Origin of the sequence: Acinetobacter sp. YH01020 (assembly GCF_013420275.1) — a bacterium.
GTDB classification, from domain to species: Bacteria; Pseudomonadota; Gammaproteobacteria; order Pseudomonadales; family Moraxellaceae; genus Acinetobacter; species Acinetobacter amyesii.
In genome coordinates this window covers 1-57,671 of the sequence record NZ_VOYN01000010.1, presented here as the reverse complement: position 1 = coordinate 57,671, position 57,671 = coordinate 1, and the positions used below count along the sequence as shown (strand labels likewise).

General features: G+C 40.7%; 59 protein-coding genes, 6 tRNA genes, 1 other RNA gene, 1 pseudogene and 1 riboswitch (1 of these 68 running past the window's edge). Of the genes and pseudogenes, 24 read left to right on the top strand and 43 right to left on the bottom strand.

The features are described from left to right. The 6 genes from FTT85_RS06140 to rpoD form a co-directional block, all read right to left on the bottom strand. Window positions 1–1,326: the 5' portion of an APC family permease gene (locus FTT85_RS06140; RefSeq protein WP_111885298.1), read on the bottom strand. 72 nt of this gene lie to the left of the window's left edge; 1,326 of the gene's 1,398 nt are visible here — the first part of the coding sequence; it begins with the start codon at window positions 1,324–1,326; its stop codon lies off the left edge, out of view. A gap of 265 nt (window positions 1,327–1,591) precedes the next feature. Then, window positions 1,592–2,776, bottom strand: a complete 1,185-nt coding sequence (locus FTT85_RS06135; protein WP_111885299.1) for an iron-containing alcohol dehydrogenase — start codon at window positions 2,774–2,776, stop codon at window positions 1,592–1,594. A gap of 3 nt (window positions 2,777–2,779) precedes the next feature. Further along, entirely contained in the window at window positions 2,780–3,313 is a 534-nt protein-coding gene (locus tag FTT85_RS06130) for a hypothetical protein (RefSeq protein ID WP_180011534.1), read from the bottom strand. A 75-nt stretch (window positions 3,314–3,388) separates the two neighbouring features. Continuing rightward, complete coding sequence (lipB, locus tag FTT85_RS06125) at window positions 3,389–4,048, bottom strand: lipoyl(octanoyl) transferase LipB (RefSeq protein WP_180183115.1); 660 nt, start codon at window positions 4,046–4,048, stop codon at window positions 3,389–3,391. Between the two features lie 142 nt (window positions 4,049–4,190). Beyond that, a complete protein-coding gene (locus FTT85_RS06120) occupies window positions 4,191–4,478 on the bottom strand; it encodes a YbeD family protein (protein ID WP_078192402.1) in 288 nt (95 codons plus the stop codon). 127 nt (window positions 4,479–4,605) lie between these two features. Beyond that, window positions 4,606–6,495, bottom strand: a complete 1,890-nt coding sequence (rpoD, locus tag FTT85_RS06115; protein WP_180156182.1) for an RNA polymerase sigma factor RpoD — start codon at window positions 6,493–6,495, stop codon at window positions 4,606–4,608. A 399-nt stretch (window positions 6,496–6,894) separates the two neighbouring features. On the opposite strand from rpoD, the gene FTT85_RS06110 reads away from it, so the two are divergent. Both FTT85_RS06110 and FTT85_RS06105 read left to right on the top strand, forming a co-directional pair. Beyond that, complete coding sequence (locus FTT85_RS06110) at window positions 6,895–7,104, top strand: PA3496 family putative envelope integrity protein (RefSeq protein WP_078191373.1); 210 nt, start codon at window positions 6,895–6,897, stop codon at window positions 7,102–7,104. Between the two features lie 67 nt (window positions 7,105–7,171). Continuing rightward, window positions 7,172–7,696 (top strand): YecA family protein, encoded by a 525-nt coding sequence (locus FTT85_RS06105; protein WP_078191372.1) that lies wholly within the window; start codon window positions 7,172–7,174, stop codon window positions 7,694–7,696. A gap of 80 nt (window positions 7,697–7,776) precedes the next feature. On the opposite strand, the gene FTT85_RS06100 is transcribed toward FTT85_RS06105, so the two are convergent. The 6 genes from FTT85_RS06100 to FTT85_RS06075 all read right to left on the bottom strand — a co-directional run bounded on the left by FTT85_RS06100 (window position 7,777) and on the right by FTT85_RS06075 (window position 11,146). Continuing rightward, window positions 7,777–8,031, bottom strand: coding sequence for an ABZJ_00895 family protein (locus FTT85_RS06100; RefSeq protein WP_180183114.1), 255 nt, complete (start codon window positions 8,029–8,031; stop codon window positions 7,777–7,779). After that, on the bottom strand, window positions 8,016–8,192 hold the full coding sequence (locus FTT85_RS06095; RefSeq protein WP_180183113.1) for a hypothetical protein: 177 nt from the start codon (window positions 8,190–8,192) through the stop codon (window positions 8,016–8,018). Before FTT85_RS06095 ends, FTT85_RS06100 begins: the two co-directional genes overlap by 16 nt. 124 nt (window positions 8,193–8,316) lie before the next feature. Continuing rightward, complete coding sequence (locus FTT85_RS06090; RefSeq protein WP_180183112.1) at window positions 8,317–8,727, bottom strand: ABZJ_00895 family protein; 411 nt, start codon at window positions 8,725–8,727, stop codon at window positions 8,317–8,319. 21 nt (window positions 8,728–8,748) lie between these two features. After that, on the bottom strand, window positions 8,749–9,360 hold the full coding sequence (locus FTT85_RS06085; RefSeq protein ID WP_180183111.1) for a DedA family protein: 612 nt from the start codon (window positions 9,358–9,360) through the stop codon (window positions 8,749–8,751). A 362-nt stretch (window positions 9,361–9,722) separates the two neighbouring features. Then, window positions 9,723–10,019: a hypothetical protein gene (locus tag FTT85_RS06080; protein WP_180023226.1), complete on the bottom strand. Its 297-nt coding sequence runs from the start codon at window positions 10,017–10,019 to the stop codon at window positions 9,723–9,725. Window positions 10,020–10,213: 194 nt separating this feature from the next. Continuing rightward, on the bottom strand, window positions 10,214–11,146 hold the full coding sequence (locus FTT85_RS06075; protein ID WP_180183110.1) for a rhodanese-related sulfurtransferase: 933 nt from the start codon (window positions 11,144–11,146) through the stop codon (window positions 10,214–10,216). A gap of 188 nt (window positions 11,147–11,334) precedes the next feature. Between FTT85_RS06075 and FTT85_RS06070 the strand changes: the two genes are divergently transcribed. Further along, on the top strand, window positions 11,335–11,823 hold the full coding sequence (locus tag FTT85_RS06070; RefSeq protein WP_078191447.1) for a DUF1289 domain-containing protein: 489 nt from the start codon (window positions 11,335–11,337) through the stop codon (window positions 11,821–11,823). A 61-nt stretch (window positions 11,824–11,884) separates the two neighbouring features. Further along, window positions 11,885–12,496 carry a LysE family translocator gene (locus tag FTT85_RS06065; RefSeq protein WP_180183109.1) on the top strand — a complete coding sequence of 204 codons (612 nt, stop codon included), beginning with the start codon at window positions 11,885–11,887 and terminating at the stop codon, window positions 12,494–12,496. 87 nt (window positions 12,497–12,583) lie between these two features. On the opposite strand, the gene ribB is transcribed toward FTT85_RS06065, so the two are convergent. Then, a complete protein-coding gene (ribB, locus tag FTT85_RS06060; RefSeq protein WP_078191365.1) occupies window positions 12,584–13,243 on the bottom strand; it encodes a 3,4-dihydroxy-2-butanone-4-phosphate synthase in 660 nt (219 codons plus the stop codon). A 103-nt stretch (window positions 13,244–13,346) separates the two neighbouring features. Beyond that, window positions 13,347–13,500: riboswitch (FMN riboswitch) on the bottom strand. A gap of 170 nt (window positions 13,501–13,670) precedes the next feature. On the opposite strand from ribB, the gene FTT85_RS06055 reads away from it, so the two are divergent. Both FTT85_RS06055 and FTT85_RS06050 read left to right on the top strand, forming a co-directional pair. Next, window positions 13,671–15,512: a DUF2157 domain-containing protein gene (locus FTT85_RS06055; protein WP_180183108.1), complete on the top strand. Its 1,842-nt coding sequence runs from the start codon at window positions 13,671–13,673 to the stop codon at window positions 15,510–15,512. Continuing rightward, window positions 15,512–16,129, top strand: coding sequence for a GDYXXLXY domain-containing protein (locus tag FTT85_RS06050; protein WP_180183107.1), 618 nt, complete (start codon window positions 15,512–15,514; stop codon window positions 16,127–16,129). The genes FTT85_RS06055 and FTT85_RS06050 overlap by 1 nt, the downstream gene beginning before the upstream one ends. A gap of 122 nt (window positions 16,130–16,251) precedes the next feature. On the opposite strand, the gene panD is transcribed toward FTT85_RS06050, so the two are convergent. The 11 genes from panD to FTT85_RS05995 form a co-directional block, all read right to left on the bottom strand. Then, the gene (panD, locus tag FTT85_RS06045) at window positions 16,252–16,632 is read right to left on the bottom strand and encodes an aspartate 1-decarboxylase (protein WP_078192181.1); all 381 of its coding nucleotides are present in this window, start codon (window positions 16,630–16,632) and stop codon (window positions 16,252–16,254) included. A gap of 150 nt (window positions 16,633–16,782) precedes the next feature. Next, window positions 16,783–17,358, bottom strand: a complete 576-nt coding sequence (gene pth / locus FTT85_RS06040; RefSeq protein WP_168378106.1) for an aminoacyl-tRNA hydrolase — start codon at window positions 17,356–17,358, stop codon at window positions 16,783–16,785. A gap of 20 nt (window positions 17,359–17,378) precedes the next feature. Next, window positions 17,379–17,675 carry a 50S ribosomal protein L25 gene (gene rplY, locus FTT85_RS06035; protein ID WP_078192179.1) on the bottom strand — a complete coding sequence of 99 codons (297 nt, stop codon included), beginning with the start codon at window positions 17,673–17,675 and terminating at the stop codon, window positions 17,379–17,381. Window positions 17,676–17,773: 98 nt separating this feature from the next. Beyond that, window positions 17,774–18,727 (bottom strand): ribose-phosphate pyrophosphokinase, encoded by a 954-nt coding sequence (locus tag FTT85_RS06030; protein ID WP_078191360.1) that lies wholly within the window; start codon window positions 18,725–18,727, stop codon window positions 17,774–17,776. A 37-nt stretch (window positions 18,728–18,764) separates the two neighbouring features. Next, a tRNA-Gln gene (locus FTT85_RS06025) sits at window positions 18,765–18,839 on the bottom strand. A 91-nt stretch (window positions 18,840–18,930) separates the two neighbouring features. Beyond that, a tRNA-Gln gene (locus FTT85_RS06020) sits at window positions 18,931–19,005 on the bottom strand. 28 nt (window positions 19,006–19,033) lie between these two features. Next, a tRNA-Gln gene (locus FTT85_RS06015) sits at window positions 19,034–19,108 on the bottom strand. Window positions 19,109–19,146: 38 nt separating this feature from the next. Continuing rightward, window positions 19,147–19,221, bottom strand: a tRNA-Gln gene (locus FTT85_RS06010). Between the two features lie 3 nt (window positions 19,222–19,224). Beyond that, window positions 19,225–20,064: a 4-(cytidine 5'-diphospho)-2-C-methyl-D-erythritol kinase gene (ispE, locus tag FTT85_RS06005; RefSeq protein ID WP_180183127.1), complete on the bottom strand. Its 840-nt coding sequence runs from the start codon at window positions 20,062–20,064 to the stop codon at window positions 19,225–19,227. Between the two features lie 28 nt (window positions 20,065–20,092). Further along, window positions 20,093–20,671, bottom strand: a complete 579-nt coding sequence (gene lolB / locus FTT85_RS06000) for a lipoprotein insertase outer membrane protein LolB (protein ID WP_078191359.1) — start codon at window positions 20,669–20,671, stop codon at window positions 20,093–20,095. Window positions 20,672–20,680: 9 nt separating this feature from the next. After that, on the bottom strand, window positions 20,681–22,393 hold the full coding sequence (locus FTT85_RS05995; RefSeq protein WP_180183106.1) for a hypothetical protein: 1,713 nt from the start codon (window positions 22,391–22,393) through the stop codon (window positions 20,681–20,683). 78 nt (window positions 22,394–22,471) lie between these two features. Here FTT85_RS05995 and hemA point away from each other — a divergent pair, with 78 nt between their 5' ends. Beyond that, a complete protein-coding gene (hemA, locus tag FTT85_RS05990) occupies window positions 22,472–23,755 on the top strand; it encodes a glutamyl-tRNA reductase (RefSeq protein ID WP_180183105.1) in 1,284 nt (427 codons plus the stop codon). A 54-nt stretch (window positions 23,756–23,809) separates the two neighbouring features. Here the strand turns inward: hemA and FTT85_RS05985 are convergent, their stop codons facing one another. Continuing rightward, window positions 23,810–25,738: a DNA primase gene (locus FTT85_RS05985; RefSeq protein WP_180183104.1), complete on the bottom strand. Its 1,929-nt coding sequence runs from the start codon at window positions 25,736–25,738 to the stop codon at window positions 23,810–23,812. Window positions 25,739–25,949: 211 nt separating this feature from the next. Further along, window positions 25,950–26,942, bottom strand: a complete 993-nt coding sequence (locus FTT85_RS05980; protein ID WP_180113748.1) for an outer membrane protein assembly factor BamD — start codon at window positions 26,940–26,942, stop codon at window positions 25,950–25,952. Window positions 26,943–27,013: 71 nt separating this feature from the next. Here FTT85_RS05980 and rluD point away from each other — a divergent pair, with 71 nt between their 5' ends. From rluD to FTT85_RS05960, 4 genes are all read left to right on the top strand, one after another. Next, entirely contained in the window at window positions 27,014–28,066 is a 1,053-nt protein-coding gene (rluD, locus tag FTT85_RS05975; RefSeq protein ID WP_078192173.1) for a 23S rRNA pseudouridine(1911/1915/1917) synthase RluD, read from the top strand. A 42-nt stretch (window positions 28,067–28,108) separates the two neighbouring features. Beyond that, the gene (gene pgeF, locus FTT85_RS05970; protein ID WP_180183103.1) at window positions 28,109–28,849 is read left to right on the top strand and encodes a peptidoglycan editing factor PgeF; all 741 of its coding nucleotides are present in this window, start codon (window positions 28,109–28,111) and stop codon (window positions 28,847–28,849) included. A 40-nt stretch (window positions 28,850–28,889) separates the two neighbouring features. Then, window positions 28,890–29,441, top strand: coding sequence for a flavodoxin family protein (locus tag FTT85_RS05965; protein ID WP_078192171.1), 552 nt, complete (start codon window positions 28,890–28,892; stop codon window positions 29,439–29,441). A 229-nt stretch (window positions 29,442–29,670) separates the two neighbouring features. Beyond that, the gene (locus FTT85_RS05960) at window positions 29,671–31,020 is read left to right on the top strand and encodes a hypothetical protein (protein WP_249708367.1); all 1,350 of its coding nucleotides are present in this window, start codon (window positions 29,671–29,673) and stop codon (window positions 31,018–31,020) included. 53 nt (window positions 31,021–31,073) lie between these two features. On the opposite strand, the gene smpB is transcribed toward FTT85_RS05960, so the two are convergent. Next, window positions 31,074–31,547 carry an SsrA-binding protein SmpB gene (gene smpB / locus FTT85_RS05955; protein WP_078191351.1) on the bottom strand — a complete coding sequence of 158 codons (474 nt, stop codon included), beginning with the start codon at window positions 31,545–31,547 and terminating at the stop codon, window positions 31,074–31,076. 137 nt (window positions 31,548–31,684) lie between these two features. On the opposite strand from smpB, the gene coaD reads away from it, so the two are divergent. The 4 genes from coaD (at window position 31,685) to FTT85_RS05935 (ending at window position 32,997) form a co-directional block, all read left to right on the top strand. Next, the gene (gene coaD / locus FTT85_RS05950; RefSeq protein ID WP_078191350.1) at window positions 31,685–32,176 is read left to right on the top strand and encodes a pantetheine-phosphate adenylyltransferase; all 492 of its coding nucleotides are present in this window, start codon (window positions 31,685–31,687) and stop codon (window positions 32,174–32,176) included. A 1-nt stretch (window position 32,177) separates the two neighbouring features. Then, window positions 32,178–32,441, top strand: coding sequence for a YfhL family 4Fe-4S dicluster ferredoxin (locus FTT85_RS05945; protein WP_180076745.1), 264 nt, complete (start codon window positions 32,178–32,180; stop codon window positions 32,439–32,441). Window positions 32,442–32,467: 26 nt separating this feature from the next. After that, an RNA gene (gene rnpB / locus FTT85_RS05940) (RNase P RNA component class A) lies at window positions 32,468–32,847 on the top strand. A 73-nt stretch (window positions 32,848–32,920) separates the two neighbouring features. After that, window positions 32,921–32,997 (top strand) — tRNA-Met (locus tag FTT85_RS05935). 69 nt (window positions 32,998–33,066) lie between these two features. On the opposite strand, the gene FTT85_RS05930 is transcribed toward FTT85_RS05935, so the two are convergent. Further along, window positions 33,067–33,645, bottom strand: a complete 579-nt coding sequence (locus FTT85_RS05930; protein WP_180183102.1) for a hypothetical protein — start codon at window positions 33,643–33,645, stop codon at window positions 33,067–33,069. A gap of 163 nt (window positions 33,646–33,808) precedes the next feature. Between FTT85_RS05930 and FTT85_RS05925 the strand changes: the two genes are divergently transcribed. Together FTT85_RS05925 and FTT85_RS18670 are read left to right on the top strand one after the other, a co-directional pair. Further along, window positions 33,809–34,837: a KAP family NTPase gene (locus FTT85_RS05925; protein WP_257232093.1), complete on the top strand. Its 1,029-nt coding sequence runs from the start codon at window positions 33,809–33,811 to the stop codon at window positions 34,835–34,837. Window positions 34,838–34,871: 34 nt separating this feature from the next. Beyond that, window positions 34,872–35,240 (top strand): hypothetical protein, encoded by a 369-nt coding sequence (locus FTT85_RS18670; RefSeq protein WP_257232092.1) that lies wholly within the window; start codon window positions 34,872–34,874, stop codon window positions 35,238–35,240. On the opposite strand, the gene FTT85_RS05920 is transcribed toward FTT85_RS18670, so the two are convergent. From FTT85_RS05920 to carA, 5 genes are all read right to left on the bottom strand, one after another. Then, entirely contained in the window at window positions 35,237–35,863 is a 627-nt protein-coding gene (locus FTT85_RS05920; RefSeq protein WP_180183101.1) for a CatB-related O-acetyltransferase, read from the bottom strand. The genes FTT85_RS18670 and FTT85_RS05920 overlap by 4 nt on opposite strands. A gap of 74 nt (window positions 35,864–35,937) precedes the next feature. Then, entirely contained in the window at window positions 35,938–36,810 is an 873-nt protein-coding gene (locus tag FTT85_RS05915) for a class I SAM-dependent methyltransferase (RefSeq protein ID WP_180183100.1), read from the bottom strand. A gap of 193 nt (window positions 36,811–37,003) precedes the next feature. After that, on the bottom strand, window positions 37,004–37,480 hold the full coding sequence (gene greA / locus FTT85_RS05910; RefSeq protein WP_078191345.1) for a transcription elongation factor GreA: 477 nt from the start codon (window positions 37,478–37,480) through the stop codon (window positions 37,004–37,006). A 106-nt stretch (window positions 37,481–37,586) separates the two neighbouring features. Next, window positions 37,587–40,817, bottom strand: a complete 3,231-nt coding sequence (gene carB / locus FTT85_RS05905) for a carbamoyl-phosphate synthase large subunit (RefSeq protein WP_168378094.1) — start codon at window positions 40,815–40,817, stop codon at window positions 37,587–37,589. Window positions 40,818–40,830: 13 nt separating this feature from the next. Beyond that, complete coding sequence (gene carA / locus FTT85_RS05900; protein WP_168378093.1) at window positions 40,831–41,973, bottom strand: glutamine-hydrolyzing carbamoyl-phosphate synthase small subunit; 1,143 nt, start codon at window positions 41,971–41,973, stop codon at window positions 40,831–40,833. 309 nt (window positions 41,974–42,282) lie between these two features. On the opposite strand from carA, the gene FTT85_RS05895 reads away from it, so the two are divergent. Further along, entirely contained in the window at window positions 42,283–42,768 is a 486-nt protein-coding gene (locus FTT85_RS05895) for a hypothetical protein (RefSeq protein WP_168378092.1), read from the top strand. A gap of 238 nt (window positions 42,769–43,006) precedes the next feature. Here FTT85_RS05895 and FTT85_RS05890 read toward each other — a convergent pair whose 3' ends face one another. Next, on the bottom strand, window positions 43,007–43,546 hold the full coding sequence (locus FTT85_RS05890; protein ID WP_180008918.1) for a DOMON-like domain-containing protein: 540 nt from the start codon (window positions 43,544–43,546) through the stop codon (window positions 43,007–43,009). Window positions 43,547–43,552: 6 nt separating this feature from the next. Next, window positions 43,553–43,876 (bottom strand): YhbY family RNA-binding protein, encoded by a 324-nt coding sequence (locus FTT85_RS05885; protein ID WP_078191340.1) that lies wholly within the window; start codon window positions 43,874–43,876, stop codon window positions 43,553–43,555. Between the two features lie 195 nt (window positions 43,877–44,071). Here FTT85_RS05885 and rlmE point away from each other — a divergent pair, with 195 nt between their 5' ends. The 4 genes from rlmE (at window position 44,072) to FTT85_RS05865 (ending at window position 48,126) form a co-directional block, all read left to right on the top strand. Continuing rightward, window positions 44,072–44,722, top strand: a complete 651-nt coding sequence (gene rlmE / locus FTT85_RS05880; RefSeq protein WP_078192159.1) for a 23S rRNA (uridine(2552)-2'-O)-methyltransferase RlmE — start codon at window positions 44,072–44,074, stop codon at window positions 44,720–44,722. Between the two features lie 136 nt (window positions 44,723–44,858). After that, a complete protein-coding gene (gene ftsH / locus FTT85_RS05875; RefSeq protein WP_078191443.1) occupies window positions 44,859–46,757 on the top strand; it encodes an ATP-dependent zinc metalloprotease FtsH in 1,899 nt (632 codons plus the stop codon). Between the two features lie 112 nt (window positions 46,758–46,869). Then, entirely contained in the window at window positions 46,870–47,724 is an 855-nt protein-coding gene (gene folP / locus FTT85_RS05870; protein WP_218948504.1) for a dihydropteroate synthase, read from the top strand. Between the two features lie 87 nt (window positions 47,725–47,811). Then, complete coding sequence (locus FTT85_RS05865) at window positions 47,812–48,126, top strand: DUF5713 family protein (protein WP_078191338.1); 315 nt, start codon at window positions 47,812–47,814, stop codon at window positions 48,124–48,126. A gap of 61 nt (window positions 48,127–48,187) precedes the next feature. On the opposite strand, the gene FTT85_RS05860 is transcribed toward FTT85_RS05865, so the two are convergent. The 3 genes from FTT85_RS05860 to FTT85_RS05850 form a co-directional block, all read right to left on the bottom strand. Further along, the gene (locus FTT85_RS05860; protein ID WP_180059273.1) at window positions 48,188–48,856 is read right to left on the bottom strand and encodes a hypothetical protein; all 669 of its coding nucleotides are present in this window, start codon (window positions 48,854–48,856) and stop codon (window positions 48,188–48,190) included. Window positions 48,857–48,944: 88 nt separating this feature from the next. Next, a tRNA-Leu gene (locus tag FTT85_RS05855) sits at window positions 48,945–49,030 on the bottom strand. Window positions 49,031–49,199: 169 nt separating this feature from the next. Next, entirely contained in the window at window positions 49,200–49,934 is a 735-nt protein-coding gene (locus tag FTT85_RS05850; RefSeq protein WP_180183099.1) for a hypothetical protein, read from the bottom strand. Between the two features lie 195 nt (window positions 49,935–50,129). On the opposite strand from FTT85_RS05850, the gene FTT85_RS05845 reads away from it, so the two are divergent. Continuing rightward, the gene (locus tag FTT85_RS05845; RefSeq protein ID WP_078191335.1) at window positions 50,130–50,636 is read left to right on the top strand and encodes a hypothetical protein; all 507 of its coding nucleotides are present in this window, start codon (window positions 50,130–50,132) and stop codon (window positions 50,634–50,636) included. A gap of 93 nt (window positions 50,637–50,729) precedes the next feature. Here the strand turns inward: FTT85_RS05845 and FTT85_RS05840 are convergent. The 4 genes and pseudogenes from FTT85_RS05840 to FTT85_RS05825 all read right to left on the bottom strand — a co-directional run bounded on the left by FTT85_RS05840 (window position 50,730) and on the right by FTT85_RS05825 (window position 55,123). Further along, window positions 50,730–52,071: pseudogene (locus FTT85_RS05840) on the bottom strand (CitMHS family transporter). A 267-nt stretch (window positions 52,072–52,338) separates the two neighbouring features. Then, window positions 52,339–52,617, bottom strand: a complete 279-nt coding sequence (locus FTT85_RS05835) for a hypothetical protein (RefSeq protein WP_078191333.1) — start codon at window positions 52,615–52,617, stop codon at window positions 52,339–52,341. Window positions 52,618–52,672: 55 nt separating this feature from the next. Further along, entirely contained in the window at window positions 52,673–54,001 is a 1,329-nt protein-coding gene (locus tag FTT85_RS05830) for a hemolysin family protein (RefSeq protein ID WP_180076756.1), read from the bottom strand. Between the two features lie 129 nt (window positions 54,002–54,130). Continuing rightward, entirely contained in the window at window positions 54,131–55,123 is a 993-nt protein-coding gene (locus FTT85_RS05825; protein ID WP_078191331.1) for a LysR family transcriptional regulator, read from the bottom strand. 683 nt (window positions 55,124–55,806) lie between these two features. Between FTT85_RS05825 and FTT85_RS05820 the strand changes: the two genes are divergently transcribed. After that, a complete protein-coding gene (locus tag FTT85_RS05820; protein ID WP_168378085.1) occupies window positions 55,807–57,411 on the top strand; it encodes an isocitrate lyase in 1,605 nt (534 codons plus the stop codon). Window positions 57,412–57,488: 77 nt separating this feature from the next. Here FTT85_RS05820 and FTT85_RS18545 read toward each other — a convergent pair. After that, window positions 57,489–57,671 (bottom strand): hypothetical protein (locus FTT85_RS18545; RefSeq protein WP_218955437.1); only part of this gene is annotated, 183 nt, incomplete at its 5' end.

The window sequence follows — 57,671 nt, the reverse complement described above, 5'->3', positions numbered from 1 at the left end:
TAAAATACCAAACATTGCCCACCATAAACCGTATTTCAATGCAGTTTCTTCAATTTCCAACCACATTGCAAAGATACTGATAAAGCCAAGCATTGGAATAACGACAAAGCTAAAAATATCTTTGGCTGTTTTTGTGCGGCCATCACGTAGCGCATAACGTGAAATCACAGATAAGTTCACGAAAGTAAAGGCTGTCAATGCACCAAAACTAATCATCGAAATGACAATATCAAGATTCATAAAGCCCGCAGTTAATGCAACCGCACCTACGATCATGATGTTGTACGATGGTGTGAAGTTTTTCGGACTAATATGACCAAAAATCTTTTTGTTAATGACGCCATCACGACCCATTACATACATCAGACGTGATACGCCAGCGTGTGCAGAAATACCTGATGCCATTACTGTCACAATCGCAAAAGTTAACACATAGGATTGGAACAGTGAGCCGCCGACGAGCAAGAGTATCTCTGGCTGTGTTTCAGCAATATTCTTGAAATAGTTACCTGGCTCAGCAGGGAAGAACAGCTGCATGAAGTAGGTACTAATAATGAAGATAATCCCTGCGATTAAAGCAGTTAAGAAAATCGCTTTCGGCAGTGTTTTCTCAGTATCTTTGGTTTCTTCTGCCAATGAACTTAATGAGTCAAAACCAGTGAACGAGAAGCACAGTAATGTTGCACCTGTAATCAGCGCACCCACAGACGTCAGCTCATTCCAAAATGGCTCAAGGCTCCATAATTGGTAGCGTTCTGCCGCAGAAATCGGGCCATCAGCATTGAAGCCCATTTGAAGCTTGCTGTAGACCATCCACGTGAAAATACCAATTACTAATAACTGCACAAGTACAATCAGGCTGTTGAAGTTAGCAACAAAACGCGCGCCGCGTAAGTTAATTCCAGTCATGAATGCTGTCAGTACAATGACCCATACCCAGTGGTTTACTGTTGGAAATAGTGCTTCAAGGTAAATCACTGCAAGAATAATATTCACCATTGGAGACAGCAGGTAATCTAGCCATGACGACCAACCGACCATGAAACCTACGTTCGGGTGAATGGATTTTTGAGCATAGGTATACGCCGAACCCGATGATGGATAGCGACGGATCATATGTCCATAACTGATAGAGGTAAACAAAATTGCAATCAGGGCAATAATGTAAGATGTCGGCACGTGTCTATGACTTTCTTCAGAAACTAGACCGAAGGTATCGAACAAGGTCATCGGCTGAATGTAAGCCAAACCAATAATAATAATGTGCCAGAGTCCAAGCGTTTTTTGCAGTTTAGCTGCCGATTGAGTCCCAGAGATATTTGTCAACGGCGTTATCCTCTTATCGTTGATCAAGGATCAGTCATATTCTAAGGATCGTTTGAGACGAACGATCCCCCCTACGTTTTAAAACAAAAGTGCGCCAATCTACTCCAAATTGGTACATTTTGTCAGTAACTTTGAAATTATTTTTAGCAGAAATTATGCCAGTTTGATTAAAAAATAACTGATATTGCGTTCTGCAAGTGAAAAGCCCGATGTTTAAAAAAACATCAGGCTTAATTTTTCGCTATATTCGCTTATTTTTCAGCAATTACCAAGCTTTTTTTAGAATAGTTTTAAGGTCTTCTAAGCTGGCTTCTTTAGGATTATAAATAATAGATCCATCATTCAGTGCTTTCTCTGCCACTTCATCTAATTGAGCTTCAGTCACTTTACCTGTTTCACTCAAAGTACGTGGTAATTTGGTCAAACTAAACAAGCGGTCACGCATGGCTAAAAGCGTTGAAATGGCTTTTTCAGCGCGGAGGTTGGCCGGTGTTTGTGCATAAATATCAGGACCAGCCAGTGGTAATAGCAATTCAGCAATCTTATCGCCATTCACTTCTTTGTTGTATTCCAACACATACGGCAAGAATAAATTCATGCATAATCCATGGGGCAGGTGAGCAACAGCACCTAAAGCATGACCCAATGAGTGGACTAATCCAACCATCGAATTCGAAAATGCAATTCCTGCCATTGTAGAAGCTTGTGCAAGTTCTAAGCGCCCATGTGCATCGCTGGTATTATCTAATACACCAAATAAGCTATTGCTAATTTTCTTGATTGCGGCAGTTGCATAGGCATCTGAAATCGGGTTCGCCGCCATGCACGTATAGGCTTCAATGGCATGCGTCATCGCATCCATCGCTGTCATTGCTGTAAGATGAGGTGGCAAAGTTTGCGTCATACGTGGGTCAAGAATTGCCGCATGTGGCATCAAATAATTCGATGCAAAGGCCATTTTTACATTCTTTTCAGGGTCAGAAACCACAGCGACCATAGTCACTTCTGAACCTGTCCCTGAGGTTGTTGGAATCACAAAAAATGGTTTTAAAGGTTTTGGTAAGTTGTGCGCACCTGAGTATTTCAGTAAGTCATCACCACCTTCAGATACCAAGATGTTGGTTGCTTTAGAGGTATCAATCACTGAACCGCCACCGACGGCAATAATGGCATCACATTGGTTGTCGCGGTAAAGTTGAGCTGCTTTACGTACGGTTTCTAAACTTGAGTCTGGCGGAACATCATCAAAAATATAGCCAATCACCGTCTCGGTACTTTCAAATGCCGCTTCAATCGGTGCAAGTAATTGATTACTGCGAACACCTTTGTCAGTAATGATCATGGGGCGTTTAGCACCCAAAGTAGACAGTTCAAATGGGATGTGTTCTAAAGCAGCATGGCCAGCAATCACTTTTACAGGACAGAAAAATTCGTAATATGGTTTAGCCATGTGTTATGCGCTCCGTTTTAAATAAGACTGGGCTACTTTTAAATAAATATTTGCAGCACCGCTCAGTTTTTCTTTTAGGCTTAAATGTGTTGGATATTCTTTGACAGCCAATTCAGCCACCAATTTAGGTAAAATTAACGCTTCCATTTTGTTGAGACAACGCACCAGTCGGATGGCATAAGACAAATCACCATCGGCGATCATGCGGTCATTGGCAAAGGCTTGTGCGGTACTTTCTTGAAATGAGAAGACCAAAAAGGCATGATTCAAATGCTTAAACGTAATGGTTAAGTCAGGCTTTTGAGTGCCGGGTGTGAGGAGTTTGAGTTGATGGTCTTCCGTAACTTGCGCGACAAATGCAGCACCATTAGGAAAAACATTCATAGATAAAATAAAATTAACTGGAAATTTAGCAACTTCTTGTTTAATTTCTTCATCGACCTGGCTCGCCATGACCAGACCTCTGCCAATCACATCCATCATGAGTTTGACATAGGCCTGTTGGAGCGCGGGTTTAACGGATTTAGTTGCAATCACGTGTACATCCCTTATCTATAATTATTAATTTAGAGCTTTTACTCTAAATTATTTTATTTGAGAAAGCAAAGTCTTTTATAGTTGTTTGACTGTTACGTCTTTAAAGTAACCACTGTTTTTCAAAGTATCAATGATATCGACGCATAAGTTTTCAAATTTAGGGTAATCTTGCACCAAATCTTGTATACGCACCATTTCTAATCCAGCATAGCCACATGGATTAATGGTATGAAAACCAAATAGATCACAATCGATATTCAGTGCCAAACCGTGATAACTGCGGCCTTTACGAATTTTAAAACCGAGAGAACCAATTTTGCGTTCTGCAACATAAACACCGGGTGCATCAGGCTTGGCATAAGCGTCGATGCCGTACTTTTTCAGCAGTTCGATCATCAAGTTTTCTGCATAGGAAACCAGCGTACGCACGTTCCAACCTAAGCGATTTAAGTCAAACATGAAATAAGCCACCAACTGACCCGGTCCATGCCAAGTGACTTGTCCACCACGGTCTGTTTGTACCACAGGGATGTTACTTTGCACCAAAATATGTTCAGGCTTGCCAGCTTGCCCCTGAGTTAATACATCGGGATGTTGCAATATCCACAGCTCATCAGGTGAGTTTTCATCTCGCTGTTCAGTTAGAGTTTTCATCTCTAAAAAGCGGTCTGCATAAGGGGTAAGGTGGTTATATTGACGAATGATTAATTCGGGTTTTTGAACAGTTTCAGTCACGCGCGTTGCGTCCTTTATGGTCAAACATAGAGTTTTATTATAATGAATTGGCAGAATAATGGGGGCGTTGAACGGTTTGAGTTGTAATTTAATGCTCTATTTTCACATAAAAAAACACGCTCGAAAGCGTGTTTTTCAGTACTTACAGTGCTGTCTTAATTAATGGACAAGCTGCAAGGTCTGCATAAACTGCGTGAACTTGTTCAAGCTCTTCAAAACGAAGATTTGCTGTTACTGAATGGTATTTACCTGTACGTGAAGGCGTTACAGTCATTTCACTGCCGTCAAATTCAGGAAAATGTTTAACGAAAATATCATTTACTGCCTGACGGAGTTCCGCGCCTGCAAGACCAATCAGTTTAATTGGATAATCCATCGGGAACACCCAAAGATGCTCTTGCAATTCACGTGAAGGAGCGCGATTAGTCATATCAGTCATGGGACACCTCATTAGAAAAAATACCTGCAATGAGCAGGTATTTTGTATTGTTTTGCTACATGCTCATATTATGGGGGAGAACCCCCCATATTCAAGCCTGCATTATCCTATAGATAGATTAGTCATTCTCAAGGAAAGAACGTAAGTGTTCAGAACGAGAAGGATGACGTAATTTACGTAAAGCTTTTGCTTCAATCTGACGAATACGTTCACGTGTTACGTCAAACTGTTTACCCACTTCTTCCAAGGTATGGTCGGTTGGCATATCGATACCGAATCGCATTTTCAAGACTTTCGCTTCACGTTCAGTCAAGTTTTCAAGAACTTCACGTGTTGCTTCTTTTAAGCCTTCTGACGTTGCAGCGTCAATAGGAGAGGTGATATTACCGTCTTCAATGAAGTCACCAAGATGCGAATCTTCATCATCACCAATTGGTGTTTCCATTGAAATTGGTTCTTTCGCGATTTTAAGCACTTTACGAACTTTCACTTCGTCCATTTCTAGACGTTCACCTAATTCTTCTGGTGTAGGTTCACGACCCATTTCTTGAAGAAGTTGACGAGATACACGGTTGATCTTGTTAATGGTTTCGATCATGTGTACTGGAATACGAATGGTACGTGCTTGGTCGGCAATCGAACGCGTAATCGCCTGACGAATCCACCATGTTGCATAAGTCGAGAACTTATAACCACGACGATATTCGAATTTATCCACCGCTTTCATCAAGCCAATGTTACCTTCTTGGATCAAGTCGAGGAATTGCAAACCACGGTTGGTGTATTTTTTCGCAATCGAAATTACCAAACGTAAGTTAGCTTCAACCATTTCCTTTTTCGCACGGCGAGCTTTCGCTTCACCAATCGACATACGTTTAGAAATGTCTTTGATGCCTTTAACATCTAAACCAAGTTCTTTCTCGATGTCAGCGATTTTTTGTTGGAATGCCAGAACGTCAGGGCGGACTTTTTCAAGATAGCCTTTCATTTCTGCAGGTGCTTTAGCAATTTGTTCATCTAACCAAGCAAAGTTAGATTCTTGACCTGGGAAAGACGTACGGAATTGAGTACGGTCCATACGACCACGACGTACTGCATAGCGCATAACTTCACGTTCAGAAGTACGGATTTGGTCATGGGTATTACGAATCAAATCAGAGATGATGTCGAATAAACGTGGTGTGAATTTGAACATCATGAACACAGTTGCAAGTGCTTCAAGTGCAGCAGCAGCTTCTTTACTGTTACGCCCATGTTTTTCAATTGCAGCTTTAGTGACTAACCATGCTTGTTCAAGCTCAGTGAAACGTGCTTTAGCAATTTCAGGATCTGGACCAGATTCGCCTTCAGAATCATCATCACCTTCAGACTCTTCTTCTTCATCGTCATCATCAAGTTTGACATCTTTAGTTGGCTTGCTGGTTGACGCTTCATCTTCATCGATCTCAGAATCATCTTCGTCGATCACTTCAGGGATGGCTTCGTCAGATTCTGGATCTAAATAACCAGAAAGAATATCCGCTAGACGGCGTTCACCCGCTTCATAATCTTTATATTCTTGTAAAACAACTTCGACTGCATTTGGCCAATAAGCAATAGAATGTAAAACGTCACGAATACCTTCTTCGATGCGTTTTGCAATGCTAATTTCGCCTTCACGTGTCAAAAGCTCAACTGTACCCATTTCGCGCATATACATACGCACAGGGTCAGTGGTACGACCGGGTTCATTTTCAACAGATGCAAGTACAGCAGCGGCTTCTTCTTCAGCAACTTCGTCAGTCGCTTCGCTGCCACCTTCAAACATTGTATCGTCAGTTTCTGGTGCACGATCATGTACCGGAATACCCACGTCATTCAACATCTGAATGATGTCTTCAATCTGTTCACTTTCAGTGATTGAGTCCGGGAGATGATCGTTAACCTCGGCGAAAGTTAGGTAACCTTGCTCTTTGCCTCGGCTAATCAGAGCCGCTACTTGAGAAGTAGGGGAAGTCATATCGCTCATCTTTGCTTACTCTTCGTTGAATCTGTGGCAGTAAAAAACCGTGCATTTTAGCACGATCGTCTCATTAAATCTTGTTAATAGCTGGCTTATCCCATTAGGACGGTACAGCATCAAGCTGTCCAATGAGATATTAAAAATTTAAATTCAGTAATTTAGGTGGGGCTGAAATTGTTGTTTTCAAGTTCATCCCATGCATCGATTATTTTACGAGTCATCTCTGACTGTCATAAAAAAGAAGGACGCAGGGTGGATTATATCATGCCACAGGTTTTGGTAAGAAAAAAAGACCTATTTTTAAAGTTTAGTTGTTAAAAAAACAAATAAAACTTGACAATATTTTATATCCCATATAAATAGCGGCTAGACCCCTTCAATTTTTTTCATTATGAGGTAGTTTTGGTGTCTTCTACAGATTTTGAACTAGATGATAACTACGGTGATGATGATGTGAATTTCGATGAGGCCAGTGCAAAAACTAGCGCGAAAGAATCGTTAGAAAAGCGCCGACTTATTGATGACCTTCTGGCTCAGCGCCGTCTTGAACGTGAGCTTAAAGATTTTGATTACGACATCGACGATGACGATGATTTTGATGACGAAGAAGACTAAATAGCGATTTAGCATAGCGCTTGAAAATGCTATGCTTACGCATTAAGTTTCTAACTCTGGATTTGAAATGAGTGCTTTAGATTTAGACCTTTTGAGTGACTATCTAGACGGCGATGACAACGAGCATGGTCTAGATTTTGCAGCGACTCATGGTTTTTTATGTGCAATTGCAGTAGGCCCAGCTTTTGATAAATGGCTAGACGAACTTTTTGATAACAATCAGAAAAAAGTACCTGCTGAAATTATTGCACAAGTAAAAGCATGGCTCGAATCGATTCGTCAGAATCTTGCCAATGAAGATGGTATTGAATTTCCATTTGAAATTGAAGAGGCCGATGTTGAATCAAGTCTTGGTGACTGGAGTGTTGGCTTCGTGGATGCCATGTTCCTAAACGAAGATGCATGGTTCACCGACGAGTTTGAAGAACAATTGGTAGATTTAACTTTGCCAATCATGGTGTTCAGCGGCATTGATGAAGAAGATCCACAAATGGAATCTTTCCGTCGTAATGGTCAGTTGATGGATGAACTTGCAGAAGAAATCCCAACCAATTTGAACGAATTATATTTGATGTATCACACACCAAATTAATTTCGACGAAATTTAAAAAAAGCACCTTGGGGTGCTTTTTTTAGCGCTATACCTTTTCAATTCAAAGTTAGTCTAAAGGCTTAACTACGTTTGGCTTTTAAGAAGCTCTTTGCCATCCATCCAAAAGATAAAGCCAACATGAGATAATGGATGAATAAGGTAAAGCTGATAGCAAGCAGCCAGACCCAAGCGGGTAATTGCGTTAGCGCCATTTGAATAAAGGCTTGGGTTTCAGGGAAGATCAAGAGACAAATGACAGTCGCGACGACACTAATCAGTACGGAAGCTAAAATACAGCTCCAAATCAAAGTTCGCTTTTCTAACTTATTTGGCACTCGCTGATGGTCTTTAACAAAGCTAGATGCTGCACAAGACCGCCCACGATGAGACAGGTAATAGATGAACCACCAGGTAAATCAAAGAAAGATTCGATGGCTGCGACAGCAACCATGGCGAGTGCATAAGCAATGCTAAATGTGATGATGTATTTTTTCATTATTTAATGTTCATGTTTTCATTATATAAAGTGCGAGTATAACTTACCTGAAGTGTCTTCACTGAATTTTAACTTTCATTGAAGTGGTGATGATTTAAATTTTAACGCAATACATTGAAAAAATTTATAATTTTTTAGCGCAATAGTCTGCATACCAACCATAGGCAATATGAAATATCGTGCCATGAATGGCGACCATGCAGAGCATAATTACAGCAGTTAGCCCAATGCCTGCATGATCTACAGACTTCATAATGCTTTCGGCATTGGGATTCATCAGCACCAAGAACAGCACAAAAAAGCTACCAATGATGATTGCAACGGCACTGGAGCCCCAAACCAGTTGGATCTTTTCATGGTTGCTAGGCACACGTTGTTCTTTCTTTACAAAATGCCCAACGCTGATTAATGCACATGCCACCAATGTAGGAATTAATGTAATACCACCAAGATTTAATCCAAAAATTAATACGGTAATCAAAAGCACCAAGGTGATGCTATAAACAGCAGCAAAGTGTAGGAGATAGTGTTTCATTTAAGCCCCAAAAACAAAAAATTAACGAGATCGACGTTGATGTCGGCGATACAAAATCCAAGCAATAATGATGACTGTGATCAGAATAATCACATGGCCAACTTTACTAAATATTTGCTGCATTAACTGCTGATTTTCACCTAAATAAAAGCCCACACAGGCTAAAAAGGTGGTCCAAATAATCGTACCTAAGCCACTATAAAACATGAACTTCCAAAATGGCATGCGGCTCATTCCAGCAGGAATACTAATAAGAGAACGCACAGCCGGAATCATCCGGCCAAAAAATACTATGCGGTGACCGTATTGCTCAAACCATGCTAGAGATTTTTTTACATCTGCCGATTTGATAAATAAATACTTTCCATAGCGATCGACGAAGTGAAAGATAGATTCATGCTTAAATTTATAGCCAATCCAATACAGCAATGCAGCCGCCAGTAAAGAACCGACACAACCTGAAATAATGACACCAATGAGCAGTAGTTGACCTTGGGAGGCAGAATAGCCAGCCGAGGGCATAATGATTTCAGAGGGGATTGGGGGGAAGACATTGTCAAGAAACATGAGTAGGGCAATACCGAGATAACCCAATTGTTCCATGATTGAAATGATCCATTCAGTTAAAGTCATGGTAGCTAAGGCAGAGAAAAGGTGTATTTATCCTATGTTGAAAAGCGCAGTGGGTAAAGTTCCGTTTTAAATATTCCTGAAACCACCTAAGTAAAACAACAAATATTGAGTTCATCTTGTATTAAGTAGTACGTAGGCTGAATTAGAAGGAAAAGTATGAATACGTGATGGCATTAAGCAATGCTGAATGATATAAGGTTGAATAATTGAAAGGCTTGGATCATAGTTTTTATAGTATTGAGTGTACGCTGTTCAGTTTGGATTTTATTTAGATTTCGGAGCTTTAGCAGCTTTAAAAATCGTTTTATGTACTGAACAGCGTAGGACAAAGTTGCAATAAGTAGCGTTGCAAGGTGCATAAATTAATCATCATGTTCCATATTTAACAGTGTGTGAATATAGACTTGGCGTAAGCTCAGAGATAAAGCAAATGGAATCACACAAAGTCCAAGAATGTTGAGCATAGTGGGTTGTAAGTGCAATGTATAAGCAATAAATAAGGCAAAAATTGCACCAATGCATGTAGCAACACTGACTATCAAAATATGCGACTGTTGGTTAAGGAGGTGTTTTAATTCTCCTACACTTTCTTTTACACGGGGAGCGGGTAAAGCAAGGCGCCTTGAGGTTGCAATTGGAGAGTTGATTAATTTTGGCATAATGCTTTCCTTTTCAATTATCTATAATGATTTTCTCGGATCAATTGATCAGAATAAGCATAAATGCGCGAACTGATTCTCGTAAATAACCAGATATAGTTATTTTGTCAAAAAAATTAAGTCACTGTTGAGAATGCGTAAAAAAAGCCCTAAAAATAGGGCTTTTATTTATATATCGTTACAACAAATTTTCCTTAGAGACGCTTACGTTTTGCTGCCACAATTTGTGATTGACGCATACGGAAGCCTGCTTTTTGCTGTTCAGTAGTTTTGTCGATACAGTATTTGCATGATACGCCGTGTTCGTAGCTTGGAAGTTCAACTTCAGCAGGAGCCAGTGGCCAACCGCATGCGTGACATTTGATATTTTCGCCTTCTTCCATACCGTGAGTGACAGCAGTACGACCGTCAAATACGAAACATTCACCTTCCCACATGCTTTCTTCAACAGGGGTTTCTTCTAAATATTTTAAGATACCGCCTTTAAGGTGATAAACCTCATTAAAGCCTTCTTGAAGTAAAAGTGAGGTTGATTTTTCACAACGAATACCACCTGTACAGAACATAGCAATTTTCTTGTCTTTGTGCTGTTCAAGTTGGTTCTTCACGTAATCTGGAAATTCACGGAAGGTTTCAGTTTGTGGGTCAATCGCACCTTTGAAAGTACCTGCTTTAAACTCGTAGTCATTACGGGTATCAATCAAGATCACATCATCACGAGCAATCAGTTCGTTCCATTCTTTAGGATCAAGATAGTGGCCCACTAAATCACGTGGTTTCACTTCCACACCTAACGTCACGATTTCTTTTTTCAGTTTGATCTTCATTTTACGGAATGGTTTATCCGTACTATGCGATTCTTTGTATTCCATCGCATTAAAGCCTTCATTGAGAAGGAATTGATGGATGATATCTACAGATTTACGGTCACCGGCAACAGTACCGTTAATACCTTCACCTGCCACAATTAGAGTACCGCAAAGGTTGATGGTTTTTACCAAGTCTAAAAGACGTTGTTGAAGATCGGCAGGATCTTGAACTTCTTTGAATTGATAAAGTGCGGCAACAACCCAACCAGAGGTCGCTTGCTGTTCTACAGGTGCAAGCTGTTCTACAGTAGCGTTCATGGAGTACTCCAAGTGAATAAACAGGATAAAAATTAAGGCGCACATTCTACCGTGATTTGGATGAATAAGCGAGTAAAGCGATGGCTTTTAACCACACATTTGATCATAGCTTCATTTCAGTAGTTTTAGCGTGTATAGTCATGCCGAGTTGTTTTTATCCCATAAATATTGATTGAATGGAGCCGGTTTTGAGTACTGATCGTCGAATTGCCTCGTTAACCCCATGTGCAGGGCGTTGTTCTACGGTATTTGGTGATTCAGTCTGTCGTGGTTGCCGCCGCTTTAACCATGAAGTCATAAAATGGAATACCTATACAGCAGAGCAACACACTGCCATTTGGTGTCGTTTAGATGCGCAGTTAGATCAAATTTTAATACCGATGTTGCCGCAAGCAGATATCGTCCATGTCGAAGGCTTTGTTTTGTCTAAGCGAGTTCGCTTACGTCCAGATGCAAGCAAAGGCCGAAAACTGTATCACGCACTCAAGCTCTGCGAAAAAAACCGTCATTTCACAGATGACAGTGGACTCGGGATACATTACAAACAGGTACGACCGTTGTGGGATGAATTTGAGCGTCGCGTTTTGGCACTCGCCACAGCCAGCTATGATTTGGCATTTTTAAGAGCGGATGCCATTCGCTTACATTTATTGCAAAACATGGATGAAGAGGACTAAGTCCTCTTTTTTTATGTATGAAATTTATCGTGATGTAAAAAATAAGTGAAGGAATCTCAGCGTGAATTATTCGGAGTACTTTTTATATTGTGTGGCAGTCATTGTGATGATTGCAACACCTGGACCTGTGATGCTGTTGGTCGCAAGTGCAGGTTTACAAGGCGGCTATAAAAAGGCATTTCAAACCATTGTCGGGACGAATTTTGCTTCACTGATTTTGATTGTGCTGTCAGTGTGTATTTTAAAAGGCATTTTAAATGTGAATGCGTATTGGCTCGATGGCATCAAAATACTGGGTTGTTTATATATTGCTTATATTGGATTTGATATTTTAAAAGAAGTAACTATACAGCCCACTGCACAATCTCTGCAGTTAAAAGCAGCACAAGGGGGCTTTAAGAAAGGATTGATCGTGGGAATTTCAAATCCTAAGGATATTATTTTTTTCGCATCATTTTTTCCGCAGTTTGTAGGAATTACTCTTCATCTTAATCTGAGTTTAATTGTGTTGACCCTGAGTTGGATCGTTTTAGATTTCGCAACCTTGTCTTTGGTGTATTTGTCTTTTCATCGATTGTCGAAATCACGCTGGTATAAAAAATTGTTGGCACTGTGTGGGCTGATTTTAGTGGTAGTTGCCATCTACGGGATCTATAGCATATTCACGGTTTAATTCTTAACTTGAAATGTGCAGTAAAAAATAAAAAAGGCTGATTCAATCAGCCTTTTTATGAATGTGTAGAGCTTTAATTAATTCGCACTAGAGATTGTGCTGTAAACGATATTGCACAATTTCTTCAATGGTGAGTACAGTCAAATGATGGGTTTGTGCATACGCTAAAACTTGTACGCCATTCGCCATTGTGCCGTCTGGGTTGGTTAATTCACACAAAACACCTGCAGGTTTTAAACCGGCCAGACGTGCCAAATCAATAGTCCCTTCAGTATGTCCACGACGGGTCAATACGCCGCCTTCACGCGCACGTAAAGGAAAAACATGACCCGGACGGTTTAAGTCACTAGCCACAGCACCATCTTTAATTGCGGCTTTGACTGTAGTTGTTCGGTCTTTTGCTGAAACGCCAGTAGTAACACCTTCCGCAGCTTCAATGGTGACAGTAAAGGCAGTTTTAAAATGGCTAGAGTTATCAGACACCATGGGTGGAAGTTCTAAATGATTGGCTTGAGCATCGGTTAAACACAGGCAGACAATTCCTGAACCGTCACGAATCATACGTGCCATGGTTTCTACAGTGAGTGTTTCTGCAGCAACAATCAGGTCGGCTTCATTTTCACGGTCAAAATCGTCCATGACTAAAACAGGCTTGCCTTGACGAATGTCTTCTAAGGCTTGCAGCATGCGCTGTTCTGCAGGTGGAAGGGCAGAAAAGAAAATTTCGGGTTGAATTAAACTAGACATTGAAACGCTCGCGTAAATTTTAGATACGGTTGAACATTTCAGGACATGTGAAATAGTGGCGTTACGATATATATTGAAAATGATCAATGATATAGAGATGTGACGTCGTCTTCTTTCATCCGGACTATACCGTCGGCTCAGGTATTGCACCTGATCTGCGAATCACGTTTAAACGATTGGCTCGTGGGCTTTTTGCAGGGCTTTCAACCCAGCAAATTTACCACCGGTGGGGAATTTCACCCCGCCCTGAAGCGATGTGTCTTGAGTATAGACCTGTTTGAGTGCTGATGGGGGATTATTGCTTAGAATCCTTTGCAAAATTTTAGATAAGTAATGTTATAAGATTGGATTTGTAAGCATTTATATAAAGTGTGTCAAAGCATGCTATCGTGCCGATAAATCAACCATGATTGCATAATGATAAAAAATGACGCTTCCTCAGCATTCTCAGCAGCAGAATATAAAGCTGCATCATTCACAGTTAGATCAAGAGTTTTCAACAGATTTGTTCCAAGCTGTACAGGTTATTCGGTATCTGCAAGTAATCGGTGTTGCACTGATAGCTGCCAGTTTCGTGTATTTGATCGCGGCAAACTGGTTGATGTTACCCAAATTTATTCAATTGGCAATTCCAATGTTGCTGTTGGTACTTAGTGCTGTGACGAGTGTATATTTTGCAAGGCATGCTTGGATTCAGCAAAGTTTAGATACTTTAAGCGGTTTGTTGCTTGGATTGTGTTTGGCTGTGATTGGGCAGGTCTATCAAACAGGTGCAGACAGTTATCTGTTGTTTTTGGTGTGGGCTTTGCTGCTTTTACCTTGGTTATATCGACCGAATATCGGAGTCTTTACGCTACTGTGTTTGATCAGTCAATTGGCATTATTTTTATATTTTAAACAAAGCTATTTAATCGTTGATCATTCATGGTGGTATTTACTCTGCATGAATATATTGACGGTAATATGTGTGACGTTTTGTTTGAAATATTATGCTGCGCTGCGCTTTGTATTTATAGCATTCATTACACTAATCTCGATGTATTGCATGTTTTTATACTGCGGAAATGGGGCAGATCAGTATCAATGGCAATATTTAATTTTTGCCTTGTTGCTTCCAATTTATCTGATTATCTATTTTTATCGACAACAGCGTGCATTAGAAACCAGTTTACAAGCCGCGGGTCTTGCCGCGAGTTTCAGTATTTTGATTTTCCAATGGGCAGAACATATTTTATCTGACTCGAGTGCAGGATTGTTGGTTTTTGCCTTGCTGATATTTGCTTGGTTTGCGGTGATCAGTTGGGCACTGATGAAATTTCTGCCACAGACTAAATTTGCGGTTATTCCTTTAGCGATTGGGGCATGGTTCGCAGGCATTATTTTATCGAGCTTATTGCTGACCTATTGGAAGGCGTTTTCAATCGTCATGGGCTTAGTTTTTGTGGCTGTGGCTTGGTGGTTGATTCGACGAGCTAAAAGTATCTTTAGTCGCCAATTTGCTTACTGCTTATGGGTATGTGGCCAATCTGCGGTCTTCATTCATACAGAGAGCTTAACCAATAGCATTTCGTTTATTTTAGTGTTGCAAATTGGCGTTATATTGCTCTGTTTGTTTAGTCGAATGCATTGGTTTATTTTTTTTATTCAACTCATTGCAGGATACGGCCTTGCAGTGGCCACACTATTTGATGCCGATCTTTTTATGAGCAATGAACATGTCATCTTAGCTGTGATTGGATTGCATTATATTCTACTGATTTTCTTGCTCGGGAGTGCAACAGCTTGGTTGCACTCGATGTATCGAAAAAGCATTGTGTTATGGATGTTATGCATCGTATTGGCGGGTGTGGTGTTGCAGACCTTGTCAAATAACGTTCTACAGTTTGAACAGACCCAAAATGGTGTTCTTGACCTGTTTGTCGGTTACCTGCTGCCTGTGGTTTGGCTTGGCCTTTACATCGCAAATCAGCAAAAACAGACGGGGCGCGAAAAATGGCTGTTACTGCTATTGGGCCTTGTGCTGATTGCGATGGGCTATTTTGAAATTTTCTTGTTATTGGTTTTATTGGCATGGGCGCAGGTCTATCAGCAATCTTTGGTTAAAGCCCTTTGCATCGTGTTGATCATTTTTAGCTTATGGATGCTGTATTACAATTTGGGTCTGAGTTTTTTATTGAAAAGTTTAACGATTTTGATTTCTGGTCTATTGTTGCTTGGTATCACCAAGATGTTATCTGCGATACAGCATAAACAAGGGGGAGATGTGTGATGAACATACTCAATAAAAAAATGCTTCCTATTGGTTTGGCTGTACTCAGTATTCTTTTATTTGTGCTGATGATTGCACGTCATGAATGGCATCTGGCAAACAGTCAGAGTATTTATGTAAAGCTGCAGCCTGTCGATCCACGCTCTTTGATTCAAGGTGATTATATGGCCTTGAATTATCAGCTCTATTTTGGTGGTCAGCCATCAAAAGAGCAATCTGCCAATGGGCAGGCTGCCAAAGTGAACGATGCTGAAAATTTACACCGTGACTATTTTGTCGATCAAAAAAGTATTGTGAGTTATGTGCAGTTTGATGCACAGCGTAGAGTGATTCGAACCAGTTTCAACCCAGAGTTGTTAGCGCAGTATCCAAGCTCTTCCACAAAACTGGTGCTCAAAAATCCTGACAATAGATTTGAGGGTTTATATCCCGCTGCGAGCAGCTTTTTATTTGCTGAAGGCTTGGAACCGTGCTATCGCGATGCGCAATATGCAGAGCTAAAGGTAGAAAATGGTCAGCCTTTGTTGGTGGGTTTGGTCGGAGAGCATTTACAGCCCTTTGATTGTAAACAAAACCAAGCATGGTGGAAGGGCCCGAGAGCAGGGGAGATAAGTTGAGCTGTTGAGTTGTATGTAGTGATATGCGTCTAATACTGAATTTTCGTAATCAATAATGCATAGTTCAGCCATAAAAAAGCCCGCAAAATTGCGGGCTTTTTAGAATCTTTAAATGCTTTAACTTATGCAACTTGAACTGGAATACAGTTCGCTGTGTGGTTCACAGTGTTGTTTGGGTTCGCGTAGACTAAACGTGGCTTATGTGCATTTGCTTCAGCTTCTGTGAAATCGCCAAAAGTTGCGATAATCATCAAGTCGCCAATATCTGCTTGGTGAGCAGCACCGCCATTTACAGAGATAATGCCAGAACCTTCTTCACCACGAATGGCGTAAGTGGTAAAACGCTTACCATTAGTCACGTTCCACATATGAATTTCTTCATATTCACGGATACCGGCTAAATCTAGAAGAATACCGTCAATTGCACAAGAACCTTCATAATGTAATTCTGCTTGTGTAACGACGCAACGGTGGATTTTAGCTTTTAATAAACGAGATAGCATGGCTAGCGTCTCCTTGGTAGACCTAAGATCGTATCTTATGGTGGAACAATCTCTTGAATGCTGGGTGAGCAGTCAAATGCAAGCGCATTTTGCTCTGAAATTATTCAGATGGCAATAAGTATTGTTCAACAATTTGTGGAATTGTCAGTTCTATTTGTAAGCATTGATCTGGTTCATGGCTTGCTGAATCTCACCACTTACCAACAATTTAGTACGTGATAAGGCATGTGCAATAGCATCATCCATTAAGCCTTGTTCACTACTTGGTGCTTTACCTAAGACATGGCCTGAGACACGTTCTTTAGAACCTGGATGACCAATACCAATACGTAAACGATGGAAATTTGGACCAATATGCGGGACGATATCGCGTAAACCATTATGACCACCATGACCACCGCCAGTTTTCAGGCGAATGACACCAGGGTTCATATCAAGTTCATCGTGTGCGATAAGCATTGCTTCAGGAGCAATTTGATAGAATTTGGCGAAGGGAACAACACTTTGACCAGAGAGGTTCATAAAGGTTGTAGGTAACAGCAGACGAACGTCTTGACCTTCGATATTACCACGACCACTGATGCCTTTATATTTAGGATCAGCTTTGAGTTGGATGCCATATTGTTCTGCAAGGCGTTCTACAAACCAGAAGCCTGCATTATGGCGGGTTTGGGCATACTCAGAACCTGGGTTACCCAAACCAACAATCAGTGAAAGTTTACTCACTCATTTACACCATTTAACACTTATGCGCGTTTGAAGTCAGCGTGCATAGGAGTGTTTTTAGCTGGGTGACGTTGTAAAGCTTGGATTTTAACGCTTTCAGCTTTACCGTCGATGTTGATTTCAACAACTTCTTCAAAGAATGCGTTGTTTTCTAAAGCTTTAACAAGTTCGCGAAGTTCCAAAGTAACTGCTACAGGTTCAGCTGCACCACCGTAGATGATTGCTGGTACTTTATTTTGAAGACGAAGGCGGCGGCTCGAACCTTTCCCTTGTACTGCTTCTTCACGTGCTACTGCATTTAATACGAAGTTTGCCATGATAGACATTCCTATTTAAGTTTAATTGACTAGACCTTCGACCAGTCTAGTGATAGAAAGCCCCACCAAAAGGCAGGGCTTTTAAATTTAGCGCTATATTATAGATAAGAATCGAACATTGCGCTAATAGATTCTTCGTTATTAATACGACGAATTGTTTCAGCAACCATACTTGCAACTGAAACTTGGCGAATCTTACCAAGAGCTTGAGCTTCTTCTGAAAGCGGAATAGTGTCTGTTACAACCAATTCGTCAATCACAGAGTTTTTCAAGTTTTCTAAAGCTTTACCAGAAAGTACAGGGTGAGTTGCGTAAGCAACAACTTTGCGAGCACCAAAAGTTTTTAGTGCGTCAGCAGCTTTACACAATGTACCTGCTGTATCCACCATATCATCAACAATGACACAGTCACGGCCTTTAACGTCACCGATCAAGTGCATTACTTGAGATTCATTCGCTTTTTGACGGCGTTTGTCGATGATCGCAAGATCGATATCACCCATTTGCTTAGCAACAGCACGCGCACGTACTACACCACCAACGTCAGGAGAAACAACCATTAAGTTGTCGTGTGACTGTTGACGAAGATCTGCTAAAAGCGCAGGAGTACCGTAGATGTTGTCTACAGGAATATCGAAGAAACCTTGGATTTGGTCAGCATGAAGGTCGATCATGACAACGCGGTCAATACCAACAGTTGTGAGCATATCTGCAACAACTTTTGCTGTAATTGGCACACGGCTTGAACGTGGACGACGATCTTGACGAGCATAACCAAAGTAAGGAATGACAGCAGTGATACGACCAGCACTTGCACGACGCAAAGCATCAGCCATAACTAAGATTTCCATAAGGTTATCGTTAGTTGGGGCACAAGTTGGTTGTACGATGAATACGTCTTTACCACGAACATTTTCAGTAATTTCGACAGCGATTTCACCGTCAGAAAATTGACCTACAGATGCAGCACCTAGAGGGATGTGAAGGTGGCTAACGACTTTTTGGGCGAATTGTGGATGTGCAGATCCACTAAAAACGACAAGATTGGGCATGAAGCACCCTTGGCGGTTGGCAAATTAGGGAATTAGATGGCAGGGGCGGCTGGATTCGAACCAACGGATGCCGAGATCAAAACCCGGTGCCTTACCACTTGGCGACGCCCCTAATGCGGCAGAACTTTAATATTTTTGCGGTATTTTGTCAAGTTGAAACAACAAAGATACTGCAAATTATGCTCTGTCTTTTTTGAAGTAAATGGCAGGGGCGGCTGGATTCGAACCAACGGATGCCGAGATCAAAACCCGGTGCCTTACCACTTGGCGACGCCCCTAAATTGATGAAATAGCGAATAAAGTAAATGGCAGGGGCGGCTGGATTCGAACCAACGGATGCCGAGATCAAAACCCGGTGCCTTACCACTTGGCGACGCCCCTAATACTTTACAGCAATTACATCTACAGGTGAAAAATGATGGCAGGGGCGGCTGGATTCGAACCAACGGATGCCGAGATCAAAACCCGGTGCCTTACCACTTGGCGACGCCCCTATATCAAACTTCAAAATGACGTAATGGTGATTCTTGTAAACTGCGAACCAAGTAAGATTTACATGGTGCATTTTTCAATATGTCATCAATATTCATATTTTCAGTTACTTCAGTAAATACACAAGCACCTGTACCTGTAAGCTTTGCGGCACCGAACTGATCTAAGTACTGCATTGCTTCATCGACTTCGGGATATAAGCTTCGTGCCACAGGCTCAAAGTTATTTCCAAAATCAGATGGCGTTTCCTGATAGCCGCAAAATTTAGTGGGCTTTGAGTCTCTTGTCAACGTTTTTTGTGAAAAAAGCAGTTGAGTGCTGATAAAACAGTCAGGTTTCAGCACAATGTACTGTTTTTGAGCTAAATCTATGAATGTTAAGTGTTCACCGATGCCTTCAGCCCATGCATTTAGACCATGTACAAACACGGGAACATCTGCCCCAAGTTGTAAGCCGAGTTCTGCTAGTTGTTCAGTATTTAGACCACATTTCCACAGTTGATTGAGCACAATAAGGGTTGTTGCTGCATTGGATGAACCACCACCGAGCCCTGCACCCATCGGAATATTTTTTTCAATGTAGATTTTTTGTGCAGTTAGTGCTTTAGCAAACGGTTTGAGTATTTGAGCAGCACGATAAATTAAATTTTGCTCTAGATTGACGCTGTTTAAGCCCTCAATTTGAATAAAATTTTCATCAGCAGAATTTGCAAGTGGGTGAAATTCCATCCAATCAGATAAATCGATGAGTTGAAAAATCGTCTGCAATTCGTGATATCCATTCGGACGTCGGCCAGTAATGTGCAAAAACAAATTGAGTTTTGCAGGAGAAGGTACACGAATCACAGAAGTCATAGCTCAGCTTTTAGGCAAATTAACGATTTTGAATCACCATTGTAATACGGTTTTCCTGACCGGATTCAAGTGCTTGTTTTAAAATTAACTTGTTCGGTACCGTCGCAGTCTCGTTATAGCTTAGGTCAACCGTCCAACCATCTTCAATAATCTGTTGTGGGCGCTGTGCAGTATCGCGTTGAATTTTTGCTTGTGTGGTTGCAGGGCGCGCCTGTACCCAGTCGACGAGGTGGGTAATGGGAGCTTGCCAACCAGTAGCACGTTCCAGTAATTCTTCAGGTGTTTCTGCTTCAATTAAACCGGTTTTTGCACTGTTTAACTGAACTTGACCGGGTTTACCGCTGATTTGAGTTTTTCCAACACCTAATATGCCACTCAGTTCGATATCATATTCATTGCGGTCTTGAACCCAAGTAAAAAAAGCACTTCCTGACTGTTGTGGCGTGCGCACACCAATCTTACCTTGTAAGTTGAATTGATTTGCAGCGACTTCTTCAGGGCTAGGTTGAGCGGGTGTTTTAACATATTGCTGACAACCGGTAAAAAATAAAGCGCAGCAGGTCAGGGCAGATACCCCAAATTTTGAAGATACTTGCATAAACTCTTTCTAACTCTTTTTCAGGGGTTGGGGTAACAATAACGAATGTAGTTGCTCTAATTGCGGATCATTCGGATGTTTTTGTTGGAGTTGTTGTAACAACGCGTCAAATTTATTCATATCACCTTGCATGAAGACTGATCGTGCGTAGCGAATGCCAATTTTTAAACTATTACTCAGTTCATACGCTTTGGCCAAAACAGATGCAGAGGTACTAAAATCATTTTGCAAATAACAAATATAACCGAATGTATCTAAAATTGAGGCTTGCTCAGGAGCATATTCCAAGGCATGTTCGACATATTTTCGGGCTTCATCTAAGCGTCTATTTTGTACCGCCAAAGTATAGGCATATGCATTTAAATAGGTCGGGCTATTGGGTTCAATTTCAAGTAATTGTTTTAGTAATTGGTCGAGTCTATCTTTATCTTGATGGGCGTCGAGCAGTAGAACTTCGGCATAAATGAGCTCTGGATCTTCAGGTAAGTTTTTTACCGCTTCATCAAGTAAACGAACTGCTGCTTTTTTATTGTTCATGCGTTTTAAAATATCTGCCTGAGCAAGATATAAAAAACTGGCATGTTGAGGATAATTAACCCGCTCTTGGGTTAAAAAGCGCAGTGCATCATGCAGCTTATTTTGCTGGCTAAAAATGCTGATCATATTGCGCCGTGAAACTGTATAAAGACTGCCATCAACAAGGCGATAATAGGCTTTTGCCGTTTCATAATGCTGTTTGCGTTCAGCATTTACTGCGAGATAGTAATACGCTTCATTTTGGTATTTGCTCGAATAACGTAACTCCACCAAATACTTTTCGGCTTTTTCATAAAGCTCTAAGTCAATACTGGTCAGACCTGCCATAAATAGCGGTTCTTCAGCAGATGGCCACTTCTTTAGTATATCTTCGAGTTTTTCTAGACCTAATTCTGACTGATTGATTTTAATTAAATATTTTGCTTCTGCTAAGCGAACTTCCATATTGTTGCGGTGTTTACGGCTGGATTTTTCGAACCATTTTAAGGTTTCTTCTTCATCACCTAACGACATAAGTAAATTGGCTTTCATTAAGATATAGCCAGTCACTTTCGGGCGTTTTTTCAGTGCTAAATTAATGGTGTCTAAGGCATCAGCAAAGGCACCATTTTGAGCTTGTAAACCTGCGACTAAGACCAAAATAGAAGGGTTGGTTTTTTCCTTGCTAGCGGTCAGTGCTTGAATCAGATAAGCGCGATCTTCCTCTGATTCAGGGGAAATACCCGCCAAAATTTGTTCTAAATCTGCATTTGGGTCAATGGTTAAAATTTTATCAAGTGTTTCGGCGGCAAGCTCATATTCATGGGCTTTCAAAGCAATATGTGATAAATAAAATAATGCTGGTACATCTTCAGGTTCTTGCACAACCCAATGTGTAGCAATATCTAAGGCTGCTTGTAAATCATTTTGCTCGATAGCAACGTTTAAAGCACGCTGTTTGACCATGGTGGATTTACTTTTGATTGCAAGCACGGTGTAATTATGAAGCGCGGTTGGAATGTCGTTATAAGCTAAGGCAAATTCTGCAATCATACTTTGTTTAATTGCATCATATCCTGAATTTGCATGGTAAACTTCTCCCACGGCCCGAATTGGGACAGTAGAAGCCATGCTACCAACAAGTAAGAATGTGGTAGAATACTGCTTTATTGTCTGGCCGTTCAGTCGGCTATTTGTTAGACGCAATTTTTCTTGATCCAAGTAATGCTTTTTATGACGCCGATAATGCACAATAGCATAAATTTAGCGAAATGATGATCTGATATGTCTTTCTTTGCATTGGGTGTCAACCATCAAACCGCTTCTGTAGAGCTGCGTGAACAGGTTGCATTTAACCCTGAAAAGTTAACTGCACTGCTTGAACAGCAAAGCCATACGCCTGAACTCAATGACATGGTGGTGGTGTCTACATGTAATCGTACCGAAGTCTATGCGATGTCTGAAAATGCAGACGTGGTATTGAATTGGCTCGCCCAATCAAATGGTATCGATGTAAAGCAATTGTCAAATCATGTGTATCGTTATGAAAATGCACAAGCGGTGACACACCTCATGCGTGTGGCTAGCGGCTTGGATTCGCTCATGCTTGGTGAGCCTCAAATTTTAGGTCAAGTCAAAACGGCTTTGTCCTTAGCCAAAGATGCCGAAACCGTTTCCCCAAATTTAAACCGTATTTTTGAATATGCCTTTTATGCGGCAAAACGTGTGCGTTCTGAAACAGCCGTTGGAAGTCATGCGGTGTCGATGGGCTATGCTGTTGCTCAGCTCGCTTTACAGGTCTTTAGTCAGCCTGAAAAATTGACGGTGATGATTGTTGCTGCTGGTGAAATGAATAGCTTGGTTGCAAAGCATTTGGCCGAAATGGGTGTGGGCAGAATTATTATCTGTAACCGTACACGTGCCCGTGCCGAAGCTTTATCGCAAGAGATTGCTCATCGTGTAGAAGTTGAAATTATTGATTTTGCAGATTTGGCAGACAATTTACATCGTGCAGATGTAATTTCAAGTTGTACCGGAAGCTTGCATCAAGTGATTTATTTTGCGGATGTCAAAGCAGCACTGAAAAAACGTCGTTATAAACAAATGCTATTGGTTGATTTGGCTGTACCACGAGATATTGAAGCCAAAGTTGAAAGTCTAGATGGCGTTTATTTATATGGTGTCGATGACCTGCAAACTGTCATTGAAGAAAATTTGGCTCAGCGTCGTCAGGCGGCAGTTGAAGCCGAAGTCATGGTCAATCAGCTTGCGACAGATTTAATCACACAGCAAAAAGTGAATTTGGCTGGCTCGACAATTCATGCATACCGTGAACATGGTGAGTCATTGCGTCAAGAAGAACTGGCTTTAGCCCTGAATCGTCTACAAAAGGGCGAAGATGCTGCGAAGATTATGCAAGAAATGTCGCATCGTTTAACCCAAAAGCTGTTGCATTCAACCTCTATCGTGCTGCGCAATGCTGCGATGGCGGAAGATCCTGCTTATTTTGAAATGTTAGAACAAAATTTAGTTAATGTGGCTGAAAATCGCCGTAAACCAAAGAAATAAATAAAGCTATTCATTGAATAACGGTCATTCACAGTTTGAACTTGAAGTTAAAAATTAATCTTCAAGGAGGGTGAGCGATCTTTTTTTATCAATATCATAAATACGTTGTTTTAAATTACGCATTTCAGCAAGGCTAGAAAACTTATTCGACTTGATCTTGAGTTGTAAGAATTGATATTGCAATTTTGTCGATAAATCTGCCGCAAGTTTATCTGCTTGTTCAGGTGATGACGTATAATCGCTGATATTGGCATGCTCTAAAATATGTTGTAATTCATGATGATGTGCTGCACAAGCACCGAGTACATAATAGGTTGATAACTCTGGATCATCAGGCAATTCATCAAAAATCACATTGAAAATATTTAAAACATGATAAAGCAATAAATCTTGTGAAACTAAAGCGCGTAAAGGCTCAAAATGAATGTAAAGATAAGGATGATTGATCAAAATCGCAATCACATATTCTTCAGCATCAATTTTTGTACTAAAGCTCAATGATGCATCATTATTGACTTGAGGCTGCCACTTTCGGCTAAACCCTAATTTTTCACGGAAATATTGTTGTAGCAAATAACGATATGAACCACCTTTCGGCAACAGTTCAGTGAGCTGTCTGAGTTCACCCATCACCTGACTTTTACCTTCAGGTGAACTGACATCATGATTTTGCGTTAAATGTGCAAAAACAAATTCAGAAAGAAGCGGTGAGGTGTGCAGTAACCGTCGAAAATTTTCAATACCTTCACGGCGGATCAATGAATCTGGGTCGTGGTCATTCGGCAAAACAAAAAATTTAAGTTCACGTCCATCATTCAGTAATGGAAGGGCAATTTCGAGCGTACGACGAGCTGCTTTTTGACCTGCGGCATCACCATCAAATGCAATGGTAATGCGGCTATTTTGCTTAAATAAAATGTTTAAATGTTCAGTATTACTGGCAGTCCCTAAAGTCGCTACAGCGCCATGAATGCCATATTGCTGTAGGGCAATAACATCCATGTAGCCTTCGACCATTAACCAATCTTGGGCTTTTTGTTTACGGCCTTCGTATAAACCATAAAGTAACTGGTTTTTATGGAAAACTTCAGAGTCTGGAGAGTTGATGTATTTCGGTTTGATTTCATCATTTAAGGCACGACCACCAAAACCGACCACACGACCTTTCGCATCTCGAATCGGGAAAATCACCCGCTCGCGCAGTAGGTCAAAGTCACGACCACTGTCACTGGTTCGAATCAAACCGAGAAGTTTGAGTCCTTGGATATCTTGTGGAAAGGCTTTTTCCAGATGTTGCCAATCTTCGGGGGCATAGCCTAAGCGCCAATAGGCGATGGTGTCTGCACTAAGACCCCGTTGTTTAAAATAAGCTTGCCCAATTGGACTGAGCGGAAGTTGTTGCTCATAAAACTGTGCGACATTTTCCAGCAAGTCATATAAGTTTCCGTCTTGCGGCACATCTTCAAAACCATTGGCAACTTGGTCAAAGTGAGCAAACGGATCGTTCCCATAAAAGGCGTCTTCGTTATTTTGAAACTCAGCAAATGGGTCGTGTTCGAAATTTACTGCAGCAGAATTTGTATCGGTTTCGCCTGTTTTGGGCGGCAGAGCTTTTGCTTCGATTGCAGGTTTTTGTACAGGTTTTGGTTTAGATTCGCGTTTATATTTGAGTTTATTGGAATCGTTATTGTCTTTCGGTAGTTCAATACCTGTTTGGCTTGATAAATCCTTCATCACTTCTATGAAGTTACGGCTACCAATATCCATTAAAAAACGGATGGCATTACCATTGGCCTGACAACCAAAGCAGTGAAAATATTGTTTATCACGATAGACATGGAAAGATGGCGATTTTTCCTGATGGAATGGGCAGCATCCGGAGTAGGTGCGTCCAGTCTTTTTCAATTTCACAAATTGACCAATCACATCGACAATATCGGTGCGATCTAAAATTTGATCAATTGTATGTTGAGGAATGGCCATGCTGTTTTATCTGTCTATCTATTGAATTTGGGCAGTTCGTGAAATATATTGAAATCAGCAATGCTGTAAGTTCAGTCGGGATGCAGTACAGCATCGTCCATCGAACTATTGTATACCTATTAATCTAACCGAATCTGTAGATCCTGAAAAGATAAAAGGGCAAGTATTCTAACTTGCCCTTTGTGAAAAATCGACCTTCGTTGCGACTATATTATTCAGCTGATTCTGACGACTCAGTTTTTTCGCTATGAGGACGATCCAATAAGCCAAAGCTTAAACGATTGGTTAAACTGCGTTTTTCTTCATCAGTTTCAACCGCGTCTGCAGAGGTTTGCTCAGACATCGTTTGTGCTTCTTTACCGAAAATACCTAAGGTTGCACGGTTAAGGAAGCTGCCTTCACTACGTGCAGCACGCATATTGACCGTACCGTCTGACTTCACAAGTTTTGGATAGTTCAGTTTAAGCACGTCAATGTATTGTTGAGACGTGGTTTTATCACCAAGTTTGTCATAACCATAGGCTACAGTCGCTAGAGCTTCTGGAACTTGTGGTGCTTGAGGATAATGTTCGATCACCCAAAGTGAACGTTCAACAGCAGCTAGCCATGCTTTACGTTTTACATTAAAACGCGCCGCATTCATTTCGCTTTCAGCCAATTCTTGACTGATGAACTTCATACGTTGTGCGGCATCGACTGCATATTCACTCGATGGGTAGCGACGGATAAAGTCGACAAAGTTTTGATAAGCCACTTTGAGATAGCTCACATCACGATGCGATTGCTTTAAAGAAGTATAGCGAAGCAAACCATTGTAGTTTTGCTCCATGTTTGAAACACCACGCACGTAGTACGCATAATCAACTTGCGGATGCTGCGGGTTCATACGAATAAAACGGTCTGCAAGTGCAATCGCACCTTCATAGTCTTTTTGCTGAAACTTTACATACAATAGTTCAAGTTGTGCTTGCTGCGCATAGTTACCTGTAGGGTAGTAGGTCTCTAGAGCTTCAAGGTGTTTTGCAGCATCTGTATATTGGTTACGTTCAAGCGCTTTTTGTGCTTTTTCGATATAAATCTGTTCGCTTGATTGTGGACCTGTGTCGACCACTTCTTTCTTTGGATTACTGCTACAGCCTACCATTGCCGATGCAATGCCTATTGTTAGAGCAAGCATTGTCATTTTATATTTTGGTAGCGACATAAAAATTCCTCTGTTAATACGGGCAATGAGCTACAATTGAACTATTAAACCACTTTTGTCTGAATGAGCAAATGAGTCAAGCACAATCTTCCAATTCTAATTTCCCTGAAACTGATTTCAATTTACTTGAAGATTCTGAGGATGCAGATAACCATACTTCAGACTCAACTGCAACACGTTTATCGTTGCAATTTCAATTGGATGAAAGCTATTTAGGACAACGTATTGATCAGGTTTCAGCACTGGTTTGGACTGATTTTTCTCGTGAAAAGCTAAAACAGTGGCTCAAAGAGGGCCATTTGTTGGTCAATGGTAACACTGTGAAACCAAAGTACAAATGCGAAGGCACAGAGTTACTGACTTTAGACGTCGAGTTAGAAGCACAAACACGTAGCTTACCTGAAGATATTCCACTCAATATTGTCTATGAAGATGACGATATTATGGTGATTAATAAACCTGTCGGTATGGTTGTTCATCCGGGCGCTGGAAACAGTACAGGCACATTGGTAAATGCAATTTTGCATCATTACCCAAAATCTTCAGAGTTGACCCGTGCAGGTTTGGTGCATCGTATCGATAAAGACACTTCAGGTCTGTTGGTTGTTGCGAAAAACCTCGAATCCCAATTTTCTTTAAGTAAGCAATTGGCGAAGAAATCGGTTTACCGTATTTACGATTTGATCGTATATGGCAACATTATTGCTGGCGGTACAGTCGATGAACCAATTAAACGTCATCCTGTTGATCGCATTAAAATGGCTGTATTGCCGGGCGGTAAAGATGCGGTGACTCACTATAATGTGAAAGAACGTTTCCAAAACTTTACCCGCGTTCAAGCACGTCTAGAAACGGGTCGTACCCATCAAATTCGTGTGCATTTTACTTATATCGGTCATGGTCTTGTGGGCGATCAAGTGTATGTACCACGTGTACGTATGCCTGCAGGCGCGTCGGTGTTATTAGATGACACTTTACGTGGCTTTAAACGTCAGGCTTTACATGCGGTTAAATTGGGTCTCGTTCATCCACGTACAGGTGAAGACATGATGTTTGAAGCACCATGGCCTGAAGACTTTAACCAATTGGTTGAAGTTTTACGTAGCGAAAACAAAGCGTATTAAGTTTTAACCTTTTACACGCCATAGATAGAAAAGGACGGCAACATGCAATTTGTTCAGGGACTTCCACAGGGTGTTTTTGTGGGACAAACTCGAGTTCATCATGATCAGACGCAACCCGCTGAACAACCTGAACTGGCAGGATTTAATCTGGCATTGCATGTGGGAGATGATGCAGCGCGTGTGCAAAAGCACCGGATGCAATTGCTCAAAGACTTTGCTGAATATGGCGTGAATAAAATCAGCTGGATGAACCAAACCCACAGTACGCTATGCCATCGCATTGATGAACAGATCAACTTTGTTGCACCCGAAGGCGATGGTATGGTCACGCAGTCTAAACATCATGCCCTGATGATGATGACCGCAGACTGCTTACCCGTGGTTTTGGGTAATGCTGATGGGACTGAAGTTGCCAATCTGCATGCAGGTTGGAAGGGCTTGGCCAACGGTATTGTGGAAAACACCATTGCAGCCATGCACACTCAGCCAACATGGGCTTGGTTGGGGGCAGCTATTTGCCAAGAGAGTTTTGAAATTGGTGCAGAAGTCAAAGCTGCCTTTTGTTCCAAATACCCAGAACTTGAAAGTGCATTTAAAGCTGGTGTAAGGGAAGGCAAATATTATGCTGATCTTTATGCGATAGCGCGTTATATTCTTGCATTACATGGGGTTAAAGCCGTAACAGGTGGCGACCAATGTACCTTTTTGCAAGCTGAAGAATATTTTTCTTATCGCCGCGAAGCGAAAACAGGACGTATGGCAACATTCGTCTTTATGCTTTGAAAATGCTAAACTTGACTGAATCTATCGACTTTTAAATGTTATGTCTTTGACTGCTAAATCTCTTGCTGTTGTTTACCACAGTCCCTATGGGCACACTGCCAAAGTGGCGAATTTCATTGTACAAGGTGCAGAAAAAGCCGGTGTAAAAGTCCATCTCATGAATGTAGAGCATGTGGATTGGGATGAATTGGACAGTGCAGATGCCATCGTTTTTGGATGCCCAACCTATATGGGCAGTATGAGTGCGGCAATGAAATTATTCATGGAGCAATCATCTAAACGCTGGTTAGCACGGACATGGCAAGGCAAGTTAGCCGCTGGTTTTACCAATGGTGGCGGCTTAAGTGGAGATAAATTGGCAGTATTGCAGCAAATCAATTTATTCGCCATGCAGCACGGCATGCTGTGGAGCGGTCTTCCATTGATGCCAACTGGACGAAGCACAACAGATTTAAATCGGATGTCGAGCTTTTTAGGTTTAATGACACAATCGGATAATGCGCCTGTTGAAGTCACGCCACCTGCGGGTGATTTAGAAACCGCTATTTGGTTTGGTGAATATCTGGGACTGTTGTTAAATAAAGTTAATTAATTTGTAAATAAATCGTTTGAACTATCATTTATAAATCTTTGAAAACCCTAGTGATGGAAATGTTACTGGGGTTTTTATTGGCCTAAAATTCGTGAAAATTGGCATTTTGTATAATTGAGTTGTGATGCGTGTCACAAATTGCCATTCATTTACGCCAACGCTATTGATTTAATCTTCTCATAAATTTCACTCGGGATGAGTGACGAATATTAAAAAGGATTAAATAATCGTGAAAAAAACAATAGTCGCAATGGCATTGACCTTATGTGTTTCTGACGTTGTTTTTGCAGCAGAAGGATTGGTGGGATTAGCAGATGAAGAATTGTCTGCCATCAATGGTGCTGCATTGATGAATATGTCCTATACCGATCCTATTTTGGTCAACCAACAAATGGTCGATGAAAATATTGGTTTCTACAAACTCAGTTTAGATGCCGTCATGGATCTGAACGTCAATGTCAAAAGTTTGCAACTCGGCTGTGGTGGGGTAAATGGGTCAAATGGCTGTGATATTGATATTCGTCATCTAGCGTTGAGTGGTAATGCAACGTCGACCGATGCCAACGGTAATCCCGTCTTTAATGGTGATCGAGCGTCAACCAGTGCCGAACTGAAAAATCCGTTTATTGAATTTGCAATTAAAAACCCAAAACAAGCCGCTTTACGCGAAGTTAAAGGCTTCCGTGTTAGTGCTGAATCAATTACAGGTTTATTGACCACTGGTATTCAAAATACGGGTGCGCCGACAGATGGGATTAAGTCACTGAGCGGTTATATGAAAATTGCACCGACTACAGGGATAGCAAAGACCCAAGCAGCGATTTTTGGTGATAGCAGCAGTGAGACTTTATCCGGTAACTTGGTGATTAATACGATTTGGAACAATGATCGTAGCTTTGTTAGCCAACCCGAAAATAGTAAGGGTTTAAAAATTCCTTCAATGAATGTGCCATTTACCGTCCCTGAAATTACTATTAATGGAAAACGACAAACTCAAGCCGTTGCCAAAAATATCAGTGCGACAGTGCCATCGATTCAACTCAACCGTGATAGTGGTAGTTTGCAGGTCAAACTTGACCGTAATTTGTTATGGGTAGAAGGGGCGCAGTTCTTTATGGATTCTGGCTCATCAATTGATGGTTTGAAAATGAACATTACCTTTGAGCAAGCCTTAAATATGATTCATAACATTCCATTAAATGGCACAGCCGGTTATTTATCGCTTCAATCTCAAGATATCAGTTGGCCAGATGCCAATGCCGATGATATTGCACGTACAGGTTGGTGGATGTCATTTAAAGACCCGATCAATATTGGCAAATTAAATCCAACATCTGAAGTGGATATCTCAGGCGTCTTGCCTCAAGTTGCACAAAAAGTATCGCAAATTTTAACCAATGAACCAATTTATATTCCCTTAGGTTCTGCTGTTGGTGCAGCATTTGGTCTGCCAATTTATAAAAATGTAGGTTCAATTAACCTCAGTAATGCAGGTGCGGCCAATTTAACTTTAAAAAATCAGGTCTTGGGGAATCAGGAAGTTCGGACCAACTGTTTTGGTGGGTTGAAATTCTGCTAAATCTGCAATTTAAAAATAAAAAAACCTCCAAGATGGAGGTTTTTTTATTGAACTTATTTATGAAAAATACGGGCTTTATCGCGCTGCCAATCACGGTCTTTTTCCGTTGCACGCTTGTCGTGAAGCTGTTTACCTTTTACTAAGGCAATTTCAAGTTTGGCATGAGGACCTTTCCAGTAACATGCCAAAGGCACACATGAATAACCTTTTTGGTTAATTGCACCTTGTAGTTTTTCAATTTCACGGCGGTTCAGTAATAATTTACGAGTACGTGTTGCTTCAGGCACTACATGTGTCGAAGCACTCAGTAAAGGTTGCACTTGAGCGCCGAATAAAAATGCTTCACCATTTTTAAACGTAATATAGCTCTCTACGATAGTCATTCGACCCGCACGCATTGATTTGACTTCCCAGCCTTGTAATGAAAGACCCGCTTCAAATTTTTCTTCAATGAAATAATCGTGACGCGCACGCTTATTTAGGGCAATCGTACTGCTACTATTTTTTTTAACTACTGCTTTCGTCATAATCAAAAACTTCCAAACTTAGCACTATTGTACCCGAACTTTGAATAAGATGAAGTTTTTAAATTTACAAGCTGACTTCACCTATAAATCAAGATTTTGTTAAAATACCCGTCTACAAAATAACAGAGTACAACTGGATGTCTAAAACTCGTGTAATTTATCCGGGCACATTCGATCCAATTACTAATGGTCATATCGACTTAGTGACACGTGCATCACGCATGTTTGACGAAGTTGTCGTGGCAATTGCAATTGGACATCACAAAAACCCTGTGTTTAGTCTGGAAGAACGTGTTGCACTAGCGCAAGAGTCTTTAAGTCATTTGTCAAATGTTGAGTTTGTAGGTTTTGATGGGCTGTTGGTCAACTTCTTTAACGAGCAAAAAGCAACAGCCGTGTTACGTGGTTTACGTGCAGTTTCAGATTTTGAATATGAATTTCAATTGGCAAATATGAATCGCCGTTTGGACAGTAAATTTGAAGCCGTGTTCTTAACCCCATCAGAGCAATATTCGTTTATTTCATCTACGCTCGTGCGTGAAATTGCACGTTTAAATGGTGATGTCACTCAGTTTGTACCACAAGCTGTTGTGGAAGCCTTTAAGCGTAAACAACAGCAAGGTTGGTAGAGTGTCTTTATATATCACTGATGAATGCATCAACTGCGATGTCTGTGAACCTGTATGCCCCAATGAGGCGATTTTCATGGGGGAACTCATTTATGAGATTAACCCTGATTTATGTACGGAATGCGTTGGGCATCACGATAAACCGCAGTGTCAGTTGTTCTGTCCGGTGGACTGTATTCCATTGGATCCGGCACATCCTGAAACTCAGGAACAGCTTCAACAGAAGTACGAAAAACTAATTGCTCAAAAAACATCAAGCAATTAGTTGTCAGATTTGTTAGAATGCGCCCCGAAGTGAACCAGACGATCGCTGCTGTGTATAGGTCTCCGTGACTAAAGCAGGGGAGGAAAGTCCGGGCTTCATAGGGCAAGGTGCCAGGTAACGCCTGGGCGGTGTGAGCCGACGGAAAGTGCAGCAGAGAGCAGACCGCCTTCATTATGGTTTTGAGCAATCAAAATCGGAGGTAAGGGTGAAAGGGTGCGGTAAGAGCGCACCGCATGACTGGTAACAGTTCATGGCATGGTAAACCCCACTGGAAGCAAGACCAAATAGGGATCCTTTAGGCATGGCCCATGCTGGATCCGGGTAGGTCGCTTGAGCGTATGAGTGATTGTACGCCTAGAGGAATGATCGTCCTCGACAGAACCCGGCTTATCGGTTCACTTCAACAAATTTTGATCAAATACGCGCATTATGGGCTTGACGATATTTAAATATCCCTCCATAATGCGCGCACAGTTTAAGGCTATGTAGCTCAGTTGGTTAGAGCACCGCACTCATAATGCGGGGGTCACAAGTTCAAGTCTCGTCATAGCCACCATATTCAAAAAAAAGACCACTCCGATTGAGTGGTCTTTTTTTATTTCTAAATCTTCCAAATTTAAAAAAATTAACGATAAACAAAACGACGCATACCTGCACGTAAGGCAAATGCGCCATGCATATATACGCCACCGAGCCAATACGGCACATTGTAAATATCTTCATGGCGATATTTAACTAAAGCAAACTCAGCCAATAGTCCTTCAAAGAACATGCCACCAATGGCAAGTATAATGGCCAAAATCAGTAACCATGTCCGCTCATAGCTAAATAGCCAGCGAATAAAAAAGCTCAGGTAAAAAATCCAACAAAGTGCTTCGGGATGAAAATTACCAAATCCGCTGAGTATATAGACTATGGCAAATAGTATTAGGCTCTCGACGAGGGGCGCAGTGCCGTCATGATGGCAACTGAGCTGGGTCATCACATAGTGTTTAAGTAGTTGTGTAAGTTGAATATAGCTATATGCCATGAAAGCAAAGGCAATAAAAAAGCCAGGGAATACCCACCAAGCCTGATGGAAAAATAATGGGTTGGGATAACTAAGCGTCTGGGTATAGACATGAATCGCATCGCAAAAAGTTGCGACGACTGCTGCCAGCAGGGCAAGTATAAATATGCCTGAGAATTGAGTGGTTCTCGTCATCATTCATCCTGAAAAGTAGTGATCTTTTTATTTTGTGAGTTCTTTATAGAATGAATTTGGAGAAAAGGCTATGACAAGTTACGAGATGCTCATGTGTTAAATGTTAATTTATAGCGCTACTGCTATACTCAATACATAGTTAACTTTATGAATATAAATAGAAATGATAGATAACCAATTAAACTGGCCTAAAGATAATTTTGAGAATATTGAAACTGCATGGGAAGGTGATCTTTGGGATCGCCGTCGTTTAGGAGAGCAGCTTACAAGTTATGTTGATCGCTTAAACTGCGGTGCTGTTCTTGCTTTGGATGCACGATGGGGTGAGGGTAAAACGTGGTTTGTCCGTCATTGGGCGAAGCATTTAATGGATACTGAGCATAACGTCATTTACCTAGATGCATTTGCTAATGATTATTTGGAAGATCCTTTCTTAACGATTGCCGCTGAAATAAGTCACACTTTTAAAGAATCAGAAGAAATTGATGATGATGAAATTAAAGATTTTAATGCTAAGACTGCTTCAGTATTAATATCGTTGGCGGCTGTTATTCCAATGATTGCGGCTAAAGCGGGGATGCATTGGATTGACTTGGGTGGAGCTGGAGAAGCATTTAAAGAGATATATGAAGAAGGAAAAGCGTTGTATGACACAGCAAGTGAGGAAATAGCTACAAAAGTTAAGGAGAAAATCGAAAAGAAAATAGAGAATCATCAAGTTGAGAAACAAACAATTCATGACTTTAAGAAAGAACTTGCTGTATTAGCTGGAAAATTAGATAAACCTTTAGTTTTTATTATTGATGAATTGGATCGATGTCGTCCTGATTTTGCCGTACGATTAATTGAAAGGATTAAACATTTTTTTGATATCCCCAAAATTGTTTTTGTTCTTGTCATGGATAAAACTCAATTTTCGAAAGTGATATGCCATAACTATGGTTATGATGAAAAATTGGGTGAAGAATATTTAGATAAGTTTGTTGATTTCACAATCGAACTAAAGCATGCAAAAGATAGCGAAAACTTTGAACTTATAATAAAAGAACAGCTATTTAAAATTGGAGAACTAAAGTCAGTAGATGAGCTAACAGAACTTTATTATTGTTTAATGTATTTACAATTGCACTTTAAATTAAATAGTCGGGAATTAATAAAGCGCATTAATCCGATATGCTTTACTTCGAACTGAAAGTGATTCAAAGAATCTAATTTTAATAATATTTTTGATCGGCTCTATCAAAGAAAGTAATTTTAAAACCTTCTTAGAAAAAATCACTGATAAATTAATCAATGATGTAAGAGGAGATGTCTATGTATTTGCACGCAAACATGGTCTTTCTACATGGAGTGGTCGTTATGATGAAATAACAAACAGTGAGTGGTACAAGTTAATTTTAATCAGAGAGTTTAATGTTGTTAACCCATTATTAAATACCGTGATTTCGGCTTATCATAATGCGGATCAATCACGGGATATACATACAAAAGAACATTACCTGAGAGAAGGTTTGGAAAACTTCTCTATTAATAATTTTACAAATTCTAGTGAATTTGCTTCGGACTGGGAAAATTATATTAAGCGAGGTATCTAACTTTGATTTCTAAAGTGATTTAATAATACTTGCACATCATCCGTCTGCAATTGCTCCCGCATCTTTAAAAACTGCTTTTCATCTAAGTCATAGAGCTTAAGGGAAAGCAGTTTTTTGATATCTTCATCAGGAAAGCGATATTTAATAACTTTAGCAGGGACTCCGCCTACTACTGCATAAGGCGGCACATCTTTAGTCACCACCGCGCCTGTAGCCACCACAGCACCTTCACCGAGTGTAACGCCTTGCATAATCATGGCACGTGAGCCGATCCAGCAGCCATCACCAATGATGGTGTCGCCCGCAGGGACAAAACTCCGTGTATCAAACGGAAAGGCTGAAATCCAGTCAGTGCGGTGGAGTTGGTTACCGCCCATCATAATCACGCATTCTGCGCCAAAACAGACAAAATTACCGATATGTAATTGGTCTATCGGCTTCTCAGCTGTTGCAGGTTTATCATGCAGATAACGCACCACACAACGCTCAAAACCCTGATCCCAATATGCAGAATAATATGAATAATTACCTTTGATGTGAATATTTGGGTTCTTCACTGTTTTAGAGATGAACTCAAACTCACACCAATGATTGACAGGTGAATTAATCAATTTTTCAGACATAACGTTTAATAGCAATAATGATTCGCGTGACTATTTTAGCTGACTCACTATAAATGTCGACTACAGATAAATGCTTAAGCACGTTTTAAATGCAGCAAATGCGTGGCTTGAGTATGTCGTATTCCATCATTACGATTTGCAAAATAACGCTGTGTAATGTCATGTGCAGATAAATCTTCTAAGACCACATAACCCAGTTTTGTCACGGCACGGTGTAACTCATCACTGTGAAATGTCCCAATAATGGCTTCACTTAAAAAATAGGTAAATTTGGAAACAGCAAATGATCCGACACGCTCTATACCAGTTAAATCTTGATAGGGAATGGAATAATCTAAAACCAATTCGCTACCTGAGGCTGCAAATTCGGCAATGGTTTGCAAGGTGCTTATAGTTGTTTCTGGTTTTAAATAATGCGTCGTTCCAAGCCAAGAAAAGAACGCGGGTTGCTCAGTATCATAAGAACTCCGCTTTAAGGCATGCGCTAAATTTTCTTTTTCAAAATCAATAGAAACAAATTCAACATGGTCTGGAATATGTCCGAGTTTCTGTAAACTTCGTATTTTTAATGTTTGAGTATCTGGGTGATCAACCTCAAAAATTTTAATATCTGAGTATTTCTGCGCTATTCGGAGGACAAAAGAATCTAAACCTGCACCAATCAGCACATATTGTTTAATTCCTTGTTGTACTGCCTTTTCTAATTGATCTTCGGCATAGCGTGAACGTGCCACCACCTGTGCGGTGAGTAATCCAAATGTTTGGTTGGGTATTTTGCTATTCAACGCTTTTATACATGCACGACTTGAAAGCAGTCGACGCGAAATTGGACTGGTGAAATGAAAGGCATAAGGGTCGGAAAAAACAGGTTGGTTCGCATATAAATAATGATTTGCGCGAATGGCAGCGGCAGCTTGTGCCGTTCGGCTTGCATGTCCAAATTTCATCGTGTGTTATGACTCTTTTTGTTTTAGATAACACTTTAATGAAATAAGCCATTTGAACAATGACGTATTCAGTTGACTATTGTTGCTGAACGTACATTTTGGTCACTCGATAGGATGCATTGGCTTAAGCGAAAAACCTAGAACAATAAAAAACCCCTCAAAAGAGGGGCTTAAAATTGCTTATCTTAGTGAATTAAAGATATTCAACTTTAGAAACTTCGTACTCAACTTCACCTTGTGGTGTGTTGATTTTTACATCGTCGCCTTCATTTTTACCCAAAAGACCACGCGCAATTGGAGAGTTCACAGAGATTTTGTTGATTTTAAAATCTGCTTCGTCATCACCAACGATTTTATAAGTCTTTTGTTCTTCAGTATCCAAGTTTTCAATGGTCACAGTCACACCGAAAACCACACGGCCATTTTGCTCAAGTGATTTAACATCAATCACTTGGCAAGCACCCAATTTACCTTCGATATCTTGGATACGGCCTTCACAGAAACCTTGTTGCTCGCGAGCAGCGTGGTATTCAGCGTTTTCTTTCAAATCCCCATGTTCACGCGCTTCAGCAATTGCTGCAGTAATACGTGGACGATCAACACTTTTAAGTTGCTGTAATTCTTTCTCTAGGGCAATTTTGCCTTCGGGTGTCATAGGATAACGTTGCATTGTTGTCCCTCATGTTTGTAAAAGAAAAAATCAGTAAAATTTTTACTGACCTAGAAATGAAAAAAAGCCCGCCACCGAGAGGTGGCGGGACTTCTCGGTAACTTAATTAACCTTTAGTAAGGTCTTGTAAGCGGTATACATCCATTGGCAATTTGATTGCTAAAGCTTGGCATACTGCATCAGCACCGTTAAGGGTAGTTGTGTAATACACTTTACCTTGTAATGCAGAGCGGCGGATCGAGAATGAATCTTCTTGAGCCTGTTTGCCTTCAGTTGTATTGATAATGAGGTGAACTTCGCCATTTTTCAAGCGGTCTACGATATTAGGACGGCCTTCAGTCACTTTGTTCACACGTTCACATTCAATACCAGCATCTTTAATCACATCATAAGTACCGCCAGTAGCGATCACTTTGAAGCCAAGATCTGTCAACTGTTTCGCAATACCAACAGCACGAGGCTTGTCAGAGTGACGAACAGATAAGAATGCATGTTTTACTTCGCCTTCCGTTGGTAGGCCTGGTAAACGGTCATTAGAGCCTAACACAGCTTTATAGAACGCTTCACCAAATGTTTTACCTACACCCATCACTTCGCCTGTAGATTTCATCTCAGGGCCAAGAATTGGGTCAACACCAGGGAATTTGTTGAATGGGAACACCGCTTCTTTTACAGAGAAGTGTTCAGGAATAATCTCTGTAGTGAATCCTTGAGATTCTAGAGATTGACCTGCCATACAACGTGCAGCAACTTTTGCTAAAGATTCGCCGATACACTTAGATACGAATGGAACTGTACGTGATGCACGTGGGTTCACTTCTAAGATGTATACGTCAGTACCTTTAACCGCAAACTGTACGTTCATCAAACCAATTACGCCAAGCTCTTTCGCCATAGCGATGGTTTGGCGGCGCATTTCGTCCTGAACTTCTTTAGATAAAGAGTACGGAGGAATAGAACATGCTGAGTCACCTGAGTGAATACCCGCTTGTTCGATGTGCTGCATGATACCGCCGATCACAACGTCTTTACCGTCAGATACGCAGTCCACGTCAACTTCAATCGCATCGTCTAGGAAGTGGTCAAGAAGTACAGGTGCTTCATTCGATGCTTGAACCGCATCACGTAAGTAGCGTTTCAATTCGTCATCGTTGTACACGATTTCCATCGCACGACCACCAAGTACATAAGATGGACGTACCACAAGTGGGTAGCCAACTTTTGCAGCTTCAGCCATACCTTCTTCAGCAGATTTTACGATGCTGTTGTTTGGTTGACGAAGTTGCAGACGTTGAATCATTTGTTGGAAACGTTCACGGTCTTCTGCACGGTCAATCGCGTCAGGTGATGTCCCGATAATTGGCGCACCAGCTTCTTCTAAAGCACGAGCTAATTTAAGCGGAGTCTGACCACCGTACTGAACGATAATGCCTTTAGGCTTCTCGATACGCACGATTTCAAGTACATCTTCCAAAGTGATTGGTTCGAAGTACAAACGATCTGATGTGTCGTAATCTGTAGAAACCGTTTCAGGGTTACAGTTCACCATGATGGTTTCATAACCGTCATCACGCATAGCAAGAGCCGCGTGTACACAGCAATAATCGAACTCGATACCTTGACCAATACGGTTAGGACCGCCACCAATGACCATGATTTTGTCACGGTTCGATGGGTTCGCTTCACATTCTTCATCGTAAGTTGAGTACATGTAAGCTGTGTCAGATTCGAATTCTGCAGCACATGTATCTACACGTTTGTAAACTGGAGTTACGCCCAAGTTCCAACGGTGTTTACGGAATTGTTTTTGTGAAATGCCCATCAAGTCCGCAATGCGAAGGTCTGATAAACCTTTGCGTTTGAACGAACGGATGTTGTCAGCGTTTAAGTCACCAAAACCTAAAGTTTTGATTTGGTTTTCAGTTTTGATGATGTCTTCGATTTGAATCAAGAACCAACGGTCAATTTTGGTTGCTTCAAATACTTCATCAAGAGTGAAACCGTGACGGAATGCATCGCCTACGTACCAAATACGCTCTGGACCAGGCACTTTCAATTCAACAAGAATTTTCTCACGTGCGCCTTCAGTGCCCACAGCGATTTTTTCGTCAAAACCGCATGCGCCTACTTCAAGACCACGAAGCGCTTTAGACACAGATTCTTGGAAGTTACGGCCAATCGCCATTACTTCACCTACAGATTTCATCTGAGTCGTCAAAGTTGCGTCAGCTTGCGGGAATTTCTCGAAGTTGAAACGAGGAATTTTCGTTACAACATAGTCGATCGCAGGTTCGAAAGATGCAGGGGTTGTACCGCCAGTGATGTCATTTTTCAATTCATCAAGCGTATAACCGACAGCCAATTTCGCCGCGATTTTCGCAATTGGGAAACCAGTTGCTTTAGAAGCAAGAGCAGATGAACGAGAAACACGCGGGTTCATCTCGATTACAACCATACGGCCGTCTTTCGGGTTGATACCGAACTGAACGTTCGAACCGCCAGTTTCTACACCAATTTCACGTAGTACAGCTAAAGATGCATTACGTAAAAGTTGGAATTCTTTGTCAGTCAATGTTTGCGCAGGAGCAACAGTGATTGAGTCACCTGTGTGCACGCCCATTGGGTCAAAGTTTTCGATTGTACATACAATGATACAGTTGTCGTTTTTGTCACGAACAACTTCCATTTCGTACTCTTTCCAACCAATTAAAGATTCATCGATCAATAATTGTTTAGTTGGAGAAAGATCGAAACCGCGTTCACAGATTTCAATGAATTCTTCACGGTTGTATGCGATACCGCCGCCTGAACCACCCATAGTGAATGATGGACGGATAATGACAGGGAAGCCGAAACGCGCTTGAATTTCAAGTGCGTGTTCCATGCTTTCTGCAACGTCAGCGCGAGGGCATTCCAAACCAATTTTGCGCATTGCGATATCGAAAAGTTTACGGTCTTCCGCTTTTTCGATTGCTTCTTTGGTCGCGCCAATCAATTCAACATTGTATTTTTCTAAAATACCGTTGGCATCGAGTGCAAGGGCACAGTTCAATGCTGTTTGACCACCCATTGTAGGAAGAACTGCGTCTGGGCGTTCTTTCTCAATGATTGCAGCTACAGTTTGCCAAGTAATCGGCTCGATGTAAGTTGCGTCTGCCATCGCAGGGTCTGTCATAATGGTCGCTGGGTTAGAGTTCACCAAAATAACACGGTAGCCTTCTTCACGAAGGGCTTTACATGCTTGCGCACCTGAGTAGTCAAACTCACATGCCTGACCGATCACAATCGGACCAGCACCAATAATTAAGATGCTTTTAATGTCTGTACGTTTAGCCATGATGCTTCCTTAATTACTTCTTAGATGCTTCGATAAGTTCGATGAAATGATCGAACAGTGGTGCGCAGTCATGTGGACCAGGGCTTGCTTCTGGGTGGCCTTGGAAACTGAACGCAGGTTTGTCTGTACGGTGAATCCCTTGTAGGGTTTGGTCGAACAGTGATTTGTGCGTAGCTTTCAAGTTTGCAGGTAATGTTTCTGCATCTACTGCGAAGCCATGGTTTTGCGAAGTAATCATCACAATACCAGTTTCCATGTTTTGAACAGGGTGGTTGGCACCGTGGTGGCCGTGAGGCATTTTCACAGTTTTTGCACCTGAAGCAAGTGCAAGAATTTGGTGACCCAAGCAAATACCAAATACTGGTACATTGCGAGCATCTTCTACAATTGTTTTTACAGCTTCAATTGCGTAGTCACATGCAGCTGGATCGCCGGGGCCGTTCGATAAGAACACGCCATCTGGATTCAATGCAAGTACGTCAGCAGCAGGAGTTTGCGCAGGCACGACAGTCAATTTACAACCGCGGTCTGCGAGCATACGTAAGATGTTGGTTTTGACACCGTAATCGTATGCAACAACATGGAATTTAGCTTCAGGCTGAGAGAAACCTTTACCTAATGTCCAAGAACCTTCAGTCCATTCAAAGCCTTCAGGGTCACAGCATTCTTTTGCAAGGTCTAAACCATTTAAACCACCAAAAGCGCGTGCTTTAGCTAAAGCTTCTTCTTCTGTAATGTTTTCGCCAGCAAGGATACAACCATTTTGTGCACCTTTTGCTCGCAGAATACGCGTTAATTTACGTGTATCGATGTCTGCAATAGCAACAACATTGTGTTGTTCAAGGTAATCACCAAGTGATTGCTCAGCACGGAAGTTGCTATGCAATAAAGGTAGGTCACGAATGATCAATCCGTTGGCCCATACTTTATGAATTCGACCTGACTCAGCGTCTTCATCATTACAACCTGTGTTACCGATATGTGGGTAAGTTAGTGTCACAAGTTGTTGTGCATAACTAGGGTCAGTCAAAATTTCTTGATAGCCAGTCATTGCTGTATTAAAAACGACTTCACCAGTCGTACTACCCGATGCGCCAATAGAAGTACCTTTAAAGATAGTTCCGTCGGCAAGGGCTAAAATTGCTGGGGTGCTCAAACCAAAGCTCCTGAAATTTAGGCTGTAAAAAAGCGAGAAGACGAAAAAAAAGGAAGGCTGCTTAAAAACCTACCCTCCTTACATCTGCTCGCTTGAACTTAACACGGCATTATACGCAGAAAGCCACTGAAAGTCCATCGTAAATATCAGGAATAAAGCAGATAAAGCGCTTGCATTTTAGAATAAAGTTTGGTTTTGAAAAATCTTAGAAAAATGTAAGCAATTAATTATTGTCAGACAAATCATAAATTAAAATTTATCAAAAAGCGCTAATGTGGGTCGGTCAGCAAAAACTATAGGTACAAAGTCATGGCAACACAACAAAAACAAACAGCGGCTAAAACCTCCCTGAAAGAAGTCGTTATCGAAGGTGCTGAAAAGCTTGAACAAGTTGCAAAAGAGGCAAGTGTTCAAGCCACAGAAGCGGTCACTGAAAGCAAAGGAAAGATCGGAGCAGAGGCAAAGCAGTTGAATGCCAGTGTGCAAGATCAATTGCGTCAGTTGAAGCAAGATGTATTGAATAAACTTGATCAGTTAAAAGTTCAGTTTGGTTCATCGCAAAAAGATTTTAGCGAACTCAAAGAATTTGTGAAAACTGAGTTTAATACTGTTATTGATGATCTTTCAAAACTTGGAAAAGAGCTGAAAGAAGATGTGACCCAAATTTCAGGAAAGCACAAAGATCATCTAACAGAAACATTTAAGCGTTCTAAGGAACATACTTTGGAAGCGTGGAAAAAAGTTTCACCAGTGAAAGCTGAAGTTACGGATCAAACCACAGATCTTAAAAGTTAATTGTGAATGACATGAATTTTAAAACGCTTGAGCTAAGTCTAGTCATTCCAGGGAGCTGGATTCGGTGAGAGCGAATTAAACTTCAATTTAACGCTAAATATGCAAAAGGGAGTCATTAATGGCTCCCTTATTGTGAATGGTACATTTAAGTCCAAAATACTTATTTAAAATAAACAGGCAATAAAAAAGCAAAAGATCGTACTTTTGCTTTTTATCGAAGATCAAAACATCAAATGGTTTAGAACTGATGTAGCCAATCACGCTTGTTGTGAAAGTCAGCATTTGGACTACTATGCTGCATGGCATAGTACTGTTCACCTTGAGGGGTTTTCAGTACTGCAGTTAGACCAATATAGAGATCTTCCCATTTAAGTTTGTACTTCAGCATAAATTCTGTCAGATCAAGACTGACATTTAAGCCATAGTGCGTCCGTTTCAACTGATTCAGTTCAATATCGTAAGCAGCTTGTGGCGGCATATCTTCTGGATAGCGATATTCTTCAAACTGGTAAGCCTGCCAAGCTTGTGAAGGGGAGAGGTTGATTTCACGATAAAAGTCTTCATTGTGTACACCAATAAAAACTTCTAAGCAGGTCTGTTCCCACAAAAAATCGATTCGTGGGTGAGCTGATACCAATTCTGGCCATTGAATCAGTTGGTTTGGGTCTCGAATCCAATAACCCACATTTAAAGTATATGGGCTTTGTTGTTCGATAGCACCAACGACTGATACAGCCTGAAAGCGACGATCAAAGGCGCAGAGTTCGAAACTTGCCATAAATGCTTAGTTAGACAGGTGTGCGTAGCGAACAAGGTTAGACAGTTTTGCATTTTGTTTTGCCGCTTTGCGGTAAATCAAAGCAATCTTACCAATCGTTTGAACAACTTCAGAACCTGAAACAGTCGCAATTTCAGTAATCATTGCAGCACGAGCTTCACGGTCTTCTGCCACAACTTTTACTTTAATTAACTCATGGTCGTTTAACGCACGGTTTAATTCTTCAACAACGCTTTCTGATAAGCCTTTGTCCGCAACCATTACAACTGGGTTTAGGGTGTGACCAATTTGACGTAAGCGTTTACGTTCTTGAATAGATAAAGCCGCCATAAATATAACCTAATTTTAAAAACGACCTAGTATAGCAAAATCAAAGTTGAAGCGCTGTATTTAATCGGCATTTTCTCGATGAAGATTATTGAAAAAAACATGATTTAAGATGCTTTTTAGATACACATGTCTACTGCAAAAGTGCTGAATTTCACGTACAATCAAGACTGAGAAGTTTTTTTTATTTAGAGAGTTATGGCTACCCGCATTACTAACCAGAAATTATCCAAAAGTAGTCGTGACTGGATGCGTGAGCATCTTGATGACCCCTTTGTGAAAAAAGCACAAAAGGAAGGATATCGTGCGCGTGCCGCTTATAAATTGCTTGAAATTCAAGAAAAATACAAATTGATCAAGCCAGGCATGACCGTTGTCGACTTAGGTGCTGCACCAGGTAGTTGGTCGCAAATTGCCGGTAAACTTGTTGGCGACAAAGGTTTGGTAATTGCTTCTGATATTTTACCCATGGATGCTTTACCCGATGTGACCTTCTTGCAAGGTGACTTTCGTGAACAAGAAGTGTTCGATGAATTGTTAAAAATTTTAGATGGACGTACTGTAGACGTTGTAATTTCAGATATGGCCCCCAATACATCAGGTAATAAGGCTGTAGATCAACCGCGTCAGATCTATCTTTGTGAATTAGCAATCGACTTTGCTCAAAAGGTTCTTGGACCAAATGGACAGTTTGTTGTTAAAGTGTTCCAAGGTGTTGGATTTGATGAATACCGTAAGCAAGTTGTAGACACATTTGATGTGCTGAAAACAGCAAAACCGGCGGCTTCACGTGCTCGATCTAAAGAAGTGTTTTTAATCGGGCAGGGACGTAAGAAAGCTTTCAAGTAAAGTTTACTTGCCAACTCGTTAAAAATTGTGCATTTTGTACGTTTTTAAATTATTGCGAAGCTACTCTGCAGCGTAAGTATTAGAGTCACCCATGTAAATGGGATTGAACGAATTAGATAGAAATGGGAATAAAGCTTTGAGCGATCTTTTTAAGAATGCCGTGTTGTGGCTGGTTATCCTAGGCGTGCTGGTTTTAATCTTCAGCAACGTCAGTGACCGCAATCAACCGACCGCGATGAACTATTCTGAGTTCGTGGCAGCCGTAAATGCGGGTCAGATTAAACAAGTCACCATTGATGGCGAAAGAATTCGTGGCGAAAAATCAAACGGTTCTGAGTTTGAAAGTATCCGTCCTGCGGTTCAAGATCCTGAACTTATGCCGAACCTGATCAAGAACAATGTTGTTGTTGAAGGTACAGCGCCACAGCGTCAAAGTATTTTGATGCAACTTCTGATTGCAAGTTTCCCTGTTCTTTTAATCATTCTGTTATTCATGTTCTTTATGCGCAACATGGGTGGTGGAGCTGGTGGTAAGAATGGCCCAATGAGTTTTGGTAAGTCAAAAGCAAAAATGCTGTCTGAAGACCAAATCAAAGTGACATTTACTGATGTTGCGGGCTGTGATGAAGCTAAACAAGAAGTTGTTGAAATCGTTGACTTCCTAAAAGATCCATCTAAGTTCAAGCGACTTGGTGCAAGCATTCCGAAAGGCGTGCTCATGGTTGGTCCTCCGGGTACGGGTAAAACTTTACTTGCTAAAGCGATTGCGGGTGAAGCGAAAGTACCATTCTTTAGTATTTCGGGTTCTGACTTTGTTGAAATGTTCGTGGGTGTGGGTGCGTCTCGTGTCCGTGACATGTTTGAACAAGCAAAGCGTCATGCACCATGTATCATTTTCATCGATGAGATCGATGCTGTTGGTCGTCACCGTGGTTCAGGCACAGGCGGTGGTAATGATGAGCGTGAGCAAACATTAAACCAAATGTTGGTTGAAATGGATGGCTTTGAAGGCAACGAAGGTATTATCGTTATTGCTGCAACAAACCGTGCTGACGTATTGGATAAAGCTTTACTTCGTCCGGGTCGTTTTGACCGTCAAGTGATGGTATCTCTACCGGATATTAAAGGTCGTGAGCAAATCCTGAATGTACATTTGAAAAAATTACCTTCTGTGACTGGTGTAGATGTTAAAGTCTTGGCACGTGGTACACCGGGCTTCTCGGGTGCTCAGTTGGCTAACCTTGTAAACGAAGCAGCACTGTTTGCTGCACGTCGTAACAAGAACACGGTCGATATGCATGACTTTGAAGATGCGAAAGACAAGCTTTACATGGGTCCTGAACGTAAATCGATGGTGATTCGTGAAGAAGAGCGTCGTGCGACGGCTTATCATGAAGCAGGTCATGCGATTGTTGCTGAAATCTTGCCGGGTACAGACCCAGTGCATAAAGTGACAATTATGCCGCGTGGTTGGGCACTGGGTGTGACTTGGCAGTTGCCTGAACATGACCAAACCAGCCATTACAAAGACAAAATGTTGAATGAACTTTCAATTTTGTTTGGTGGTCGTATTGCCGAAGAAGTCTTCATTAACCAAATGTCGACTGGTGCTTCAAATGACTTTGAACGTGCAACAAAAATGGCACGTGCAATGGTTACTAAATACGGTATGTCCGATAAAATGGGCGTCATGGTTTACGAAGATGACTCACAGCAGTCATTCATGGGTGGTTTAGGAAGTCGTGTGATTTCCGAAGCAACGCAGCTTGAAGTTGACCGTGAAGTTCGCCGTATTTTAGATGAACAATATAAAGTTGCTCGCGACATTCTTGAAAATAACAAGGATATTGCGCATGCCATGGTGAAAGCATTACTTGAATGGGAAACCATTGATCGTGATCAAATCCGTGACATTATGGAAGGTCGTGAACCACAACCACCAAAAGTGTACATCGCTGAAAATCCAGTGATTGATGTAACACCAACGGATGGTCCAGATGTTCCACCACCATTACCGTCATTGCCAAAAGCATAAAAATTTAAAACCACCTTCGGGTGGTTTTTTTATATGAAAATAAATGCATGTGAGCGAAATGCTGAGCAAACTTAGCGTTAAAATAAGCATAGCAAAATCTGGGATGTGTAATATGAAGTTGGTGTCTTTGCCGAATAAAATTTTAAACTGTGGTAATTTGCAATTAGATTTGTCAGAGCCACATGTGATGGGAATTTTAAATGTCACACCGGACTCTTTTAGTGATGGTGGCAAACACAATGGTAAAGACCAAGCTATAGCACATGCCTTACAAATGATTGCGGATGGTGCGACAGTGATTGATGTCGGTGGTGAGTCAACACGTCCGGGTGCATCTGTTGTTGAGGTTGAAGAAGAAATTCGACGGGTCGTACCCGTCGTTGAAGCCTTATCTAAACACAATGTAGTGATTTCTATCGATACCTCACAACCTGAGGTGAGTGAGGTAGCGGTTCAGGCAGGTGCGCATATCTGGAATGATGTACGTGCATTAACTCGGCCGAATGCCTTAGAAACCGCTGCAAAACTGGATATTCCAGTGATCATTATGCATATGCGTGGCGAACCTACCACGATGAATAATCTAGATCAGTATCAAGATGTCGTGGCTGATGTAATCGATGAATTAAAGCAACGTGTGCAAGATGCATTAGATGCAGGTGTACGTGCAGAAAACATTATGATTGATCCGGGTTTTGGTTTTGCTAAAAATGCGCAGCAAAACTTAAAGCTTTTACAGCAATTCTATCAATTGAATGACATGGGCTATCCGATCCTTTCGGCATTATCTCGTAAGCGTTTTATCGGTGAAGCACTTGGCGGTGCAGATGCACAAAATCGCGCAGTAGGCTCGGTTGCAGCGCATCTACTCAGCATTCAACAAGGTGCATGTATGGTTCGCGCACATGACGTCAAAGCAACGGTAGATGCGATACGTGTTTGGCAAGCCATGCAGAATGCAGTGTGATTTGAAAATACTGAATTCCAATAAATTTGGTGAATTGTAGTATTTGTGTTATATAAGCGCCCTGAATGTTTTGTGATAGAGTTTCGTATGTTTGCAGATTTACTGCTACCCATGTTTGATGATGAATATTACCCAGATGTGTTGGTTGCAGAGGTGAAGTTATTGGTTGTTCAATTTGCGAAGAAAATTGCAAAAGCAGATTTAAGTTCAACTGATATCTACCATTTTGCCAATGAAACGGTTGCACAGCTCAATAAGATGAAACCTCAATTTGAAGATTTAGATTCGTCTTTGGATGATACGGCTGCAGATTATATTGCAGAAGCCATGATGATGGTGCTGCAAGATGAAGGCCATATGGATATTGAAATGGAAGAGTTGGTTGCTAACCGAGAATGGTAATTGAACTTTAAAAAAAGCCCTGTAGTGACAGGGCTTTTTTGTGTTTAGGGATTTAAAAAAGTCATTGAGCATTGTTTAAAAAATCTTTAAATGATGATTTGATCGATGCTGATAGTTTTTGTTCTTCTTGCATAGCTTGTAAGTGTAGGGTGTAGAAATACAATTGATGTTCTTTTTGTTTTAAAGATTGTTGATAAGACCAAAATGCCAGTTGGCGAAGCTTTTGTAGTTTTACTCGTTCAATGGCGCTGCTTTCAGGTTTATAAAATAATTCAGTAAATACACATAAAAACAGACTGAAAAAAAGTCCACAGAGACTGATGAGGTTTAATACATCTGTTTGTAGATACTTAAAGTTTATAGCGAGGATAAGTGTGAATCCGCCAAGGAGATACAGTTGTATTTGCAGACGCGGAACTGCGGACTTACTGCTAAAACGTGCTTGATAATGTGCATACCAGACATAGCAATAGATCCATGGAAGAATAATCAATAAACCAAGATTAAACGCCATTTTGGGGTCGTGTATTGAAAGTGCCGTTGAAAGCATATGACCAAGTACAGCGCTGCTAAGGGGGATAGAAAGTATCAGGCAAAAGCTAAAGATTAAAACAGGTGCAGTGGGTGTGAGATTGATAATTTTAAAATGTGCAAACAGCAGCCGTTGATAAAAGGCATCGGGATGCTTGAGTTGTAGTGCGGGGAGATTAAAATCTGAAGGTGTCGGCATCGAATAATAATAGATTTCTAAATTTTAGGCATAAAAAAACCAGCAAATTGCTGGATCTTTTATTGCACCAATCTTAGAAGTATAAGAATGGTGCCCGAGGCCAGACTCGAACTGGCACGCTTTGTGGGCGGGGGATTTTAAATCCCCTGTGTCTACCGATTTCACCACTCGGGCATGTGCGCAATAATAGAGGACGAAATGAAGCTTGGCAAGTGTATTTGATGGTGTTTGTTTTAAAATCAATCAATTCATGCATATAAGTTGAAAATATTCAAAAAAAGTGATGTATTGAATGACTTTTTGAGCAGTAATTGAAAGTTTTTTGCACTATATCAATGCTAACTTATTTCATTAGCTCATCAAGATAATGTTCGACATTTTGGTGCTTTAGCTTTTTACATAGCTGATTTTCCTGATGTAGCATTTGTATGTGCAAATTTTGGAACTGGGTAAAGCGCTCAGATAACTGTTTATGATTTACTTGATTTGGATTACTGAGTGTCAAACGTAATTTTGCTTTAAGCATTTGTTTATACGACCAATAAGCAATACGACGTGTCTCTTGTAGAAAATAGTATTCTTGGGTGTTACTCCCACCTTTGAATAGATTTTCTTTATAAAAACGCACAAAGCCGAAACTCATGGCGAAAAAGAACAATACAGATTGAACGAAGGTACTTTGTAAAAAGGCGATATTGAGTAACTGTAATAAAATCACGATCGCAAGTCTGAACGGCGTATTCTTCAAACTTTGATACAGGGACATTGAACTGTGCTTGATTTGCTTGATGACTAAGGGCACAACCAGCATAAAAAACAACATAATACTTAGTACAGCAATACCATGAGCGCGAAACTCACTCATATCTGGAAAATACAGTTGTACTGTATGACCAATACTCATGCTTAAAGAAATAAAAATCATCGCCGCCAAAACCCAAGGAATAAGTTCTTTGAGTTCGTCTAAAATGCCTTGAGTTTTCAGTTGGCTATAAAATAAATAATTATGTTTAAAGGCTGCTGGATATTGCTGTTTCAGTTGTTGAAGGTAAAGCGCAGCCTGTTTCTTTTGAGCCATATTGTGACGTTAGTATTAAAGCGTGAAAGTAATATAGTTGATTTCGATATTTTTGACAGAATTTTTTTCTAAATCATGTTGTATATCTGAACATTATAAGAGAAAACGCAATTTCTATAGCGAAGGTCGCAGTTTTCATGCTGCTTTTATGCGAAAATACATGATTATTGAATATTAAGTTTTTATAGGCAGTTTATGACTGATCATTCTCCTGAAACATTAAGCGATATCGAAATTCTAGACATTCTTCAGTCGATGAAATCAGATGTTTTAAATACTGAAGCAAATGAAGTGATTCGTAGTGGGGGAAAAGCTGGTCGTCAAGAAGCACACAAACAAGCTTTGGTAAAATTAAATCAAGCATTTGAAGATAAATTTGTTGAAGCTGTGACTTTGGCTTTAGGCTTAAATGAAGGCCAAAGTAAAAAAATACGCTACAAAAAAGATCGTATCCGTATTTTGAAAGTTCGTGGTATCGATTATTTAGCGATTGATGGTGCCGAAACTGCACAAGTACTGTCACAAGTTGCACAAGCGATTGTACGTGAAGACGCAACGGTGACTCATGACCTGCATAACATTTTCCCATTTTGGAAAGAAGGCTGGCCAATGGTGCAATTCGACAATGTTTATAAAATTTTAGAAGATGACATTCGCATACATTATGAAGCAGTTCTAGAAGCATTAATTTCAAAGCATTAATTACTACAAATGAACCTGTGAGTGTAAAGCACTGGCTAGTTCTATTGTTAAGCATAAAAAAGCACCTGATGGTGCTTTTTTATCTTTAAAATTTTAAGTTAAGCTCGAATAAAACGGAAACATCCCAAAGATCAGGCCTGCTGCTAACATGACAAAACACGTGATTACAGCCCAGATAATGGTAAATTTCTGATGTTGTCCAAACTCGATACCTGCAAGTCCACAGAGTAAATAGGTCGATGGGACAAGCGGAGAGAGTAGGTGTACAGGTTGCCCTACGATGGAGGCACGTGCCATTTCTACAGGTGCAATTCCATAATGAGCGGCAGCATCGGAAAGAATCGGCAAAACCCCAAAATAGAAAGCATCATTCGACATAAAGAAAGTCATTGGCATACTGATGACAGCGGTGATCGGTGCTAAATAGGGACCCATACTTTCAGGGATAATTGCCACAAGTTGTTTGGACATGGCTTCTACCATGCCTGTTCCAGCTAAAATTCCGGTAAAAATACCTGCAGCAAAAATGATGCCGACCACGTTTAAAGCACTACCTGCATGATGTGCGACTAACTTTTTCTGCAAGTCGACATTTTTGTAGTTGACGACTAGCGCAATACATAAAGCCACCATGAATAAAATAGGCATAGGTAAAATACTAAAAACCAGACAAATCATCAGAACGACGGTTAACAGTGCATTAAACCAACGTAGATCTGCGCGGTTGGCATCTGGATTATCTGAGATTTGAATGTTTTCACCATGGCTGATATCCAATTGGACAATTCCTAGACGCTTTCTTTCCATGCGACCATACATCGTTCCTAAGAAGTACAACCAGCCGATGGCAAATAACATCGGTAAAACCATCGGAACAAATACATCACTTGGGTCGACATGAAGCGCGCTGGCGGCGCGGGCAGTAGGCCCACCCCAAGGTGTAAGATTCATAATTCCACTAGAGAGCATAATCAAACATGCCATAATCAATGGGCTCATACCTAAGCGCTTATGGAGTGGCAGCATGGCCGCAACACAGATCATATAGGTTGTAGAACCATCTCCATCCAAAGAGACAATTAACGTCAGGGTAATGGTTCCAAGAACGACTTTTAAGGGATCACCTTTGACCATTTTTAAAATAAATTTCACCGAAGGGTCGAACAATCCGGTATCAATCATGATGGCAAAATACAGAATCGCAAAAAGCAGCATGATGCCAGTCGGTGCAAGTTTTTTTACACCTTCAATCATCATGTCGCCAATTTCATTTATTTGTATGTGTGACAAGCTGTCAAAATAAAAACCAAGTAACCACGCAATCAAGGCAAAAAGTAGGGGGAATTAAAGTCAGTGCGACAAGTGGGCTTAAGCGTTTCGACATGATCAAATACATAAAGCACAAGATCATGCCCAAACCGAGTACGGTTAACATGGTTCATTCCTTTGAAATATAAAGCTGTTTTTAAATCCAAGGGCAGAGCATAAAGAGAAATTTCATCAGTCAAAACAAAGGTGATAAAATGTGAAATACATCACTATTTTGATGAAAAATAGTCATTAATAATGAAGGTATTAAGGAAGAGGGATTTTTTGATTTATTTTAATTTTTATTCAAAAAAAGTGGTCTGTTTACATTTATTCAACATCTGTAGAGAACTGTAAATGCTGTGCCTATACAGTTTAATCACAATAAGTGCGCTTAAGCAAAAATAGACAGTAGCGTCCGAATCGGCCAACTAAAAAATCGGAACCAAAAAATTAAGGGATTATAAAAGAACAGACCAAAACGCATGGTTTCGTCATATTGTTGTCGACCGCGTTCATAGGGATAAGGTGTTAAAAACCAAGCAGTGACGATCAGTGCAACACCGAGCAATAGAAATAAAGGTTGTGGATGAGCTTTGAAAAAATAATAGATCAGATAAGCCCCAGTATAAAAACTAAAGCAAGTCAAAATCGCTTTAAGTGAAAAAGACATCGTTGTTATTCCATCGTATTTTTATTTTATTGTTTTAGAAAAAAGAAGAATCGAATTAATCAGATTCTTCTGGTGTATCCAGTTCAGTCTCAGTCTGTTGTAAGCGGGTCACTAATAATTGGTCAATTTTAAAGTGGTCTACATCCACAACTTCAAATTTGTAGCCATGATAAGTAACAAAGTCCGCTGGACGTGGAATTTTACGTAGTTTAAACATCATAAAGCCCGCAAGGGTTTCATAGTTTTCTTCATCGGGCATTTCATCTAAAGCGAGGGCATGCTTTAAATCTTCGATTGGTGTACTGCCATCGATAAGCCAAGAATCCGCATCACGTTTAATAATTTGTTGTTCTGCTTCAATCGGTGTTACCCAGTCGCCCATCACGGTAATCATAATGTCGGAGAGGGTAATAACGCCGACAACCAACGCATATTCGTTAATTACTACGGCAAATTTTTCTTTGGTTGAACGGAAACGATCGAGTAATTCGGACAGTGTTAAAGTATCTGGAATCGTGAGGACATTACGAATGGTATTTTCGTTGAGTTGTAAAAGTGACTGATTGTTCAAGATACGAACCAAAATATCTTTGGCATCTACATAACCAATCACGTCATCAATATTTTCACTACAGACCAAAAACTTCGAATACGGAAATTCTGCGAGTTTTTGACGAATACTGGCTTCTGATTCTTTTAGGGTAAAGTACACCACATTTTCACGTGTAGTCATACTTGAAGGGACATTACGTTCTTCCAGTTCAAATACGTTTTCAATAAAGTGGTGTTCTTGCTTTTGTAGTACACCAGCTTGAGCACCGGCATCCATCACGGCTGAAATATCGTCAAAGGTAATATTGTCATCACGTGTTGTATTCACTTTGAATAAACGAAACAACAAATTGGCAATGGCATTAATCACCCATGCCATTGGTTTACACACTTTAATGAAGATTTGAATCGGGTCTACAACAGCAACGGCGATTTTTTCAGGTGCGATCATCGCCAAACGTTTTGGCATCAAATCAGCAAATAGAATGAATAAGGAGGTGACTAAAGTAAACGACAGGGTGAATCCTATGGTTTCAGTCCACGGGCCCTGATAAAAACGGGTCACTAAGGTTATGAAATAAGGACGAAATGCACCTTCACCCAAAATACCGCCAAGAATTGCCACGGCATTTAAGCCAATTTGTGATGCGGCGAAAAAGTCTGCTGAGTTGGCTTGTAAGTCAAGCACACGTTGTGCACGTGAATCTCCAGATTCAGCCAAAATTTTAAGCTTTACTTTTCGTGCACCCGCAAGGGCAATTTCTGTTAAGGATAGAAAACCCGCACCGACGATCAGGAGAATAATAATGACAATATTTTGGAAAAGGCTCACGAATACACCTGTTTGTGATTCATTCTATTTTTCTGTATTTCTAACACAAAAATGGGCAAGGTAGTAGTCTTAACTACTACCTATATAGTGACAGTATACGTTTGAATTAATAAGGAATTAAAGAGTTAATTACTGATACTGTGAAAACTGAGAGTTATTCATTAAGTATTCGCGGTTTTCTTCTTCAATCATTTGACGTGCAACATACAAAATAAGTTGACGCAACCAGCGATGAGCAGGGTGATGATGAAGTAAAGGACACCACGCCATTTTTAATTCAAATTCAGGAATATAGAATGGTGGATCGCGAAGTAACAGGTTTTGACTTTTGGCTTGAAGGCGAGCAATACGGCTTGGCAGAGTCGCAACCAAGTCAACATTCGAGGCCAATAAGCCTGGCATTTGATAATGACGGGTGAAAACTGAAATTTTACGTTTTTGGCCAATACGTTCTAAGGCTTGATCAATCCAACCTAGACCCGCTTGTTTTTCAGGATTGACACCAAAACCGACACCCATACCTGTTTTAGATACCCAAATGTGTTGTGCATCTAGATAGCTTTTCAGGTTTAAATTATTTGCAGCAGGGTGCTTGGCATTTAAAAGGCATGAAAAACTGTCACGCCAGACCAAAACTTGGTGGAAACTTTGCGGAATTTCATTAAAGCGGTTAATCGCCAAGTCGACTTTACCTTGTTCCATATCTCGATAAGACACATCACTAGGCGTTAAAAAATCCAGAACCACATTGGGTGCTTCTGAGCGCAAAGCTTTTACTAGGCGCGGTACCAGTGTTGCTTCAGCATAATCTGACGTCATGATGCGGAAGACACGATTTGAAGTGTAAGGTCGGAACTCGGTACGGGGTTCCAAAATCATCGAAAGGTCAGAGAGAGCATCACGGATACGTGGCTGTAATTCAAGCGCACGTTCTGTAGGTGTCATACCTTCTGAAGAACGAATAAGAAGTGGATCATTAAATAAGTTGCGTAAACGACGTAAAATATTACTCATCGCAGGCTGAGTTACACCCAGTTGCTCGGCAGCACGAGTCACATTTTTTTCACGAAGAAGTACATCAAGATAAATTAATAGATTGAGATCGACCCGCTCCAGATTCATAAAATAAATACCGACAATAAAATCATGAAATTTATCTGATTATGCCATAACTACTAAGGCTTGTGTAAAAAATGGATGAAAAAATGACGTGTACTATTGTACTAAAATTCGGCAGTTTTAAGACAAATTTGCTGAAGCGACAGCACATATTTCTTAAACACTTATTACCTGTTTAGAATGATATTTTTAAATAAATATAATAAAAATACGGAGCAATTTTGATTATGCGAAGTGATGTTCATAAAACTCAAAAGTAAGATGAAATATCTCATTTACATGATCATTTGAGGACGGAATAACCGAGTATTTAGCTCGGTAAATTTGGGCAAAAATGGCGTAAAAAATGCTGTTTTTTTTAAAAGTGAATGCTCAGTCGACTTAAGTCTAATGAAGAATAATTCATCAAAATGTTTGAAAAATAGACAAGAAAATTAGCAAAATATATTAATAAAAGTATTTAAATACAAATGCTTATGAATATTGGTTAATTATTATAATACGACTTTAATCTACATATTTTTTAAATAAATACCGAAAATTAATGCAGAATATTGGATTAATTTTTTTAGTCAATCTACTCTGTGTCTATCGCAACGAAGTGTTCTAAATCTGAACAATCATTCGAGGGTATGATTTTAGCCTTACGTTGCAGAAAAATCCTAATATTATTACAGGAACATATCATGTCTACATACTTAACAGCGATTGATGCAATCCGTGAATTAAAAGCAAAATTCGGAAGCACTTGGCGCGATATTAGCCCAGAAGATGCTGCACGTATGCAAATGCAAAACCGTTTCAAAACTGGTTTAGACATTGCGAAATATACAGCTGCTATTATGCGTCGTGATATGGCTGCTTATGATGCTGATTCTAGCAAATACACTCAATCATTAGGTTGCTGGCACGGTTTTATCGCACAACAAAAAATGATTGCGAACAAAAAATACTTCGGTACAACTGAACGTCGTTATATCTACCTTTCTGGTTGGATGGTTGCAGCTCTTCGTTCAGAATTCGGTCCACTTCCTGACCAATCTATGCACGAAAAAACTTCAGTTCCTGCATTGATCGAAGAAATCTACACTTTCCTACGTCAAGCTGACGCGAAAGAATTAAACGACTTGTTCCGTGCGCTTAAAAAAGCAAACGAAGCTGGTGATACTGCTAAAGCTGCTGAAATCACTGCTCAAATCGACGGTTTCCAAACTCACGTTGTGCCAATTATTGCTGACATCGACGCTGGTTTCGGTAACGAAGAAGCGACTTACTTACTAGCTAAGAAAATGATCGAAGCGGGTGCTTGTGCACTTCAAATCGAAAACCAAGTATCTGACGCTAAACAATGTGGTCACCAAGCTGGTAAAGTTACAGTTCCACACGAAGACTTCATCGCGAAAATCCACGCTCTTCGCTATGCATTCTTAGAAATGGGTCTTGATGACGGTATCATCGTTGCTCGTACTGACTCTGAAGGCGCTGACTTGACTCAAAAAATCCCAGTGGTTAAAGAGCCAGGCGACATCGCTTCTCAATACATCAGCTACTTAGACACAACTGAAATTGACATTTCAGAAGCTCAAGAAGACGAAATCCTAATCAAGCGTAACGGTAAACTTCACCGTCCAAAACGTCTTGCTTCTGGCTTGTACCAGTTCCGTCCAGACACGCAAATTGACCGCGTTGTACTTGACTGTGTATCTAGCCTTCAAAATGGTGCTGACCTTCTTTGGATCGAAACTGCGACTCCAAACGTTGAAGAAATCGCTCACATGGTTAACCGTGTTAAAGAAACAGTTCCAAATGCGAAACTTGTTTATAACAACTCGCCTTCATTCAACTGGACTTTAAACTTCCGTCAACAAGCTTACGACCGTTGGGTTGCTGAAGGTAAAGACGTTTCTGCTTACGACCGTGCTAAACTAATGAGCGCTGAATACGATAACTCTGAATTAGCTGCTGAAGCTGACGAAAAAGTTCGTACGTTCCAAGCTGATGCTTCTCGTGAAGCGGGCGTGTTCCATCACTTGATCACACTTCCGACTTACCATACAGCTGCTCTTTCTACTCACGAGCTTGCTCAAGGTTACTTCGGCGACCAAGGTATGCTTGCTTATGTAGCTGGCGTTCAACGTAAAGAAATCCGCGGTACGATTTCTTGTGTTAAACACCAAGCAATGGCTGGTTCTGACATCGGTGACGACCACAAAGAAATCTTCGCTGGTGACAACGCGCTTAAAGCGGGTGACGATGCGAAAAACACAATGAACCAATTCGCTGCTCACTAAGCATTGAACTGATTCGAAAAAAAGCCCAGCGAAAGCTGGGTTTTTTTATGGCTTTAAAATCTTCTTAAATCCATTTATTAAAGTGTGTCGATATAAAAAAGCAGGGCATAACCCTGCAAATAGAGTGAGACAGCCACTGCTGTCCCATAGTTTGACTTAAATAAAAAACCTGAGTCCAAAATAGTTAAAATGTAAGTGCTAACAAAGACTTCAACTATAAAGGATTCAGGTTTTGTCACATCAGAATACCGTATTTCATC

Bases quoted from the DNA above. Each gene is read 5' to 3' on its own strand.
- rlmE (WP_078192159.1), top strand. From the start codon at position 44,072: ATGGCTACCCGCATTACTAACCAGAAATTATCCAAAAGTAGTCGTGAC.
- FTT85_RS05930 (WP_180183102.1), bottom strand. From the start codon at position 33,645: ATGACGAGAACCACTCAATTCTCAGGCATATTTATACTTGCCCTGCTG.
- FTT85_RS05985 (WP_180183104.1), bottom strand. From the start codon at position 25,738: ATGGCCATTCCTCAACATACAATTGATCAAATTTTAGATCGCACCGAT.
- FTT85_RS05895 (WP_168378092.1), top strand. From the start codon at position 42,283: ATGGCAACACAACAAAAACAAACAGCGGCTAAAACCTCCCTGAAAGAA.
- FTT85_RS05925 (WP_257232093.1), top strand. From the start codon at position 33,809: ATGATAGATAACCAATTAAACTGGCCTAAAGATAATTTTGAGAATATT.
- smpB (WP_078191351.1), bottom strand. From the start codon at position 31,547: ATGACGAAAGCAGTAGTTAAAAAAAATAGTAGCAGTACGATTGCCCTA.
- lolB (WP_078191359.1), bottom strand. From the start codon at position 20,671: ATGCAAGTATCTTCAAAATTTGGGGTATCTGCCCTGACCTGCTGCGCT.
- pgeF (WP_180183103.1), top strand. From the start codon at position 28,109: ATGCAATTTGTTCAGGGACTTCCACAGGGTGTTTTTGTGGGACAAACT.
- rplY (WP_078192179.1), bottom strand. From the start codon at position 17,675: ATGGCAAACTTCGTATTAAATGCAGTAGCACGTGAAGAAGCAGTACAA.
- rluD (WP_078192173.1), top strand. From the start codon at position 27,014: ATGAGTCAAGCACAATCTTCCAATTCTAATTTCCCTGAAACTGATTTC.
- hemA (WP_180183105.1), top strand. From the start codon at position 22,472: ATGTCTTTCTTTGCATTGGGTGTCAACCATCAAACCGCTTCTGTAGAG.
- FTT85_RS05820 (WP_168378085.1), top strand. From the start codon at position 55,807: ATGTCTACATACTTAACAGCGATTGATGCAATCCGTGAATTAAAAGCA.
- FTT85_RS05835 (WP_078191333.1), bottom strand. From the start codon at position 52,617: ATGTCTTTTTCACTTAAAGCGATTTTGACTTGCTTTAGTTTTTATACT.
- FTT85_RS05920 (WP_180183101.1), bottom strand. From the start codon at position 35,863: ATGTCTGAAAAATTGATTAATTCACCTGTCAATCATTGGTGTGAGTTT.
- FTT85_RS06080 (WP_180023226.1), bottom strand. From the start codon at position 10,019: ATGCCAAAATTAATCAACTCTCCAATTGCAACCTCAAGGCGCCTTGCT.
- FTT85_RS05980 (WP_180113748.1), bottom strand. From the start codon at position 26,942: ATGTCGCTACCAAAATATAAAATGACAATGCTTGCTCTAACAATAGGC.
- coaD (WP_078191350.1), top strand. From the start codon at position 31,685: ATGTCTAAAACTCGTGTAATTTATCCGGGCACATTCGATCCAATTACT.
- FTT85_RS06090 (WP_180183112.1), bottom strand. From the start codon at position 8,727: ATGAAACACTATCTCCTACACTTTGCTGCTGTTTATAGCATCACCTTG.
- FTT85_RS06095 (WP_180183113.1), bottom strand. From the start codon at position 8,192: ATGAAAAAATACATCATCACATTTAGCATTGCTTATGCACTCGCCATG.
- folP (WP_218948504.1), top strand. From the start codon at position 46,870: ATGAAGTTGGTGTCTTTGCCGAATAAAATTTTAAACTGTGGTAATTTG.
- FTT85_RS05850 (WP_180183099.1), bottom strand. From the start codon at position 49,934: ATGGCTCAAAAGAAACAGGCTGCGCTTTACCTTCAACAACTGAAACAG.
- FTT85_RS05845 (WP_078191335.1), top strand. From the start codon at position 50,130: ATGACTGATCATTCTCCTGAAACATTAAGCGATATCGAAATTCTAGAC.
- greA (WP_078191345.1), bottom strand. From the start codon at position 37,480: ATGCAACGTTATCCTATGACACCCGAAGGCAAAATTGCCCTAGAGAAA.
- panD (WP_078192181.1), bottom strand. From the start codon at position 16,632: ATGCTATCTCGTTTATTAAAAGCTAAAATCCACCGTTGCGTCGTTACA.
- FTT85_RS06135 (WP_111885299.1), bottom strand. From the start codon at position 2,776: ATGGCTAAACCATATTACGAATTTTTCTGTCCTGTAAAAGTGATTGCT.
- ribB (WP_078191365.1), bottom strand. From the start codon at position 13,243: ATGTCTAGTTTAATTCAACCCGAAATTTTCTTTTCTGCCCTTCCACCT.
- FTT85_RS06085 (WP_180183111.1), bottom strand. From the start codon at position 9,360: ATGACTTTAACTGAATGGATCATTTCAATCATGGAACAATTGGGTTAT.
- FTT85_RS05890 (WP_180008918.1), bottom strand. From the start codon at position 43,546: ATGGCAAGTTTCGAACTCTGCGCCTTTGATCGTCGCTTTCAGGCTGTA.
- carB (WP_168378094.1), bottom strand. From the start codon at position 40,817: ATGGCTAAACGTACAGACATTAAAAGCATCTTAATTATTGGTGCTGGT.
- FTT85_RS06055 (WP_180183108.1), top strand. From the start codon at position 13,671: ATGACGCTTCCTCAGCATTCTCAGCAGCAGAATATAAAGCTGCATCAT.
- FTT85_RS06050 (WP_180183107.1), top strand. From the start codon at position 15,512: ATGAACATACTCAATAAAAAAATGCTTCCTATTGGTTTGGCTGTACTC.
- FTT85_RS05860 (WP_180059273.1), bottom strand. From the start codon at position 48,856: ATGCCGACACCTTCAGATTTTAATCTCCCCGCACTACAACTCAAGCAT.
- FTT85_RS05865 (WP_078191338.1), top strand. From the start codon at position 47,812: ATGTTTGCAGATTTACTGCTACCCATGTTTGATGATGAATATTACCCA.
- FTT85_RS05885 (WP_078191340.1), bottom strand. From the start codon at position 43,876: ATGGCGGCTTTATCTATTCAAGAACGTAAACGCTTACGTCAAATTGGT.
- FTT85_RS06105 (WP_078191372.1), top strand. From the start codon at position 7,172: ATGAGTGCTTTAGATTTAGACCTTTTGAGTGACTATCTAGACGGCGAT.
- FTT85_RS06075 (WP_180183110.1), bottom strand. From the start codon at position 11,146: ATGAACGCTACTGTAGAACAGCTTGCACCTGTAGAACAGCAAGCGACC.
- FTT85_RS06030 (WP_078191360.1), bottom strand. From the start codon at position 18,727: ATGCCCAATCTTGTCGTTTTTAGTGGATCTGCACATCCACAATTCGCC.
- FTT85_RS06120 (WP_078192402.1), bottom strand. From the start codon at position 4,478: ATGACTAATCGCGCTCCTTCACGTGAATTGCAAGAGCATCTTTGGGTG.
- FTT85_RS05965 (WP_078192171.1), top strand. From the start codon at position 28,890: ATGTCTTTGACTGCTAAATCTCTTGCTGTTGTTTACCACAGTCCCTAT.
- rpoD (WP_180156182.1), bottom strand. From the start codon at position 6,495: ATGAGCGATATGACTTCCCCTACTTCTCAAGTAGCGGCTCTGATTAGC.
- FTT85_RS05915 (WP_180183100.1), bottom strand. From the start codon at position 36,810: ATGAAATTTGGACATGCAAGCCGAACGGCACAAGCTGCCGCTGCCATT.
- FTT85_RS05825 (WP_078191331.1), bottom strand. From the start codon at position 55,123: ATGAATCTGGAGCGGGTCGATCTCAATCTATTAATTTATCTTGATGTA.